The organism is Pseudoalteromonas sp. P1-25 (assembly GCF_001401805.1).
Lineage (GTDB): Bacteria > Pseudomonadota > Gammaproteobacteria > Enterobacterales > Alteromonadaceae > Pseudoalteromonas.
Genome location: NZ_LKDW01000010.1, coordinates 1 through 57,671, shown reverse-complemented (window position 1 = coordinate 57,671; position 57,671 = coordinate 1). Strand labels below are relative to the sequence as shown.

Below are 57,671 nucleotides of genomic sequence, written 5' to 3'. Positions count from 1 at the left end.
CACATCCAGGTCAGTGCCTAAATGATGCCGACTAGCACCTGGCAAAGCAGAATAGAGCATAATAGCCGTGCACTTTTCCAGCTCATTTAGTTGGCTTAAATCAATTTCCTGCTGCTGTTTATTAAAAACAGGGCGTAGTCCTAAATACTTGTTATTCCAAATCATAGCTTGGCGATTGAAATCGCGAAAACTTGAGGCAATGGTGAGCTTAAAACCAGCGTTTGTAGCGGCATTTTGCAGGGCTAAAAAGTCATCAATAATATCAGTATGTAACCGATGCGATTGAATCTCAGTGAGGTGTGTATCACTTTGTCCAGTGATACACATTGCTAATGTATTTGTATCGAGTGCCATTAGGTTAACAGTTGCTCTAAAATTTGCTCGTAAATATCGGCTAAGGCGATTAAATCATCGGTGCTTACACATTCATCTACTTTATGAATAGTGGCATTGCGCGGGCCTAGTTCAATCACTTTGGCGCCTGTTTGCGCTATAAAGCGTCCATCTGATGTACCCCCAGTGGTTTCGAGGTTGGTGGTTAACCCCGTGACAGATTTAATCGCATTTACGGTGGCATCAACTAACGGACCATGCTCTGTTATAAACGGCAAGCCGTTTACTATCCAGCTTAATTCGTAGTTTAAGGCATGCGTTTGTAAAATAGCATTGACCCGTTCTTGTAATTGCTGATGAGTTACTTCGGTACTAAATCTAAAATTAAATTGCACCTCAAGCTCGCCCGGTATGACATTACCGGCACCTGTACCACCATTTATATTTGATACTTGGAAGCTGGTTGCAGGGAAAAATTCATTGCCGTTGTCCCACACTGTCTGGCTAAGTTCAGTAATGGCGGGAGCAGCCAAATGAATTGGGTTTTGTGCTAAGTGTGGGTAAGCTACATGGCCTTGAACACCTTTTACTTTTAAAAAGCCAGTAAGGGAGCCTCGACGGCCATTCTTTACTACATCACCGAGTATATCTCGCGATGAAGGCTCACCCACTAAGCACATATCAATTTTTTCGCCGCGTGCTTCAAGTGTATCTATTACTTTGGTTGTGCCGTTGATAAAGGGGCCTTCTTCATCAGAGGTAATTAAAAATGAAATAGAGCCTTTATGATCTGGGTTTTTAGTTACAAAACGCTCAGTCGCAACAAGCATTGCCGCCAAAGAGCCCTTCATATCAGCTGCGCCTCGGCCATGTAGTAAACCATCTTTAATTAAGCCTGAGAAAGGCGGGTGCTGCCAGTTTGATGCGGGGCCGGTGGGGACTACATCGGTATGGCCTGCAAAGCAAAAATGCGGTGATTCACTTCCTTTTCGGGCCCAAGTGTTGAGCGTATCAGTAAAAAATAACGACTCAATATTAAAGCCTAGAGCTTTTAAACGCTCGTTCATCATTGGCTGGCAACCCGCGTCCTCAGGGGTGACCGATTCGCGCTGAATAAGCGCTTGGGCAAGTGCAATTACATCATTTGTCATTATTTAAATATCTCATCGTATTGCGCAGCTTTAAAGCCTAAGTGGTAGCTATTGTCATTAACAAGCACAGGGCGCTTGATCATAGCGGGCTGCTCTGTAAGTAATGTAATAGCAGTGTCTTTAGTTAGGTTTTGTTTTTGCTCATCAGAGAGCGCGCGATAGGTTGTACCGCGTTTATTAACTAATTGCTCCCAATCAATATGCTCTGCGAATTCGCTTACTAACTGCTCGTTTATGCCGTCTTTTCGATAATCATGAAAGGTAAAGTCTATGTTGTTGTCGCTAAGGTATTTTTTGGCTTTTTTAATGGTATCGCAATTGCTAATGCCGTAAAGAGTGATCATAGGTTTAATTCTTCTTAATAATAGTTAAAAGGGGGTCTACACCCGCATTTACTTGCGTGTGCGAATAATGAAACGTGCCTAAGTTATGGCCATTTAAAAGCACTAAGCTGGCCAGTAAGGGCGATTTAAGCTCCCGTAAGTCAAAGTAAGCTAAGCGCTGTCCTTTGCTTATTTTGCTGCCATTGAGCTGTGCAATATGTGTATGGGTTATAGGTTGCTGCGTGGGTAGTGACAAATTAATAAGCACCTTTAAGCCATTTTTTGCTTGGAGAATAAATTCACCCCCTGCATTTTTGACCTGAATTAAAGTGCCATCAAAGGGGGCTAAAATTTTATGGCTACTTAACTCAACCAATACGGTTGGCCCAAGGATTGAGAACCTAAAAAAAGGCTCAGGGTGTTGGTTTAAATCAATGACTTTGCCGCTAAAGGGGCTCGTGATTTTTAAAGCGCTGGCAGGGAGCTTATTTTGCGCTAAAAACGCGATAGAGGCCGCTCTCATTTATTGATCTACTACTAAATTGTAGCCATCGTTTTTAAGTGCAGTGATGGCTTGCTGCGCGGTGTGTTTTTTTACCAAAATATAATCTGTATCGTAGGTTGAGATAGAAAAAATAGAAATATTAGCCTTTGCAAGTACGCCTGATATATTGGCCATAATGCCTGTTAAAGAAAACCCTAACGGGCCAACGACTTCAAGTGCTTGCCAATCGGGCTCTGTGTCTAAACAGTCAATAGCGAAGTGACTAGGGCAAACAATAGAAAGTTCATCGTGGGTTTTTGAAATAAAAAATAGGGGTAACTTTAATAGCGCTACAGGAATGTCAGCATCCACTTCTAAACTATGAATTGACAACAGCGTGCTGTGTAATTGTAATGTTTGTTTTGACATTAATAACCTGCATACAGCTTATAGTGTCAGTTAATAGTATAGATTATTGGCTTTAAATTAAAGGTGTAACAGTTACTAAAATTAAGACTGTGTAGCTGTGGATAATAAGGATTTAAAACTTACCCACAATTTCTGTGGATAAGTATGGGAATTGGCAGGTATAAATAGCCTAACTAACTAATTAATAAGTAAATACTAGCTAGGCTATAAAAAGCACTAGTGTGATTTACGCGTTGTCGAGCGCTTCAACTTGTGCTGCTTGAATAGCCGTAAGTGCGATGGTGTACACTATATCATCGACTAGGGCGCCACGACTTAAATCATTCACGGGCTTTCGCATACCTTGTAGCATTGGCCCTATGCTGATCAAATCGGCACTACGCTGTACGGCTTTATAGGTGGTGTTACCGGTATTTAAATCGGGGAATATAAATACCGTAGCTTTACCGGCTACTGGACTATTTGGTGCCTTTTTAAGCGCAACATTTTCCATAATTGCAGCATCGTATTGTAGTGGTCCATCAATAATTAAATCTGGACGTTTTTGTTGAGCAATTTGCGTGGCTTCACGCACTTTTTCTACATCGGCGCCAGAGCCTGATGTACCTGTACTGTAGCTTATCATGGCAACACGTGGCTCTATGCCAAACGCGGCTGCAGAGTCGGCTGACTGAATAGCGATATCTGCTAATTGTTCCGCATTAGGGTCGGGGTTAATTGCACAGTCGCCGTATACCAGTACTTGGTCAGGAAGCAGCATAAAAAACACAGACGATACAAGTGATGACCCTGGTGCGGTTTTAATCAGCTGTAACGGTGGACGAATTGTATTGGCTGTTGTGTTAACCGCGCCAGATACTAAGCCGTCAACTTTACCTTGCTCAAGCATCATAGTGCCAAGGACAACATTATCTTGTAATTGCTCTTGTGCTACAACTTCTGTTAAGCCTTTGCCTTTACGGATCTCGACCATAGGTGCAACGTAGTCGTTGATCACCGATTTTGGCTCAATAATACTTATATGCTCATTAAGCTCAATACCTTGTTGCTCGGCAATACGCATTATTTCATCGCGGTCGCCAAGTAATACGGTTTTTGCGATACCACGTTGTCCACAAATAGCGGCGGCTTTAATAGTACGTGGCTCATTTCCTTCAGGAAGTACCACCGTTTTAGCCGCTTTACGGGCTTTATCAGTCAGTAAATAACGAAACGCAGGCGGAGAGAGTTTACGTGTTTTGCCAACATTTTTTGCAAGCGTATCAAGCCAATCAGAATCGATATATTCTGCGTTGTGATCTTTTACTTTTTCAATACGTTGGTCATCATCGCTTGGTACTTCCATATTAAAATTATGTAGCAGTAATGAGGTACGCCAAGTATCGGCCTCTGTGGCTAATATAGGCAAGCCTGTTTGCATGGCTTGTTCACACAGCGCCATGATCCGCGGCTCTGGTTCAAAACCACCGGTAAGTAAAATTGCACCAATTTTAGTGCCGTTCATAGCCGATAAACACGCAGCGACAAGTATGTCGGAGCGATCGCCCGGGGTTACTAATAAAGCACCCGGTGTAAAGTGGTTTAAAATGTTTGATACGGTACGCGCACAAAACGTAATGCGACGCAGGCGACGGTGTAGCATGTCGCCTTCGTTAATAATGGTGGCTTTTAAATAGGCACTTAAGTCTTTAACGCGCGGCGCGACTAAATCAAAATCCCATGGGATGGCGCCTAACAGCATAAACGGGTTTTTTCTGAAAATAGGTAAAGATGCTAAACGGTTTAATTCGTTATCGAGCTCTTCTGCTTTGTATGAATCGACCAAGTCAGCGCGGGCGCGGCCTTCTTCATCAAGCGGGGCGTTCACTTTATTAAAAATACAGCCTAAAACGCGAGGGTGATCAATCCCACCATAATACCCAGCAGCAATTTCTAAACGGTCTTCAATTTGCGTAATGTTATAATTACCTGGTGTTAATACAAATACAATATCGGCACCGAGTGTTTGGGCTATTTCGCGGTTTACACGCCCTGCATAAGGTTGACGGCGAGTAGGCACCATACCTTCAATAATAGCGACTTCGTCATCATTAATTTTACTTTCAAAGCGCTCAACTATTTCTTCAAGTAAATCATCGCCTTTACCATCACCAATCATTTGCTCAGCATAGCTTAATGCAAAAGGGGTGGGCGGGGTAATTGATGAGCCTTGCATTATAATTTGAGTCGACTTTTCAGGGCCTGTTTCACCTGTGCGAGGCTGGGCTATTGGCTTGAAAAAGTTCACTTTTACGGTTTTTTGCTCAAGCGCACGCACTAACCCGACAGAAACAGATGTTAACCCAACACCAGTAGAAACCGGAATTAACATAATACGACGTGCCATAATTAAAGCTCCTTCACAATGTTAGCGGCATCAAGGGCAATCACCCATTCTTCATTAGTTGGCATTACAACGGCTTTCGTTGCTGCCTTTTCAGAGCTGATAATGCCTTCATTACCAAAGCGTGCATCTAAATTGGCTTGTTTATCGCAATCTAAGCCTAAAAACGCCAATTGTGCGATCACTTTTTCACGAATAATATCTGAGTTTTCCCCTATACCGCCGGTAAAAATAAGCGCATCTAATTGCTGTAATGGCACCATGTAGGCGGCAATCTGTTTCGCAAGGCGGTAGCAAAAAATATCAAGTGCAAGGGCGGCTTGTTCATGGCCTGCTAAAGCGGCTTCTTCAATGGTTCTGCAGTCGTTAGACAGTTCACTAATACCTAACAAACCACTTTCTTTATTAAGTAAGTTGTCGATTTGTTTTGCATCGTAATTAAGCTGTGTCGTTAAAAAGTTAAACAAACCTGGGTCGATATCACCACTGCGGGTGCCCATAACTAACCCAGCAAGCGGCGTTAAGCCCATGCTCGTATCTAGACTCTTACCGCCTTTAATTGCACACACAGAACAACCATTACCTAAATGCGCACTAATAAAGTTACTTTTCTCAACAGGTTTATTGATTAATTTTGCGGTTTGTCCAGCTACATAATAGTGGCTTGTACCGTGCATACCGTAACGGCGAACACCGTGTTCTGTATAAAGTTTATAAGGAAGTGCATATAAGTAGGCCACTTTATCCATTGTTTGATGAAACGCAGTGTCAAAAACAGCAACCTGTGGCAAGCCAGCAAACGACGCTTGCGCTGATGAAATTCCCAGTAAGTTTGCATGACCATGTAAAGGGGCAAGGCTTGAAGCATCTGAAATACCTGCAATGACTTTTTCATCCACTAATGCAGATTGAGTAAAGTGCTCACCACCGTGAACAACACGATGGCCTACGGCAATTAAATGCTCATCTAAATGGTGATCTTTTATTAAGCTTACCAACGTATTAATTGCTTCGCCATGCGCTTGATTAGCAGCTAAGGTAATAACGGTTTTATTACCTTGGTATTTATATTTTATAGATGGATTTTCTGAACCTAGGCGTTCAGCTAAGCCCGAAATAATTTCATTTCCGTTATCAGCATCAATAATGGCAAATTTTAAACTCGAGCTACCACAGTTTAATACTAAAACGTGTTGTGACTTTGAGGGCGTAGTTGGCATAGAGGCAGTTTCCATAAACAATAAATTTGGTAAGTGTATATTAAGCTATAAACAATACACTTAAGATGAAAATTAAAGGTAAACTTAGCCACTATAAAGGTAATAAAAAAGCGACTAAAGTCTAATTTTTAAGGTGACTATTTTAACCCAGTTAGTAAATTTAGTTTAGTGTTTAGTTGCTTATATATACAAAAACAATAACTTTTAATGCTAAAGTGTGAAGCTGTTTATTTGTGTTACACTTATAATCAGTGGCAAGCTGGCGCTACGGGTTAAAAGTTTAGATGTGAGGAGTCATGATGCAAAAAAGTGTGATGTCACAGTTACAAGCGGGTAGAGAATATGCAAAAAAATGGCCTATGCGTAAAGAGTTAGCACCGTTGTTTAACGAATTTAAAGTGATTAAAGCTACTGAGCTTGCAATTACTGTTATGCCGATATTAGCTATGCTTACACTCTTTTTTCAGCTAAATTATTTAGGTCCTGATTTTTTACCGCAAGCGATTGCCAGTGCTTTGTTTTTCTTATCACTTCCTTTACAAGGTCTTTTTTGGCTAGGAAAGCGCTCTCAAACAGAGTTAGAACCAAGTATGCAAAAATGGTACAACGAGTTGTATTCTAAAATGGTTGCAAACGGATATCAGGCTCAATTAAGCGAAAACAAGCCCCGTTATATGGAGCTTGCTCACTTGCTAAAAGACATGTTTGATAAAATGGATAAAGCGTTTACTAAAGATCAGTTTTAGTAAATTGAGTTATGTAAAATGATAAGGTGACAGTATGCTCACCTTTTTCCTCTAGTGCGCTCCAGTGCTCTGGCCTAAACTTCCACGCAAACGGTGTCATCATTATTAAATTTTTAATATCTGAAAAATTAAGCGTAACCTGCTCTGTAATGAGCTTTTGATCAGCTTTTGTAAAGCCGCTCGGCGTGTCAATTTCTGTGTGTTGTGCTACATCTGCATATATATATTCTTTAAGCTCTTTCAAATGCCATGGCCCAGGGCTTGCAACTACTAATATGCCATTAGGCGCTGCTAAACGGGCCAGCTCTTGATCAAATAAAGGCGCAAAAACACTCAGCAATACGTCAGCAGTGCCTGATTTAAAGGGGGCTTGGCTAATGGATGCAACACTAAAATGACACTGCGAGTAGCGCTTTGCTGCATATTTTACGGCTGATTTAGAAATATCGACACCGTAAACCTGCGCCTCTACTTTATCGGCAATGGCATGAGTATAAAATCCTTCGCCACACCCAAGATCTATAAGTACTTTTGGTTTGCGCTCACTAATTATATTACTTAATGCGTTCTGTAAGAATGCATAAAAGCCGCGTTCTAAAAAAGCACGTCTAGCTTGTACCATTTCGAGTGAATCACCCGGTTGTTTAGAGTTTTTGTGCTGCACGGGTAGCAAATTTACATACCCTTCTTTTGCAAAGTCGAAGGTGTGATTATTGTCACATCGAAGTGATGAATTATGTTTTAAAAGTGCGTGGTTACATAAAGGGCAATAGTATTGCAGACTCATGAGTCTAAGTAATCCTTATCATAAAAAGTTTTAACCCAGTGTGGTCGATAAGTGATCAAAAGCGTAATGGCCATACCGTTAAGCATTGCCTCAGGAAACCAAATGATAGCACTTAGGTATACGTAATTATCCGCCAATTCTTGCCAATTATATTGCCCTATAAGTAAATAAAATAAAGCCCCTAAGCTTATTTTTAGGCATGCAATAAAGCCTGCTAACATAAAAGAGCACACAAAAATATAAACAAAAAAATGACGTGGTAAATACTGATAACTTATTATAAAGCCAAGGTAGCTTAATAATGTAGGAATAAATGCGCCAAACAGTATTTGCATGGGCAAAAGATTAAGATCAACGTTTGTAAAAGCCGCTAATAAAGCACTGGCAAGCAGGCTACTTAAAATAGTAAGGCGCCACCCTAATATAAGCGTTACTGCAGTCACACCTAAAATGTGTAAATCAAGACCACTTAAAATCCCCGCTTTAATTTGCCATAACATTGCAAATACTAATGCGCAAGCCAATACCCCTATCTGCCGCGCTGGGGTAATATAAAGTGCTTTATAGGTAGTTTTTTCTACACTTATAAAGGTAACAATGATTACAAGGGCCCAAAGTAGCCCTTGTATTTCAAGCGATAACATATCAATTAGTTAAAGGTTGACCAAATAGGCGCATGGTCAGAAGGCTTTTCTATACCGCGTAATTCGTAATCTATACCGGTATCAATACAGCGCTCGGCAAGAGCGTGGGTAGCAAGCACAACATCAATGCGAAGACCCCGATTGTCTAAAAATCCTTTAGAGCGATAATCAAACCATGAGTATTTGTCGTTTGTTTCAGGGTTTTGCTCTCTGAAGGTATCTTTAAAACCCCAATCTAATAATTTTGCAAGCCATTCGCGCTCTTCTGGTTGAAATGAGCACTTACCTGTTTTAAGCCAGCGTTTAGCATTCACTTCACCAATACCAATATCTAAGTCAGTGGGGGAAATATTGATATCGCCCATAACAATAACGTCTTCACCTGGCGTGTGGTTTGTATCTAGATGGGTCATTAAGTCTTTGTAAAACTGACGCTTATAAGGGAATTTTGTTTCATGATTTATATTATCGCCTTGCGGGAAATAACCATTCATTACCGTTAGGTCGCGGCCATTTTCTTGTTCAACTGTTACACTTATCATACGCTTTTGTGCTTCTTCGGTGTCGGTAGCAAACCCTTTTAAGACCGATTTAGGCTCATTTTTGCATAACATTGCCACACCATAGTGTGCCTTTTGACCATGAAAATAAACGTGGTAACCCATTTTTTGTACGTCCTCAAGAGGGAACGCCTCATCATGAACTTTTATTTCTTGCAAACCAATAATGTCTGGCTGGTGTTTATCTATAATTGCTTGTAACTGGTGTAAGCGTGCTCGCAGACCATTGATATTGAAAGAAATAACCTTCATAAAATTTACCTTTAGTTAGACTCTGTTTTTATAACTAAATTGTATCAGTAAATAAGCCTACATAACATGATCGAAATGAGAAAATAGCTGCGCAAATGTTGATCAATTGGTGTGTAAAGTTTAAACATTGTAAATGCTTTATTAATTATTTAAATAAATAAAAAATTCAATTGATCTCGAGATTATTGAATATATAATGCGCAAAAATTACTTGTTTAGTCGTTCAAATAGGATCTCTCTCATGAAAACACAATTACTTTTAGCTACTGCTTTATTAGCCTCTGCGTCTGTATCAGCAAAAAGCAACACTTACTTTAGCCAAGATAATAAACTTGAATCTAAATTATGTGTATTAAGTGCAAATGAAGGCTTTAGCGCAGCGCGTAAAGAAGCAGCACAACACGGTGTATACTTATCGCGTTTTTCTAAAAGTGTTTTATGTAATGGCCAAGATATCCGCGACATTGCAAAAAAAGTAACGTCTAACCAAGCTGCTAAATCAAAAGTAGAAGTGTTTGCAAAAGATGCACAACAAGAAACACAGCTATGTATCACTGCGTTAAAGAAAGGTCTTACGCCTGTTCGCCAAAAAATTGGTAACTTAAACTCGTTAAAGTGTAACGGTCAAAAAGTTACTGAATTTGTAAAGCGTTATCAAAACGCAGCAATCTAATTGCGCAGCAACATGTAGATTAAAATAATGCCCAGTTTTTACTGGGTATTTTTTTGCAAAAATTACAAGGTAGGCAGCAATCATTGCAAAGCTAAGTAATTGATTAATGTATATAAAATGCACTAACCTTACGTAACTTATTGATTTTTTGTGACTTGTGCACTTTGGCACTGGACTTGTATTAGTTAAAGTGACATTTACTAACTACAAGGATACGTCTTATGAAAAAGTTAACACTCGCAACAACAATTTTAGCTTCATTAAGTTTAGCCGCATGTGCCTCTAACCAAGGCCTTGAAAAAATCGACAGCGATTTTGCAAGTCTAGATAACGACAGTGATGGCTATATTTCAAAAGTAGAAGCAGATGACGATAACATTTGGGGTCACTTTTCAAATATTGATACCAATATGGATAACGAAATCAGCCGTAAAGAATTTAACACTTACATGCAGTTAAACACCGGTAAGGTAGCAACAGACAGCGAAGTAAGTGAATCGGCTTTTAAAGCTAAAATTGCTAAATTTGATAAAATCGAAAATGATTTTAGAAGTCTAGATAACGATAGAAATGGTTATATCTCAGTAGAAGAAGCTGACGATGATGATATTTCAAACCATTTTGGTTACATGGATAACAATAACGATAAACGCATCAGCAAAGGTGAGTTTAAAGGTTATATTAGCAAATACGGTAAAGCAGTGGCTGAAGATGATGCACTTAAGCATTATAAAAACAGCTAATATTAGCTAAACATACTATATACAAGAGCCAGCATAAATTGCTGGCTTTTTTTTATGCATTTAATTAGGTTTAAAAGCAGATATATTTTCCCCCTTTTGCGATGTTCTGTCATAATAGATAGCTACGTATTTTAAAGGGCAAAGCAGGTCAGTATGGCAGGTCGTCGAGTTAGTGATGAACAATTAATTGAGATCATTGAAGCGGCAATATTTGTCGCAGACAAACCTGTTAGCAAACGCCTCTTAAAAGATACAGTACTTGCTGATTTAGCTATTTCTATGTCACGAATTAACACTGCAATTGAGGCTATACATACTCACTACCAAACGCGTGGTATTAAGCTCGTTGAAGTAGGCAGTGGTTATCGCTTTCAAGCCTGTAGTAGTTTAAGCCCTTGGCTTAGTAATTTATGGCAAGAACGGGCACCTAAATATTCTCGTGCACTATTAGAGACTTTGTCGTTAATTGCTTACAGGCAGCCAATAACGCGGGGTGAAATAGAGCAAGTAAGAGGTGTAACAACCGGATCAGCAATTATTAAAACCCTCCTTGAGCGAGAGTGGGTTAAAGTAGTAGGGCATAAAGAAGTTCCTGGTAAGCCAGCGCTTTATGCTACAACAAAATTATTTTTAGATTATTTTTCTTTAACCGGTTTGGATGAGCTCCCTGCATTGCCTGCGCAACAGGAAAGTAAAATAAACCAGTTATTAAGTGATCCTTCTGTGAGAGAACCATCTGAATGAGTATTCAAGGTGAAAAGTTACAAAAAGTCCTAGCCCGTGCAGGGGTAGGCTCACGACGTGAAATGGAAAAATACATTGATGCAAACCGCGTCAGTGTTAATGGTAAAGTGGCTAAATTAGGTGACCGTGTTGAGGAAACAGACTTAATACGTGTTGATGGCCACACAGTTAAAATTGAAGAGAAAGCTGACCGCATTTGTCGTGTAATTATGTACAACAAGCCAGAAGGGGAGTTAAGTACACGTAAAGACCCGGAAGGACGTCGTACTGTTTTTGACCGTTTACCACGCATAGACGGTGAGCGTTGGATTGCTGTTGGGCGACTAGATATTAACACGGCTGGTTTAATGTTATTTACCAACGATGGTGAGTTAGCGAACCGCTTAATGCACCCAAGTTATGAAGTTGAACGTGAATATTCAGCCCGTGTATTTGGTGAAGTAACCAATGAAACCATTAAAAACCTAACACGTGGCGTAGAGCTTGAAGATGGTCCGGCTAAATTTTTAACGGTTAACTCACTGGGCGGTGAAGGCATTAACCGTTGGTACAATGTAACGCTAAACGAAGGGCGTAACCGCGAGGTTCGTCGTTTATGGCAATCGCAGGATGTAGAAGTGTCTCGCCTTATTCGTATTCGTTACGGAAAGTTAGAGCTTGATAAGCGCCTACCTCAAGGTGGCTGGGCTGAACTTGATTTAGAAACCGTAAATTATTTGCGTAAAACCGTTAAATTAGGCCGTGAAACACAAACTAAACTGTCAGTAATGCCTGAAAAACGCAAAGATAAGCGTGCTAAAATTAACCAAATTCGCAAAGCTGTTAAAAAACATAACCAGCGCGTTAAGCAAACTAAACGTAAGTAATATCGCTTTTAAAATAGATTACTAACAAAAAAGCCGCAGTTTTTGCGGCTTTTTTTATAATTAAAAATGCATTTTACCTTTTTGGTTGTGCATCGAGAGATTCACCGTTTACATCACTTGAGTCATCACTCATTAAATATAGATACGTTGGCATTAAATCTTCTGGGGTTGCAAGTTTATCGCGATCTTCCCCTGGATAGGCGGCAGCACGCATAGAAGTACGTGTAGCGCCAGGGTTGATACAATTAACGCGGATATTCGTTTTGCCTACTTCACAGGCCCACGTTTGCATCATACCTTCCACTGCAAACTTAGAAATTGCATAAGGGCCCCAAAATTCACGGCCTTTACGGCCTACGCTTGATGAGGTGAAAACGATAGAAGCATTATCTGATTTACGCAGTACAGGGAATAGTGCTTTAGTGATCATAGCTTGCGCTGTCACATTCACTTTCATGATGTTTTCAAACGTAGAAGAGCAAAAGTGCTCAAGTGGTCCAAGCGATCCTAAAATACCCGCATTATTGAGTAAGCCATCTAATTTACCAAATTGGCTTTCAATTGTGGCTGCTAAATCGCGGTAGTTTTGTTTTGTCGCGCCTTTTAAGTCCATTGGCACAATAGCAGGCTGAGGGTAACCAGCATTAACAATCTCATCGTAAACGCATTCGAGTTTATTTGTTGTTTTACCAAGTAAAATAACTGTGGCGCCATACTTTGCGTAGGTAATTGCTGCTACACGGCCAATACCATCGCCGGCACCTGTAATTAAAATTACTTTATTTTGAAGTGCATTTGGAGTTGCTTGATAAGTTTGCATATAAATACCAATTTATAAAATTTTTTTGATTTTAACATAGCAAATCGTCAAGTAATCGAATTTATTGAAAATTTAGGTGGCGGAATTATAAACTTTACGTTAAGTTTAACTGGTCTAATGTCTCATTAATAAACTGATTACATTGTTTTAACTTTACTACACTGATTAAACACACTTACTTTGAACGAACACACTATAAAAATAAAGATATGTGCGGAGCTAAAAATATGAAAAAAATGCTACTCTCACTCTCGGTTACAGCTGCCTTGGCAGGTTGTGGCGGCGGAGAAACATTAGAAGATGTTAAAAACGACACTGCAACCGTAATTCCAAATGCCACGGTGACTTTTGACCCTGCTAATGGGGTTCTATCTGTTCCTAACGATTTATTAATGAGCGGCACACAAGATGGCACAATTAATATTCCTGGGGAGTTAGATGACGATAATGTTTCAGTACCTCGTACTGCTTATGCAGACCCACAGCTAGCCCTAGGCGCGCTGGATGGCTGGTCATCACAGGTACCTTACAAAATTGATTTAACTTTCCCTACTGGCGTATCGCTAGATGAAACCTCTGCAGCATCGCCTGGTACAGTAAGAATTTTTGAAGTGGTAATGGGCGCAAGCTTAACCGATCCAGACTGTGCAACGGTTGCAGCTGGTACAGCGTGTAAACTGGTTGGCGAATTAACCTATGGCGTAGACTTTATTACCCAAGCCTCTGGCGACGCTGTGGCTGTTGTACCCTTAAAGCCATTCACACCGGGTAGTTCATACATAAATGTATTAACCACAGGTTTGAAAGATTCTCAAGGGCGCTCTATTCAACCATCTTCTACTTATGCTTTAGTCAGTGAAGAAGCCCCATTAATTACAGATGCACAGCTAGGTCTTCAAACCGCAGTAAATAGCTATGAAAATGTAGTAGTGAGCTCGGGTGACATCACTAAAGATGACATTATATTTTCTGCAGCAATGACCATTCAGTCAGCAGGCCCAGTGTTAGGTACAATTAAAAACCTACTTGCGGCTAGCTTACAAAATGACGCATTACCAACTCCAATGGTAAGTGTACCTGAACAAGCTATGGTTAATGTACAGCAAGTTTTTGCCAGTGCGGGTGTGAGCGTATCTGATGCGTTTTCTGGTGTTCAATATTTAAAAGGTAGCGTAATGTTACCTATGTACTTAGGCACACCCACCGGCACTGAAATAAGCGATTTAAACGATACATATTGGCAAGGTATGTGTGACAACGCGGTGGCTATTTTAGGTTACAAAGCGGCAGCGGGCGAAGCATTCCCTGCAGATCCAATTAGCGAAAACGACGCACTTTGTGCGGCTTTGAGTAACGGGCAATTACGTGATTTAGGTTTAGACTCTACGCGCCATTTAACTAAGTATAACTCAATACCAAAAGTACAAAGTATGGCGAATGTACCAGTGCAAATAACTAAACCAATTTTGCCAGTTATTAATTTTATTCGTGATTCACAGGGCCTTGACCCTATTGAAATGCCTGAAACGGGTTGGCCTGTTGTGATCATGCAACACGGTATAACAACAGATAAAGAAAGCATGTTGGCATTGACAGCGCAACTTTCAATTCAAGGTTTTGCTACCGCTGCGATTGACCATCCTCGCCATGGTGAGCGCGGTGTAGACGTGGATGCTGATGGCACAGATGACTTTAATGCTACAACGGGTTCAGTACTTAGTTACATGAACTTAAATTCATTGTTAGTCGCTCGTGATAGCTTACGTCAATCATCTGCCGATTTATTAGGCTTACGCTTAGGTTTAAACTTTATTAATGATGAAACAATTAATGCGCAAGATGTAACCTATGTAGGACATTCTTTAGGCTCTATTGTTGCACCTGCATTTATAGCGCAAGCTAATAGCCCGCTTGCAGATACAGTTGACCCGTTATTTAAGGTAAACACTGTAGCACTTGCAAGTGGCGGCGGCGGTATAGCAAGCTTTTTACTTGAGTCGGCTGCGTTTGGGCCATTTATTCAAGGCTCTGTGTTATCGCAAGCAGGTACAGCAGAATCTCAAGAGTTTAACGAATTTTTACAAGCGGATGCTATTTCAAACTGTGGTACATTATTACCTGATATGGAAGCGTTTTTAACGTGTGGCTACCAAGCGTATGTAACCTCACTTACTACGGCTGGGGAAACTACGAAACTTGCTAACATCCAAGCGGTAATGACTGAATTTGCTTTTGCTGCGCAAACCGCACTTGATAGTGGTGACCCAACAAATTACGCAGCAGCGGTAAATGCATTAGGTACACCTGTGTACACTAATGTTGTTGTAGGCGATGGCGCAGATAACAAACCTGATCAGGTTATTCCGCCAGCGGCAACAAATAACCCAATTTCAGGAACGATTCCTTTAGCAAACTTTATGGGGCTAGAAACAGTAAGTACTTCACAAGCACTCAGTGAAACGCCGGGTAGCTACTTGGTGAAATTTACAAAAGGTCACCATGGTTCAATTTTAACACCAGCGCAAGATGAAGCCCAAGCGGCAACTGTTGAAGGCAGTGCAGCCGCAAATGCTGAAATGCAGCTGCAAGTAGCGACTTATTTAGCCGCACGCGGGCGTATGTTATTAGTCAGTAACCCTGAGGTGGTGACCGATTAATCAGCAAATACCTTATTAACCTTGAAAAGCCACTGTTTAGTGGCTTTTTTTTGTTATAAAGCATGATAAATTAGCTTAAATTTATAAATGGAGAGACCAGTTGGAATTTTTATACGAATACGGTTTGTTTTTTGCAAAAACGGTTACCTTTGTTATTGCCATTGCAATTATTTTAACGCTCATTGTTGGCTCAGCAGTGAAACCTAAAGCTAAAAAAGGGGCAATAGAAATAGACGATTTATCTGAGCAGTTAGATGACTTAAAACACAGTTTTTTAGAAAGTACGTTAACTAAAAAAGAGCTAAAAGCGCATCATAAAGCGCAAAAAGCCGAATCTAAAAAAGCGGCAAGTGATGAGCCGAAACCACACCTATATGTTATTGATTTTATAGGTAGTATGGACGCTCATGAAGTTGAAAGCCTACGCGAAGAGGTGACCGCAATTATTGCTATTGCTGACCCAAAAAAAGATAAAGTATTAGTTCGCTTAGTGAGCGGGGGCGGTGTGGTGCACGGCTATGGTTTAGCTGCATCGCAATTACAGCGCTTTAAAACAGCAGGTATTAACCTTACGGTCTCTATCGATAAAGTTGCAGCGAGTGGCGGTTACATGATGGCCTGTGTAGCCGATGAAATATTAGCCGCTCCTTTTGCGATTGTTGGCTCTATTGGTGTAATTGCACAGATACCTAACTTTAATAAAATTTTAAAGAAAAACGATGTAGAGTTTGAGCAAATTACAGCAGGCGAATTTAAACGCACGTTAACTTTGTTCGGCGAAAACACAGATAAAGCCCGCGAAAAGTTTCGTGATGAGATAGAGCAAACACACGGTCTATTTAAAGAGTTTGTAAGCAGCCAACGCCCATCACTTAATATTGATAACGTGGCAACAGGTGAGCATTGGTTTGCAACTCAAGCAATTGAAAAAGGCTTAGTGGATGTAATTAAAACCAGTGATGATGCATTATTAGAGCAACAATCTGAGCGTCAAATATACAAAGTAAAATACAAAATTAAGAAAGGATTAAGTGATAAATTAGCGATAGGGCTGAGTAGTTCTATAAATAGAGCAGGGGTTAATTTAATGTCTCGCTTTAAAGCAATGAACCCATAAACCGTTATTAAAGATAATAAAAAACCCTTGCTATGCAAGGGTTTTTTTAAGCTAAAATACTACTCCGTAGATTTGTGATAATCTTCTAGGTCTTTAGCTGCGTTCGGGTCGTTAAATATTGTTTCATCTAGTTGAGCTTCTGATTTTGCAACCACACATGTTACCATACAGTCACCTGTTATATTAACGGCTGTACGCGTCATATCGAGGAGTCTGTCAACACCAATAATAATTGCAATCCCCTCTACAGGTAAACCCACTTGATTAAGTACCATTGCAAGCATAATTAAACCCACACCAGGTACACCTGCGGTGCCCACCGAGGCAAGCGTTGCGGTTAGAATAACCATTAAATAGTCAGAAATCGTTAAATCAACAGCAAACACTTGTGCAATAAATACCGTTGCTACACCTTGCATAATGGCTGTGCCATCCATATTAATTGTAGCGCCGAGCGGGATTGTAAAAGATGCTACTGAGTTATTAGCACCGAGTTTTTTGGTTGCAGTTTCAAGTGTTATAGGCATCGTCGCGCTTGAACTTGAAGTACTAAAGCCAAATAAACACGCATGCTTCATTTTAGCTAAGAAAGTAAGTGGGTTGAGGCCCGTTAGTACTTTTAGAATAACGCTGTAATTAATGAATGCGTGAATTAATAACGCAGCCACTACCACAAGGAAGTATTTAGCTAAGCTGAGTATTAATCCCATTTCGATAGTCGTGAAAAGTTTAGCCATTAAAAAGAATACGCCGTAAGGCGCAATGTTCATCAGTAACGTGACAAGTTTTAAAATAACCGTGTTTAAATCTTCAAATACTGCGGCTACACGTTTACCAGCTTTACCGCTTAGGGCCATTGAAACACCAAATAAAAGTGCAAACACAATAACTTGTAGCATGTTGCCTTTTGCCATAGCTTCAAATGGGTTAGTCGGGAACATATCGATAATAACGCGCGCCAGTGTAGGGGCTTCTTTGGCATTAAAGCTTGCATCTGATGGCAGTGCAATGCCTTGGCCAGGGTTAAATAACAACGCCAGCGAAATAGCGACAGTAATAGCCACCGCGGTTGTTACTAAATATAAGCCAATAGATTTACCACCTAAACGCCCTAATTTTTTAGGATCGCTCAAGCTACACGTACCGCACACGAGTGATACGAATACGAGCGGCACAACCAGCATTTTTAAACTGGCAATAAAAATTTGTCCGCCAACATGGAAAAGACCATCTACAAAAAAAGCTTTAATTGGCAAAGAGAATAACCCAAGAGGAATTAGATAATCGTCTTCACCAGCTAATATAGCCTGAAATAAAAAGCCTACTGCAATACCCAGTGCCATACCTATCATGATACGGGTAGTTAAACTCATTGAACGTATTTTAGACATATTCCCTAATCTATTTTTTCAAATTTGCCATAGACTACCAGCAAGGAAATATTTACTACAGAAAAAAATAACCTTTGCAGAATTTTTTACACAAAAAAGTGATAAAAAACTGTGATATTAGACTAAGTTATAGGTTAATATTAGGTAAACGACTATTAGTAAATAATAACAACGCTAGGGAGAGGTCAATGCCTTTAACGCGACTACTCAGCATTACACTATTTAGCATTTTGCTTTGCGCTTGTGGTGGTGGTGGAACAATCGAAAAAGACGGCACCATCGGAGATGATGACGATTCTACAACAGAAACATCCACTTATACGGTAACTTTAAAGGGTTACACCCAATCTAGTGACACTGAGTCAAACACTGTCACAGCCACTGCTCCTTTAGAACTTAGAGCAACTTTAGAGGATGAAGATGGCGATGCAGTTTCAGGTGAGCGTATTACTTTTACCCTTGCAGACTCTATAGGTGAACTAAACCCTATCACAGGCACAGCCTTGACCCAGTCAAACGGTATAGCGTCAATAGAACTTACCGCTGGTGAAAATGCAGGAGCTGGTGAAGTCACCGCAACCTATACGCTAGATGGTGTAAGTTATACTGACACGTTTGCATTTGAATCGGATGGTGCTCAATCAACAGATCCACAATTGAGCGTCTCACTTGTTGATTCATCTGGAGATGTAACGCGAAGTGTTGATTATTTAAACCCTGCTACTGCACAAGTTGAGCTATTAATTGATAATGAACCAGCTCCTTACGAATTAATTGAGTTTGTGCTTACTGGTTTAGGTAGTATAAACCCTACTAATGGCACTGCTTTAACGAACGAACAGGGCATTGCAACAATTAGCTTACTTGCGGGGACTGAAGCGGGGGCTGGCTCAATTGTCGCAACTTACACCGATAATGAAAATACAGTTTTTAGCTCGGACGGTTACACGTTTACGACCGAAGGTGATGCACCCATTCAAGGTGAGTCGCTAGACTTTTCTATCGGTTTGAGCCTTACCTCTTCAACGACTTTATCAGAAATTAGTACAATCAGCGCCGCTGACAGTGCGGTAGTTAAAGCAACTATATTAGACGGTGATGGCGTTGAAGTTGAAGGGGCGGTTGTAAACTTCTCATCAACATTAGGAAACTTAATTCCAAGTATTGGTACTGCACTCACAAATGGCAGCGGCGTTGCATCAATTAATTTAACGTCGGGAACTGTTGAAGGGGCAGGTGTTATAACAGCCCAGTACGAAGGCGTTGAACAAACTCTGGGTTTTTATACAAAAGGGGATGCTGTAAATCCAGACCAAAGTACTGCCGATATTAGCTTTTCTATTTTACAAAATTGTCCTGCAGACTTTAAATCACAAAGAGATGCAAGCCAATGTGACACTGTGACGAGTATTTCTGGTGATTCAACCGCGATTCTTTACGTACAAGTCACAAATGAAAATTCGACAACACCACTTTCACAAACTTTGGTAACAGCAAGCACAACAATTGGCTCAATTACACCTTCAACGGGCACAGCCATTACTGATGCAAACGGTATTGCACTTTTAGATATAGTGCCAGGACAAGATGTAGGTGCTGGTGAAATTACCGTATCTGTTCTTGATAGCGCTTTAACTAAAGCATTTCAAATTGCTGCTGTAGATGTTGAAATTGCCATTAGCAGTTCACTTGCAGAGGACGAGCTATTAGCTGCTGGTGCAACAGCACTTATTTCAATTGAAATTTCAAAAGATGGTGAGCTATACACAACACCACTTACTGTTGAGTTTTCATCTGGTTGTGTTGGCTCTGGCCAAGCCCTTATAGACGAGACAGTAACCAGCATTGGCGGCTTTGCGCGCTCTACATACCGTCCGCTTACTTGTGTAGGTGGCGATATAATTACAGCGACTGTAATTACAGGCGGTGATACGGTGTCTGCTAGTACGACTATTAATGTATCGCCTGCTAATATTGGCTTTTTACAATTTGTAGAAGTTACTGAACCAGTTATCGCATTAAAAGGAACCGGTGGCGCTGACAGAACTGAAATTTCTGAAGTAACATTTAAACTTGTTGATTCAAATGGCAACGATTTAGCGTCTAGAACTGTGAACTTTGAGTTGTCTACAGCAGTAGGTGGTATAACATTAGGTACTGCTAGTGCAATTACTAATGCCAGCGGTGAAGTAACGACTTCTGTTCAATCTGGTTCAATTGCTACACCTGTACGCGTTATTGCATCTAGCGAAGAAGAGGTTGATGGCGATACGGTTATCGTAACAGCACCTTCAGACATACTTGTAGTAAGTACAGGTATTGCCGATCAAAATAGCTTTTCGCTTTCTCGTTCTATTTTTAACCCTCACGCATTAAATGTTGATGGTAATACGGTGTCGGTTAACGCGCGTCTTGCTGATCATTTTAACAACCCTGTACCAGATGGAACAGCTGTTACCTTTATAACAGAAGGGGGCGTTATAGAACCAAGCTGTACCACCACGAATGGTGTGTGTAGCGTCACGTGGACCAGTAGCAACCCACGCCCGTTTACTGATTCGATGTATGAAAATACCATTGCTCAAAAGTGTGATGGCGGCTTACCTTGCCCATTAGGTATTTTAAATAATGACTTAACAGTTGATTTACCGCTGGGTGGACGTGCTACTGTGCATGCTTATGCTATTGGTGAAGAAACGTTCTCTGATTTAAATGGAAACGGCTACTTTGACAGTGAAGATTTCTTTGATGATTTATTCGATATTCCAGAAGCCTTTATCGATAATAATGAAGATGGCACTTATGGTGGCAAAGACTGTAACGATGGTACAGACCCATGTTCACGTGATAATTCAACGGGCGATGAGTTTGAAGAGTTTGTTGATTTTGATGGAAATGGGACCTGGACTACAGAAAATGGTTTGTATAACGGTTTGCTGTGTCGCGAAGAAGACGAACTTGCCGGTATTTGTAGCCGTCAAATGGTTAACGTTTTTCAAAACCAAGAAATCGTAATGTCAGGAGATACTGCATTCTTTAGACTAGTTACATACGCTGATGATTGTTCTGCTATTGCAGGGGCAACCGCTTCAGAGGTGCGTGTAAACAGCGACCCTGCAAGCCCACTTGTACGCCGTGTACAAAACGACCCTACTAGCGCGTTAATGTGTCAGGTTGATGCAATTGATTTAACTCAAACTGCATCTGGCACAGCGAGTTTAGGACTTACGGTATTTATAGCAGACATATACAATAACCCAATGCCAGCTGAAACTACTATTTCTATTGATACAGACAATGGTATTTTAACAGGCACCGATAACTATACTTACCCAAATACCACGAGTATTGTTCCTGTTGGTTTATCTTTTGGTATTACGCGAGAAGATTTAGATGGGGGTAACGAGCAGTTTAGCGGTATTTTAACTGTTACTGCTGAAGCGCCTTCTGGTTTAGAAAGTACACTTTCTGTAACCGTAACCGACGATTTATAAACGCGGTAATGTAAAAAATGCCAACCTTAAGGTTGGCTTTTTTATTTGTGTTCTATATATTCCACAGCAATTATTTGAAAAACACTGGTTTGTATAATTTAACTACAAAAATTGTTTGTTTATTCAGTAAATACTGAAAAGTTTGTATTAAAAGCTTGTAACAATAGGTGTTTGTAGATATACCTATAAATATTCGCGCCGTTTATGTCGGCAAAACACATTTAAATATTTGGTTAGAAATAGGCAACTATGGGCAAATCGCTAGTAATTGTAGAGTCACCTGCTAAGGCTAAAACAATTAATAAATACTTAGGTAAAGACTTCATCGTAAAGTCCAGTATTGGACATGTGCGTGATTTACCTACATCAGGTTCGAGTAAAGCTAAAGTACCGGCGACTAAAACGCCAGCTGAAGTTCGTAAAATGGAGCCTGAAGAAAAAGCAGCGTATAAACAGCAACGAGATTACAGAAACTTAGTTGCACGTATGGGGATTGATCCTGAAAAAGGATGGGAGCCACATTACGAAATTTTGCCAGGTAAAGAAAAAGTAGTTCAAGAGTTAAAAAAGCTGGCCGAAAATGCAGACCAAGTCTATCTCGCAACGGATTTGGATAGAGAAGGGGAAGCAATTGCTTGGCACCTTCAAGAAATTATTGGTGGTGAGCCTGAAAAATACAAACGTGTTGTATTTAACGAAATTACAAAAAATGCGATTCAGCAAGCGTTTGAAACTCCTGGTGAGCTAAATACCGATATGGTATATGCCCAACAAACACGTCGTTTTTTAGACCGTGTAGTGGGCTTTATGGTATCGCCGTTATTATGGGCAAAAGTAGCACGTGGTCTTTCAGCAGGGCGTGTACAGTCGGTTGCGGTTCGTTTATTAGTAGAGCGCGAACGTGAAATTAAAGCGTTTATTCCAGAAGAGTTTTGGGATATACACGCCGATGTTAAAAATAGCGAGTCACAATTACGCTTAGAAGTCACTAAACAAGCAGGCAAGCCATTTAAGCCAGTTAATGAGGCTCAGGCTACTGCTGCAGTCAAAACGCTTGAGAGCGCGGAATATAAAGTAATAAATGTTGAAGAAAAACCAAGTAAAAGCCGCCCAAGCGCACCTTTTATCACTTCAACCATGCAACAAGCTGCTAGCACCCGTTTAGGGTATGGCGTTAAAAAGACCATGATGCTTGCACAGCGTTTATACGAAGGTGGTTACATCACGTATATGCGTACTGACTCAACTAATCTGTCTAAAGATGCGGTTGAAATGTGTCGTGATTATGTAACCCAAGAGTTTGGTGCCAAGTATTTACCAAAAGATCCAATCAGCTATAGCTCTAAAGGTAACGCGCAAGAAGCGCACGAAGCGATTCGTCCTTCAAGTGTGACTGTGCTTTCGGGCCATGTTGAAGGTGTCGATGCCGACGCTAAAAAGCTTTACGAGCTAATATGGCGTCAATTTGTAGCGTGCCAAATGGTACCTGCAGAATATGACCTTACAACGCTTACTGTGGCCGCTAGCGACTTCCAACTTAAAGCAAAAGGTCGAGTATTACGCTTTGATGGTTGGACTAAAGTACAGCCAGCAGTGCGTAAAAAGAATGAAGAAGATCAGTCTCTTCCTGCTGTTAAAGAAGGCGAAGTACTGAGCTTAATTGAGCTTGATCCTAAACAGCATTTTACTAAACCACCAGCGCGCTTTAGTGAAGCAAGTTTAGTAAAAGAGCTAGAAAAACGTGGTATTGGACGTCCATCTACGTACGCTTCAATTATTTCGACTATTCAAGACCGTGGTTATGTAAGAGTAGAAAACCGTCGCTTTTTTGCCGAAAAAATGGGTGAAATAGTTACCGACCGTTTAGTCGAAAACTTTACTGATTTAATGAACTTTGACTTTACTGCAAAAATGGAAGGGCGTTTAGATGACATCGCCGAAGGCGAGCGTGTATGGACCCAGGTGCTTGATAAGTTTTATGCTGATTTTTCTACGCAATTAAATATAGCCAAAGATGAGCCAGAGCAGGGCGGTATGCGCTTGAATCAAATGGTCGAAACCGACATTGATTGTCCTACATGTGCTAGAAAAATGGGTATTCGCACGGCATCTACAGGTGTATTTTTAGGGTGTACAGGTTATAACTTACCGCCTAAAGAGCGCTGTACAACCACAATGAACTTAGTTTCAGGGGATGAAGCGGTTGCTGCTGATGTTGAGGACATTGAAACAGAAACATTAATGCAAATGAAACGCTGCCCAATCTGTGAAACGGCTATGGACTCTTATCTAATAGACGAAACTCGTAAATTACATGTTTGTGGTAATAACCCTGCTTGTGAAGGGTATATAGTTGAGCAAGGTACCTTTAAAATTAAAGGGTACGATGGGCCTATTATCGAATGTGATAAATGTGGCTCAGACATGGAGCTTAAATCGGGCCGTTTTGGTAAGTATTTTGGTTGTAACAACGAAGAGTGTAAAAATACGCGTAAGTTACTTAAAAACGGCGAAGCTGCGCCACCAAAAGAGGACCCTGTTCACATACCTGAACTTGAATGTGAAAAGTCTGAAGCTTATTTTGTTTTACGTGACGGGGCTGCGGGTATTTTCTTAGCGGCTAATACTTTTCCTAAATCACGCGAGACGCGCGCGCCTAAAGTGGCCGAGCTAAAGCGTTTTAGAGACCGTATTTCACCTAAGTTTTATTATTTAGCTGATGCACCAGAAAAAGATCCTGATGGTAATTTAGCGGTAGTACGTTATAGCCGTAAAAATAAAGCGCAATACGTGATGACTGAAGTCGACGGAAAAGCCACAGGCTGGACCGCACACTACGAAGCGGGTAAATGGGTAGAAGAAGCGAAGAAAAAAGCAGCACCTAAAAAGAAGGCTGCTACTAAAAAAGCGCCTGCAAAAAAGACAAAAGCTAAAAAAGAAGAAGAGTAACTAACCCGTTACTTGTTTTTTAGCCAGTAAAAAACCGGAACGCACAGCCTGTGTCGTTCCGGTTTTTTTATAAGTTCATATGCTTCGCAATGGCTTTGTTAGCCACATATATGCGCATAATTTAAATTTTTACAGATGATACTTTTTTATAACCTTCAGACTCCAGTTCATCATTTACACATTGAAGTACGTAACCTAAAAGGTCTTCATTCGCTACATCGTCATCTTTAGCCCAGTTTACACACATATCTGTGTATTCTTTAATTGTTTGTGTAGAAGCAGCAGGTGCATCGTCTGCGATGGCAGCTGTTGCAGAAACAGAAAAAAGTGGCGCAACTATTAACGCTAGCAATGCTTTATTCATTTGTTGATTCCTAAATAAATAGTTTGACGATTTAAATACATTTTAAAGTGGTATTTAAACAGTGCCCAATGCAGAACAATTCTGTTGGTATAGTGATTTTTAAACGAAATTAAAATAAAAGATAACGAAAAATTTTTATCGTCAAGATGAGTAGATTACGCTTAAATAATTGTATAAGTAATTGTGCTTAAATAAATTATAAGCTAAGGTCGCTTTTTTATAAAAAGATACGTTAATGTCAGAACATCAAGTAAAAACAACTAATACGCCTCGCAAAATACACAAAGTAGAGCAGGGCTTAGAGTCGCTTATATTTAAAGGTCGCTGGTTATTAGCACCGTTTTTTGTAGGCTTACTATTTGCTGTTATATTGCTATTAATAAAGTTTTTTAAGCAACTTTATTTAATGGGTATTGCCACTTTTAGTGCAACAAACCAAGAGTTATTAGTGGGTATACTTACCCTCGTTGATACCGCTTTACTGGCTGGTTTATTACTTATTATAATTTTTAGTGGTTATGAGAACTTTGTTTCAAAGCTTAATATTGATGACCATGAAGATAGGCCATCGTGGATGGGGAAAGTTGGTTTTTCTGGCTTAAAAATGAAGTTAATTAGTGCAATTGTTGCCATATCTGCGGTTGAGCTTTTAAAGGTATTTATTAATTCAAATATTCACTCAAGTGATGAGTTATTTTGGAAGGTGATTATCCATGTTACCTTTGTGAGCTCTGGTGTATTATTTGCACTCACTGATTATTTAAATAGCAAAACACAATCACATTAAAAAAGTTAGTTTAATAATGCGCTAGCAGCTATTTAGTTTCATACCTACTAAAGCGTCCACAAGTGTTAGGCGCACAAAAAAGCCCGATAAATCGGGCTTTCAACTATCTGTTAGAGCTTTATTAATTTACAAAAGCGAAATAGCACGCAAAGCCGCTCATGTTTAACGTATTACCATCTAGTGTGGCATTACAATGAGATAATGAGTCATGCGCTTCAGTCACTGTTTTAGTCAGCTCAAATGTTTGATTGGTTTGTGCTAAATTAAACACACACAGCATAGTTTGCTCATTTAATGTTCTGTAAAAAGCGAGTACAGGCTCAGCAGTATCAATAAACTCAATGTCGCCCTCTAATAACACAGCATGCTGTTTACGCCATGCCATAAACTCACGGTAGGCATTAAGTATAGAGTCTGAATCTTTATCTTGAACAGATACAGCACGTTGAGTGTGCGCGTTATCTACCGGTAACCAAGGTTTGGTATTACTAAAACCTGCATGTTCTGAGTCATTGTCATCCCACGGCATGGGTGTTCTGCAGCCATCACGGCCTTTAAAGTTTGGCCAAAACGTAATGCCGTAAGGGTCTTGTAGGTCTTCAAATGCAACAGAAGCTTCACCTAAGCCAAGCTCTTCACCTTGGTACATGCATACGCTACCACGCAACGACGCTAATAAAGCAGTCAACATTTTGCATTGTGCTGGGTTAATTTCACCATTTTGGCTCCAGCGGCTCGCTACGCGCTCTACATCGTGATTGCTAAACGCCCAACACGGCCAACCCTCAAGCATACGTTGCTCAAGTGTTTGTACGGTTTCTCTAATGTATTCGCTTGAGTAGTCATCAGTTAATAGCTCAAAACTGTAGCCCATGTGCAGCTTATCACCGCCTTGAGTATACTCTGCCATTGTTGCTAATGAATCTTCTGATGAGATTTCACCCAGTGACACAGTGCCTGGGTACTTATTAAGTAATGCACGTATGTCTTGCATAAACTCAATGTTTTCAGGCTGGGTGTTATTATAATAGTGGTACTGAAACGCATACGGGTTATCTTCACTAAAGCCACGGCCTTGGCGTTTATCTTTAGGCTTTGCTGGATTGTCACGTAATTGTGCATCGTGGTAGCAAAAGTTAATAGCGTCTAACCTAAAACCGTCCACACCTTTTTTAAGCCAAAACTCTACGTTTTCTAACACAGCTTTTCTTACATTAGGGTTGTGAAAGTTTAAATCTGGCTGTTCGGTTAAAAAGTTATGTAAATAGTATTGACCACGACGAGGCTCCCATTGCCACGCACCGCCACCAAAAATAGAAAGCCAGTTATTAGGTGCTGTACCATCGTCTTTAGCATCCGCCCATACATACCAGTCTGCTTTATCATTGTTTTGGTTTTCGCGGCTGTCTAAAAACCACTGATGTTGGTCTGAAGTATGGCTTAACACTTGGTCAATAATAATTTTGATGTCGCGTTTGTGTGCTTGATCTATTAATTCGTCAAAGTCGTTTAAGTCACCAAAAATCGGGTCTATGTCGCGATAATCGCTAATATCATAGCCAAAATCTTTCATTGGGGATTTAAAAAAAGGAGAAATCCAAATAGCGTCAACGCCTAAGCTTTTAATGTAATCAATGCGATTAATTATCCCTTTAAGATCACCAATACCATCGTTATTGCTGTCTTGAAAGCTTCGCGGGTAAACCTGATAAATAACCGCACCTTTATACCACTGCTGTTGGGCCATGCTTTTCTCCGTCGTTCCACACAGTATTTATATTGTTATTAGTTCGATTGAAACAATCGCTAAACTTTCAAAAAGCATACGTGAAGGGGGCTACACTGTAAAAAGCCTGCATACGTATGCAGTTAATTTACTTAGTTAAAAGTACTTTTAAGAAGGTGTATTAAAGGTGCTGTGTTTTTATTACTAACTTTACCAATCATTCTTTTTACTTATAAATAAAACAGTGCGGGTCTATTTTGGTGCTTATTTTAAAAGGCTTGCACGGTATTGGTGAAAGAGGTGAATGGTCTTACCAATTTCACAAAACGGAAATTATGAAAATAACTTATTTAAATATTAAAAAATGCTTTATTTAACGCTATTTACACCCTGTATTGTGAGTAATTTATAGTGCGAACAAATGTATTTTTATAAAATTCATTAACAATCATATTGCACAAAAATAATAATATTAAAATCAGTGGGTTAGAGGTTTTATTGTGAATTAAGTGTTAATTTTTAACGCGTTGCATAGTTTTGAATACGTATGCATAAAGTTGTTAATAAAATAATTCGAGCGTTAATATTGATGCTGACAACAAAATTAGCTCGCCTGTTTGACTATCACTCAAATAAAGAAGCGGGTATCACAATATGGGTAACGGGAAAAACATCATGTCTATGTTCAAACCAAGTATATTAACGTTGGCAATGGCAACTGCCGGATTAGCAAGCTTTGTCTCTGTAGCAGCGCAAGAAGATACAGTTAAAAATGATGACGTTGAGGTTATCGAAGTAAAAGGATTCCGTGGCAGTGTTGTTGAATCTATCAACACCAAACGCTTTTCTACACAGGTTGTAGAATCTATTTCTGCAGAAGATATAGGTAAACTACCTGACTCTTCAATTGCTGAGTCTATTGCACGCTTACCTGGTTTAACGGCGCAGCGCCTAGATGGTCGTGCAAGTAGAGTATCAATTCGTGGTTTTGGTGAAAACGAAAGTGGTACTACGTTTAACGGCCGCGAGCAAGTATCTATTGGCGATAACCGCGGCGTAGAGTTTGACCTTTACCCTTCAGAAATCATGAGCGGCGTTACTGTATATAAAACACCTAACGCAAGTATCGAAGCCGAAGGTATTGCCGGTGTTATTAACATGCAAACCGTGCGTCCTTTAAGTAAAGGCGAGCGTGTATTCCAAGTTAATGGCCAATACGAGCAAACCAGCTTTGATAAACTAAACCCAGACGGTAACGACGATGGTTACCGCGGTACTATTTCATACATTGATCAGTTTGCTGATGACACTATAGGTGTTGCATTTGCACTAAACACCATGAGCTCACCAAACCAAGAAAAACGTTGGAACTCGTGGGGTTACCCAGAGTTTACTGCTGATGATGGTAATACGTACTCAATTTTAGGTGGCGCAAAACCATTTGTGCGTTCATCAACACTTGAGCGTGATTCAGCCATGCTTGTATTAGAAGCGGCTCCAACAGACAAACTAAACATGACGTTTGATGCATTGTATGTTGATTTTACTGATGAAAAAATCTTACGTGGTATCGAAATTCCATTTGCATGGGGCCAAGGTTCGATTGACCCTGCAAGTGTATCTGTAGATGCAGAAAGCGGCTTTATTACCAGTGCGGTAACTAATGGACAGCGCGTGGTTGTTCGCAACGACTACGAAGAGCGTGAAGCAGAGCTAACCGCGTTTGGTTTTAATACTAAATACGATATTGACGATTCATGGTCAGTAGAATTTGATGCCAGTTATTCGCAAGTTGATCGCAAAATATGGAGCCTTGAAAGTTACTCAGGTACAGGACGCGGCGATTCTCGTGGTGTTGCAGATAACTTAGGTTACACCTTTAATGGTGGGAATACTGGCGCTACGTTTACTCATGACTTAGATTACAGTGATTACAGCCTAATACAATTAGGTGGCCCTTTATCATGGGGGGCAAGCTCTGCCTTAAACGATAAATATGGTTTAACGGGCACTGAGTATGAAAACCAAGCGCAAGACGGTTTCATTAATGCACCAACGATTGAAGATGAACTATCTACGTTAAAGCTAGCGGCATCAAAAGTATTAGAAAACGAATACTTCAGCTCTATTGAGTTTGGTATGTCTTATAAAGAACGCGAAAAAACAAAAGATTCGCAAGGTTTCTTTATGACGTTATCTGACTTTTCGCTTGATAATCCTGGCATGCTAACTGTGCCAGAGCAATATCGTATGGGGAGTGTTGACTTAGGCTTTATTGGCATGGGCGATATGATTGCCTACGATGTAAATGGTCTTGTTAATGACGGCTACTACGACTTACTGGATGAAAGCTTAACGAATACTAGTCATTTAACTAAATCGTGGACAGTTAAAGAAGAAATCACCTCTGCATTTGCACAAGCTAATATTAATGCCGAAGTAAACGGCTTAGCGTTAACGGGTAACATAGGTGTACGTTACGTTCATACCGACCAATCATCGCAAGGTAATGCATTTAGCACTGTAGATGGTATTGTTGTGGCATCACCTACCAATATTAGCCACGATTACTCTCACGTATTACCGAGTTTGAACTTATCACTTGCAATTGATGAGCAGCAAACAGTACGTTTTGGTGCCGCTAAAACAATTTCTCGTGCCCGTTTGGATGAAATGAATGCCTCTATCGACGCATCATACAATACAACACCTGATGAAAACGGTAACTTTTGGTCAGTATCCGGTGGTAATCCTAACTTAGAGCCTAAAGAGGCAACTGGTTACGATTTAACGTACGAAAACTACTTTAGTGATGAAGGTTACTTCTCTGCTGCATTTTTCTATAAAGACTTAACGCAGTGGATTTTTGACGGCACTTACGAAATTGATATGTCTGGCGTTGCTGACCCATCAACAGGCGAAATTCCTGCAACATCTGAGGGCACAGGTAGCGGTAAAGTCAATGGCGGTGGGGGTGATTTATACGGTTACGAGCTATCTCTCGCGCTTCCATTTAAAATATTCCACCCGTCACTTGAAGGTTTTGGTTTAATTGCAAGCCATACCGGTATTGAGTCTGATATTGAAGATCAAAACGGTAATGAGTACGAACTGCCTGGTCTGTCTGACAAAATTCAAAGCTTGACGGTTTACTATGAAATGAACGGTATTCAACTGCGTACCAGCATGCGTAAACGTAGTGCCTTTAAAGGTGATGTATACGGGTTAGGTTTTGACACTCAACAAGTTGACATTCTGGGTGAGACTATTTGGGATGTGCAAGCAGGTTATGACTTCTCTGAAGCTGGTGTTGAAAGCCTTGAAGGGTTATCAATTCAGTTCCAAGTTCAAAACTTAACAGAAGAGCCGTTTACATCGCTTTCTGGCGATAACGCGCTGCAAGTTCGTGACTACCAAGATTACGGGCGTACTTACTTGTTAGGCTTTAGCTACAAGCTATAATAAAGGTTGTGTGTAGGAGCCCTTGTAATTTGTTTTACAAGGGCTTTTTTATAGCTACTTTATCTAATATTAATCCGCAATATTACCTAATCATTTTGTGGGGCTAAACGTGGACACTACTATGAAACCAATAAAACACGTCGTAATCGCTGGTGGGGGTACGGCAGGGTGGATAACAGCTGCTTTGCTTAATAAAGTGTTAGGTAAAGTGATTAAAATAACGCTTATAGAATCAAGCACTATTGGCACGATAGGCGTGGGTGAAGCGACCATTCCGCCTATTATTCAACTTAACAACGCACTGGGTATAAACGAGCAAGATTTTATAAACACTACACATGCATCTATAAAATTAGGAATTGAGTTCGAAAATTGGAAAAACACCTCTCATAGCTACATGCATGCTTTTGGCTCATTTGGAAAAGACTTCCCCTTTTGCGATTTTTACAATTTTTGGATAAAAGGAAAAATTACAGGCTCTGAAAACAGCCTATGGGATTTTTCATTAAATTACCAAGCAGCAAAAAAACATAAGTTTGCACCCTTAAATACCATTCCTAATACGCAATTACCCGGCTTGAGTTATGCCTATCACTTTGATGCCACTTTATATGCTGAGTTTTTAAAAAATCTCGCAGTGGCACGTGGTGTTGAGCATGTTGATGCCAAAATTGAGCAGGTTGAACAATGTCCGCTATCAGGGAATATAAAATCTTTAACCCTTGATAACTCACAGCAAATAAACGGTGACCTTTTTATAGATGCTACTGGCCAGCGCGCCTTATTAATAGAGCAAACCCTTAACACAGGTTTTGTAGATTGGGCTCATTATTTACCGTGTGATAGCGCGGTGGCGGTGCAGTCAAAAGGTACAGACGAGCTAAAACCTTACACGCGTTCAATTGCACACAGCGCGGGCTGGCAGTGGCAAATACCTCTGCAAAGCAGAATCGGTAACGGCTTGGTGTACTGTAGCCGTTATTTATCTGACGATGCGGCAACGCAGTTATTATTAAATAATTTGTCAGCTGAACTGATTACAGCACCACGTGTTATAAAATTTAAAACAGGTCGGCGGTTAAAACAGTGGCACAGAAATGTGGTGTCGGTTGGTCTTGCCAGTGGTTTTTTAGAGCCGTTAGAGTCAACCAGTATTCATTTAATACAAAGCGCCGTGACCCGATTAATAAAGTTGTTTCCGCATAATGGGATTAGCGATGCGTTAGTTACTGAATTTAATAGGCAAAGCGTAACTGAAATAGAACACATTCGTGATTTTATAATTTTGCATTATAAGCTAACTGAGCGAGAAGACTCTCCATTTTGGCGACAATGCAAGCAAATGGACATACCTGACTCATTGGCCCACAAGCTCGAGTTATTTAAGGAAACTGGCAAAGTCGTGCGCGAGAACGACGAATTATTTGCCGAAGTTGCTTGGCAACAAGTATTTATAGGCCAAGGACTTATCCCTGAAGATTACAACAGTATTGTTGACTCACTCAGTAGTGAACAACTTAACGATTTATTTTCCACATTAAATACTTTGATCACTTCAACGGTAGAACAGCTACCTACTCATAAAGAATTTTTAGCAAAAATTAAAAAGGCCTGATGATGCAACTTTTAAATAAACTTTTACTTGTAAGTGCCTGTACTTTACCAACCATTAGCTACGCACTTGACGTTGAGCCCGCTAATTGGTGGGTTGGCATGAACAAAAATACCATAACCATCATGGTGCATGAGCAAAACATTGCAAACGAGCAAATTAAATTAGCTAAATACAACGGCGTTAAGTTAAATAAAATAACCCGTACAGATAATCCAAATTATGTATTTTTAAATATTACCATTACCGACGAAGCTAAAGCCGGAACACTTGAATTTAATAGCAGCGAAACAAGCAATAACTTTGAGTTTCCACTTCTTGAACGAGATAAAAACAGCGCACGGCGTCAAGGGTTTACATCAGCTGATACGCTTTATTTAATTAACCCTGATCGTTTTGCTAATGGTGACAAACAAAACGATACCGTCCCTAGCATGTTAGAAGCAGCAAACCCGAGCATAAAAGGGGGGCGCCACGGTGGTGATATTCAGGGCGTTATAAACGCACTACCGTATTTAAACGATTTAGGTGTTACACAGCTTTGGTTAACCCCAGTGCTTGAAAACAACATGCCTAACTATTCTTATCATGGTTATGCAATTACAGACTTTTATAAAGTTGACCCGCGTATGGGCTCAAACCAGTTATACAAAACGCTATCAGTAAAAGCAAAAGAGCAGGGGATAGGTCTGGTTATGGATATGGTCCTTAACCATTTTGGCTCTGAGCATACATGGGTTAAAGATAAACCCACTAAAGATTGGATTAACTTTAATGGTGAGTTTAATAAAGGCAAAAATGCCACCAGCCATGCACGCCAAACCATACAAGACCCACACGCCAGTGAATACGACAAACGCCAGTTTAACGATGGTTGGTTTGTAGAAACCATGCCTGATTTAAATCAGCGCCAACCACTGGTAAGTGAATACTTAATTCAAAATGCGATTTGGTGGATAGAATACGCCGATTTAAGCGGCATACGTGTCGATACCTATTCATATTCAGATAAAGCATTTTTGAGTGATTGGACAAAAGCCATAATGCAAGAGTACCCAGACTTTAATATTGTTGGCGAAGAGTGGACGTCTAACCCTGCTATTGCCTCTTACTGGCAACGTGGTAAGCATAATCAAGATGGCTATACATCAAGCTTACCAAGCGTGATGGACTTTTCGTTGCAAGAGTCGGTAATTCAAGCCCTAAATGAAGATGAGAGCTGGAACACGGGCTGGGTTAAAGTATATGAATCGTTAGCGAATGACTTTTTATACCCTGATACCAATAACATTATGGTATTTGCCGATAACCACGATATGAGCCGTGTTTACACTGAACTTGGCCAAGATGTAGCTAAAACTAAAATGGCAATGACCTTGTTTTTAACCACCCGTGGTATACCGCAAATGTATTACGGTACGGAAGTGCTATTAGATAACACCCCCAGTAAAGACCATGGTGATATTAGAATCGATTTCCCAGGTGGATTTGAAGGGCAAACACGTAATGCCTTTACCAAAGAGGGTTTAACAAAACAGCAAAAAGAGATGCATAACACCATTAGTACGCTGCTTAACTTCAGAAAAAATAGCTCAGCATTAGATAAAGGTAAACTCGTACATTTTACGCCTCAACAAGGGGTCTATAGTTATGCGCGTATTAGCGACGAGCAAACAGTGTTGGTATTTATGAATAAAAACACGCAAACGCTACAAAAAAATATTGGGTATATGCAAGAGGTGATGCCTAACAGCACAACAGCATTTAATTTATTTACTCAAAAAACACAAAAGCTTGGCAAAACCATTGAATTACCAGCGATGAGCGCAACGGTACTCGTTATAAATACGCCACAATAGTGACCTGAATACGTATGCAGCAACTGTATGGTTGCTGCAGTAATCTTTAGTATAAAGTTAATAACAATACTGACAAAAGACACGCAATGAAAAAATCCGTTTATGTATCCGCAGTACTGTGCAGCTTACTTGTTACAACTGGGTGTTCAGAAAATAACAAACCTGAACAACAGCAAACACCTGTACACACGCAAAATGAGCTTACCAAGCCGGTTGTATATCAAGTATTTACTCGGTTGTTTGGTAATACCGAAACAGCCAATGTGCCTTGGGGCACTAAAGAGCAAAACGGTGTAGGTAAATTTGTCGACTTTAACGACGCAGCGCTTAAAGGCATTAAAGAACTTGGTACCACGCATGTTTGGTATACTGGTGTGTTACACCACGCCCTAGTTGGCGATTATACCGAATACGGTATTTCACAAGATGACCCCGATGTAGTAAAAGGCCGCGCGGGTTCACCGTACGCGATTAAAGATTACTACGACGTTAACCCCGATTTAGCCGTTAACGTATCAAACCGCATGGATGAATTTACTGCACTTATAGAGCGTACACATAGTCACGGTATGAAAGTCATTATTGATATAGTGCCTAACCATGTTGCCCGAAATTATCAATCACTTGGAAAGCCTAAAGGCGTAGAGGATTTCGGCGCGCAAGACGACACCAGCAAAACGTACGATAAAAATAACAACTTTTATTATGTGCCGGGTCAGTCATTTCAAGTACCTACCTCTACAACCTACACCGCGCTAGGTGGAAAGGCTCACCCTCTTGCAGATGGCTTTTTTGATGAAACGCCTGCTAAATGGACAGGTAACGGTGCCCGTGCACCAAAACCCGATATTAACGACTGGTACGAAACAGTAAAAGTAAATTATGGTGTTAAGCCAGATGGTAGTTTCGATTTTGCTCAGCTGCCCAACGACTATAAAGACAAGGATTACCATGCCCATTATGCGTTTTGGCAAGATAAAGAGCTACCAGATAGCTGGTACAAATTTAGAGATATTGCGCTTTTTTGGCTAGACAAAGGGGTAGATGGCTTTAGGTTCGACATGGCCGAAATGGTACCGGTTGAATTTTGGAGCTTTTTAAATTCATCAATAAAAATGCAAAAAAGCGACGCCTTTTTATTGGCCGAAGTATATAACCCGTTAATGTACCGAGCGTATATTCAACAAGGTAAAATGGATTACCTTTACGATAAGGTCGGCTTTTACGATACCTTAAAAGCAATAATGCAACTAAAACAACCCGCCAATAGTATTTTTGAGGCGCATCAAAGTGTGCTCGACATAGAGCAGCACATGCTGCATTTTTTAGAAAATCACGACGAACAACGTATCGCCAGCCCAGACTTTGCCGGTAATGCCCAGTGGGGTAAACCTGCTTTAGTTGTCTCTAGTTTGATCAGCCGTTCGCCAACCCTCTTATATTTTGGTCAGGACGTGGGAGAGGATGGCTCTGAAAACGCAGGGTTTGGAACGCCGACACGTACCAGTATCTTTGATTACATTGGCGTACCTGCGCACCAAGCATGGATGAATAACGGAAAATTTGATGGGGCTAATTTAAGCGCCGATCAAGTCGCACTTCGTGATTACTACAAAGCGGTTATGTCACTTAATAAATTACCCGCTGTAGTGGGAGGAGAGATGTCACCTCTTAAACTTGAAGGCAGTGAGCGCGTTGTTGGTTTTACCCGCTCTTTAGGTCAGCAAAGTGTGTATGTGTTAAGTAACTTCAGCGAGCAGCCACAAACAATTACAGTTAATGTATCAAAGGCACAATTAGCTGCAATGAGTGAAAATACGCTATTAAATGATTTACTTGAGAATCACACCACCGAGCTTAAAGCTCATACGCAAGGCGCTACATTTAACCTCACACTTGATGCATTTAGCAGCGCAGTATTAATAAATAAGGCTAATAATGAATAATCAAAATAATAATACCGATAAGCCAAATTTAAGTTTTTGGCAGATATGGAACATGTGCTTTGGCTTTTTAGGCATACAGTTTGGTTTTGCCCTACAAAACGGCAATGTGAGCCGTATATTTCAAACATTAGGCGCACAAGTAGATGATATTCCCATTTTATGGGTTGCAGCACCGCTAACTGGGTTGATTGTACAGCCTATTATTGGTTACTGGAGCGATAAAACGTGGGGGCGCTTTGGTCGTCGCCGTCCATTCTTTTTTGTTGGGGCTGTGCTCACAACGCTTTCGTTGTTTATTATGCCGCACTCGCCAACACTTTGGATTGCCGCCGGTATGTTATGGATCATGGATGCGTCAATCAACGTAACCATGGAACCATTTAGAGCGCTTGTTGGTGATAATCTACCAGAAAAACAACGTGCGACAGGTTACGGTTTACAAAGCTTTTTTATTGGTATTGGTGCGGTGTTAGCCTCGGCGTTACCGTGGATGATGACCAACTGGTTTGAGGTAAGTAATACCGCGGCACCGGGGCAAATTCCTGAATCAGTTAAATACTCATTTTATTGGGGCGGGGTGGTGTTACTTGTCGCCGTGCTATGGACCGTGGCACGAACTAAAGAATACAGCCCGGAGCAATTAGCGGCTTTTGAAAAACAATGCGCTCAACCTACAACAAGCAACGTGGTTGATATTAACTTTAATAAGGGGGCCATTATTTTTTTGGTGCTGGGTTTAGCAACCCTTGCATTAGTAATGGGGCTATCCCTTGAAAAAGAGCTTTACCTACTTGCTGGTGGCTTACTTGCGTTCGGTATTGTGCAGTGGATTGCAGCAGCACTTAAAAGTGCCAATAAAACACAAGGTGGTTTTTACCAAGTAGTACAAGATGTATTTACCATGCCAGAGGCCATGAAACAGCTTGCTTGGGTGCAGTTTTTTAGCTGGTTTACTTTATTTGCCATGTGGATTTATACCACGGCGGCAGTTACAAGCTTTCATTATGGTAGTAGCGATGCAACCTCTCAAGCATTTAACGATGGTGCAGACTGGGTAGGCATTTTATTTGCCGCGTACAATGGTTTTGCCGCTATTGCCGCTATGTGTATTCCGTTTTTAGTTAAAAAAATGGGGTTAAAAGGCGCGCATTGTTTTAATTTATTACTGGGCGCATTAGGGCTTGCAAGCTTTATGCTTATTCAAGACCCTAAAATGTTACTTATTCCTATGATTGGTGTGGGCTTTGCTTGGGCGTCTATTTTATCGCTGCCTTACGCCATGTTAAGTAATGCTCTACCGAGTAACAAAATGGGCGTTTACATGGGTATTTTTAACTTTTTTATAGTTATACCTCAGTTACTTGCCGCCAGTATTTTAGGGCTTATTTTACGCCATGCATTTTCAAATCAGCCTATTTACGCATTATTAATTGGTGCAGCCTCGTTTGTTGTTGCCGGCATTGCTGTAATGCGCGTTAAAAATTCAAATTAAGGACACACAATGAGAAAATACAACCTTATCACCGCCTCACTTTTAACGTTAGGTTTAACGGCTTGTGGCGCTCAAAACACAAGCACGACTGATGAAACTACCGCTGCACAAGTTACATCGGCACCTGGTGCCCCAGGTGCAGAGCCGTTTTGGTCTTATGCAGGTAAAACAGGTATTGGTACATCTTTTGAACAATACCAAAACGGTCAATATACGGATGCAGCTGCAACGGGTGATGTATCTAAAGTATGGTTTTCAATTGCTAAAGGTATGATCACCGAAACCATGTTTGGGCTTATTCACCAAGCACAAATTAAAGACATGCAATTTGTTGTTACAGGTAAAGACTTTACCGTTAGTGAAGCTGATGAATTAGATGTCACCATAGATTATTTATATAAAGATGCACAAGGTCGCCCACTTTCGCTTGCTTATAAAGTAACAAGCACTGATAAACAAGGCCGCTTTAGCCTAGAAAAACACATATTTACCGACCCTGACGGGCAAACCCTGTTTGTACGTAGCATATTTAATACTGAGCTTGAAGGGCTAAAAGCGTATGTGTCTGTTAATCCGTACATTAACAACAACGGCTTAGGTGACTTTGCTAAAACAACAGATCACGGCCTCGTTGCATGGGAAGACGATAACTATTTATCACTTCAATCAGCAACCCCATTTAAAGCTAAAACAGTGGGCTTTACAGGTGAAAGCGATGGTATTAACGCGCTTAAAACAACGCAATCTATAAAAAACCAATACACAAATACTGGCGAATCTGCTGGTAACGTAAGTATGTTGGCAGAGCTTGGTGAAATAAGCGCAAATACCACCTTTGATTTGGCTCTAAGCTTTGGCAAAACGCAGCAGCAAAGTTTCAATGAAGGTAAAAAAAGCTTAGCAAAAGGGTATCAAACAGTACTTGAACACTATAACGGAAAAGGGGAAGCGCTGGGCTGGCAAGATTACTTACAAAGCTTAAAGCCGCTCAATAGCATGGTCGAGCAAACCGCCGATAACGGCAAGCTTTTATACACCAGTGCCATGGTATTAAAAGCTCAAGAAGATAAAACACACGCAGGGGCATTAATTGCTTCTCTATCTAATCCATGGGGCGAAACGGTATCTGCTAAAGAGGGTTCTACAGGTTATAAAGCGGTGTGGGTGCGCGATTTTTATCAAGTAGCCATGGCATTTATGGCGCTTGGCGATACTGCCACAGCAAAAACAGCATTCGAATACCTTGAAAAAGTACAAGTAAACAGCAAAACGCCGGGCAATAAAGGCGATACAGGCTGGTTTTTACAAAAAACACATGTAGATGGTGAACTAGAATGGGTAGGCGTACAGCTTGACCAAACAGCTATGCCTATAATGCTTGCCTGGAAGTTACACAAGGCCAATGTACTTAGCGATGAAGAGCTAAAAAGTTGGTACGGCAAAATGTTAAAACCCGCGGCTGATTTTTTAGTAGATGGCGGGCTTACTAAAATTTTGTGGAACGACACACAAATTACACCACCGGCAACACAGCAAGAGCGCTGGGAAGAGCAAGAAGGTTACTCCCCTTCAACAACTGCAGCAATAGTCGCTGGCCTTATTACCGCAAGCGATATTGCAACGCTTAGTGGCGATGATAAAAACGCAAAGCGCTACCTTGCTACGGCTAAAAAATACAGCAACGATATTGAATCGCACATGTTTACTACCGAAGGTAACTTAAAAGGCGAGAATAGCGATGGCGAATACTTTATTCGTATAGGCCAAGATACCGATGCAAACTCAAACACTAAAATTAACGCTAATAATGGCCGCGAAGGGTTTAATAAAAAGCAAATTTTAGATGGCGGTTTTTTAGAGCTAGTACGCTATGGCGTTCGCGATGCTAACGACGAAAGCATTGTTAAAACACTGCCAGAGTACGATGACGAAACGCTTGAAGATAACTTACAAGTTAGATACAGCTTTAGCTTTGACGATGGCAGCGGCACATTTGCAGGCTACCGCCGCTATGGTAACGACGGCTACGGTGAAGATGAAATAACAGGCACCAACTATGCAGAAGGTGGTAGCAACACACCAGGTCAACGCGGTCGTGTTTGGCCATTTTTCACCGGTGAGCGCGGGCATTACGAAATCGCAGCTGCGAATGCAAACAACGCTCTGAATGATGCTAAACAAGCACAGATTAAAAACAGCTATGTAAAAGGCTTAGAGCAATTTGCTAATAACGGCCTTATGTTACCCGAGCAAGTATGGGATGGCGTAGGCGTAAATAAAGCAGGTTACAAGCTAGGTGAGGGCACTAATTCAGCAACCCCACTGGCATGGACTCACGCTGAGTATATTAAATTAGTTCGTTCACTGAGCGACAAACAAGTTTGGGATCATTACCCTGTTGTTGAGAAAGCTTTACAATAAGGCTAGTCCAAAATTTAAAATTAAAGCCACGGTTAATAGCCGTGGCTTTTTTGTATTTAAGTGGGGTTAGTGTTTAGTAAGCACATGAAGTTGAGTTATAAACCCTTAACTAGACCCTCTGGCAATTAACACTGGCGGTAAAAGGGTGCTTTGCACTTCTTCTTCACGTATTAATTTAAGCAGGTTCTCTACTAGCATTTGCCCTGCAACAGTGGTGTCTTGCGCTATGGTGGTAAGCGGTGGGTTTATATAGCTTGCTATAGCTATGTTATCAAAACCGACCACGGCCACTTCGTTAGGAACATTAATATTGGCTTCTTTTAAAGCGCGAATTGCACCAATGGCTATTAAATCACTGGCGGCAAATAAGGCGTTAAATTTAATGTTATTTGCTATGAGTGAGCGCGTAGCGTGGTAACCTGACTCCTCAGTAGAAATAGCATTGGCCATTTTTCGCTCATTAATGGTTATACCACTAGTAAGTAGCTCATCTTTAAACCCCTGAAAGCGGGCAAAAAATTCTGGGCTGTGATCAGAAGCATCACCAATAAACGCACAATCAGTACGGTTATGGGCAATTAAATGGCCTGCAGCTAGTTTACCTCCGCCGTAGTTATCGCAACATACGGTTAAATCCGGGCGGTTATCGACGGTGGCCCCCCAGCATACAAATTTTGTGTTTTGCTCTAGTAAGGTTTTAAATTTGGGCTGAAAGTCTATGTAATCACCATAGCCGAGTAAAATTATGCCATCGGCTCTGTGGCTGTCTTCGTAATCAGCTTGCCAATCAGCGCTGGCTGATTGAAACGAGACTAATAAGTCATAACCTTCTTTTGCACACGCACGGGTGATACTGCCCAACATAGACAAAAAGAAAGGGTTTATTTGTGATTCATCTGATGTTGGGTCTTCAAACAATAATAGCGCAAGGGTACTACTTTGCTGAGTACGCAAGTTGCTGGCATTTTTATCCACTTTATAGTTAAGTTGCTTAGCTATGTCGTGAACGCGCTTGCGTGTTTCTGCATTAACAAGGGGACTATTTCGTAAAGCGCGAGATACCGTTGATTGTGAAACGCCAGCATAATGGGCTATGTCAAATGAGGTGGCTTTACCTTTCATTGTTACAACTTAAATAAATGCTAAATAATTGTGTCATTTTCGACTATTAGTGAATTATTTCAAGCTTTTTACGATTTATTATTGATCTAGTCATGACACCGGTGTCATAATGTCAATGTTTTATCATTTTGTTGTCAAAACGTATTAGCTGCTATTTTATATAGCAGCCTTTTTTACTGTGATAGCTACTTTGAGGTGATAGCTCAAAGTGTATAAATAACAACGCATGGTCGTTGTAAAATAACAAGCATAAGCCGCTTACACAAAAGAGATAATACCATGAGCCAAAATTCTTCTGCCCATTTTAGCCCCATCCTTGTTGCCGATATTGGGGGCACCAATGCGCGCTTTGCATTAATTACCGATTTTAACGAGCAATCAAACCAATTTGTTATTGAACATATTAACATATTTCCTAGTGCAAATTTTGGTTCTTTAGAAAGCGCGCTTGAGCAGTATTTAACAACTATTCCTCACGTAACACCTACTCGCGCCTGTTTGGCAGTTGCAGGACCTATAAAAGCAGGTCAAGTGCATCTAACAAATTTAGGTTGGCACTTTAGTGTTAACGAGTTTAAAGCGCATTTTAATTTAACCCAATTAGAAGTAATTAACGACTTTGCTGCATTTGCTTATGCAGCGCCTTATTTAGATGCAACTCAAAACATTACTATTAAGCCTGGTCAAGCCGATGCAAATGCAAATATTGGTGTTATGGGCCCAGGTACAGGTTTTGGCGCAGCGTGTTTGGTGCGTACGGCGCAATCTTGCGCTGTATTAAGCTCTGAGGGCGGGCACATGTCGCTTGCGCCTGTTAATGAGCTAGATGCTTTATTAATTAATGAATTGCGCAAAGAACACCCACATGTTTCAATCGAAACGGTTTTTTCAGGCCCAGGTATTGCCCATTTATACAAAGCAATGGCTGCCGTGAAGGGGGTGACAGCTAAAAACTTAGATGCAGCACAAATTAGCAGCCTTGCAAACAGTGGCGAATGTGAAGTGTGTGATGCAACGCTTAATCAGTTTTGTGATTGGATAGGCAGTGTGGCAGGCGACTTAGCTGTGGTATATGGCGCATTAGGTGGCCTATTTATAGGTGGTGGTATTTTACCACGTATGCAGAGCAGATTATTAGAGAGCCGTTTTGTAGAGCGTTTTTCGCAAAAAGGCGTTATGTCGCAATATGCAGGGCAAATACCGGTAACCTTAGTAACCCAAGATAACATACCGCTTATTGGCGCGGGTGCGTGTTTATATAACAGCAAATAGTTTTTTGCTTAATGGTTGTATTTGGATAATGAACAAATGAAAAAAGTAACCATAAATAGTGTAGCAAGCCATGCGGGCGTTTCTAAAAAAACGGTATCGCGGGTGTTAAATAATGAGCCTAATGTGAGTGCGGCTACGCGCGAAAAAGTGCTTAAAGTATTTAAAGAGCTTGATTATACACCAAACCCCATAGCACGCGGACTGGCGCAAAATCGTAGTTTTATTATTGGTTGTTTGTACGATAACCCAAGTAAAAGTTATATAACACGCGTACAAACAGGCGCACTTGCTGCCTGTAAAGAGAATAACTATAACTTACTAATACACCCTTGCGAACTACGTGGCGACGATTTAATTAACGACATAGAGCAATTACTACAAACCTCGCGTTTAGATGGCGTAGTACTTACTCCGCCATTTGGTGATTTTGAAAAACTCGCTAATTTTTTAAAAGCTAAAAACATACCGTATGCACGAGTTGCATCGGCACTGCTTGAAGATGATTCAATTTCGGTGCGTAGCAACGATGAGCAGGGCGCCTATGAAATAACCGAGCACTTAATTTCACTTGGTCATAAATCAATTGCCTTTATTAAAGGCCACCCTGATCACAGTGCTACGCAGCAACGCTTTAATGGCTACAGACGTGCTTTGGCAAGCCACGGTATAGAATTTGATGAGCGCTTAGTTGAAGAGGGTAACTTTAGTTATCATTCAGGTGTAGACAGCGCACGTAGTATTTTAGATTTGTCACCAAGGCCTACGGCCGTATTTGCATCAAATGATTACATGGCGGCGGCGGTACTAAAACTTGCCACACAGCGCCAATTAAGAGTGCCAGATGATATCTCTATAGCTGGGTTTGATAACGCTCCTATAGCACGCCATATTTGGCCTGGCTTAACCACTATTGCACAACCTGTAGAAGAGATGACAAAACAAGCTGTAACGCAGCTTATATCGCATATCGCGCAGCCACAAGAGCAGCCTTATCAAGTTACCCTAGAATCCCGGTTAATAACGCGCGAGTCTACTGCCGCAATTAAATAAAATTTCACTTTGCTTTTCACAGTAACCCGAATTTGAGTGACGCTTATTCGGGTTTTTTTTGGGCGGATTTTAGCAAATAAACTAAAATTAGCCTGTTCATTAATTGGTCACGTTAAAATTTTACACTAATTTTGTTACTCAGGGTTGACACCGGTGTCAATGCTATGCGTTAATACAGTGACACCGGTGTCAGGGTTGTTGTGAGAGGCTCCCTGGTAGCGTACCTTTGAACGGGTAAATCAAAGATGCTCAGTGCAGTTATTTACGTGGAGTCTGTAATTGCTACTGAGCCTTTTTCCTCTAACTAATAGAGATGAGCTAAATTATGTTGCACCCTCGCATTGAAGAAGTCACCCAACGCGTTATTGAACGCAGTAAACAAACCCGTCAAGATTATTTAGATCGTATTTCGCATGCAAAAAAACAAACAAGAGTTCGTGCTGGACTGGGTTGCGGAAACATCGCTCACGTAATGGCTGCGTGTAGCAGCGACGACAAAGCGCGCTTAAAGGCTGATGAGCAGCCAAATCTTGCTATTATCAACTCATATAACGATATGCTTTCGGCCCATGTGCCATACAAAGACTTTCCTGATTTAATTAAAGATATTGCCACTAAGTACGATGCCACTGCCCAAGTTGCAGGCGGCGTACCAGCAATGTGTGATGGTGTTACGCAAGGGCGTGACGGCATGGAATTGTCACTTTTTTCTCGTGATGTAATTGCTATGTCCACGGCGGTTTCATTATCGCATGACGTATTTGATGGCGTATTTTGTTTAGGCGTATGTGACAAAATTGTCCCTGGTTTATTAATTGGTGCCTTATCGTTTGGTCATTTACCAGTGTTCTTTTTACCTGCTGGCCCAATGCAATCTGGTATTCCTAATAAAGAAAAGGCCCGTATTCGCCAAAAATTTGCACAAGGCTTAGTTAGCCGTGATGTATTACTTGAGGCTGAAAGCGCGTCATACCATAGCGCTGGTACATGTACGTTTTACGGTACTGCTAACTCAAACCAAATGTTAATGGAAATAATGGGCTTACACCTTCCAGGTAGCTCGTTTATTAACCCTTACACTGAACTTCGTGATGGTTTAACAGGTAACGCTGTAGAAACTATGCTTAAACAGCTTACAGGCGATAAAGAAAGCCCATGTTTAGCAGAGGTAATTAGCGAAAAAACCATCATTAATGGTTTAGTTGGCTTGTTATCTACAGGTGGCTCTACTAACCACGCTATCCACATTGTTGCTATCGCAAAAGCAGCAGGTGTACAAATAACGTGGAAAGACATGTCTGATTTATCAGAAGTTGTACCACTACTTACGCGTATTTACCCTAATGGCTCGGCTGATGTTAATCATTTTCAAGCTGCCGGCGGTATGGGTTTCTTAATGCGTGAACTAGCCGGTGCTGGTTATTTGCATACTGACGTTAAAACTATGCTTGGTGAAGGCTTAGCCCCTTACATGATGGAGCCGCGTTTAGATAAAGACGACAGCTTAATTATGAGCGATTCAACAGGGCCTTCAAAAGTTAAATGGGTAGATTGCCCAGAAAACTCACTTGATGAAGAAGTACTTCGTCCTGTTAGCAATCCGTTTAGTAAGCAAGGTGGCCTGCAACTTCTAACGGGTAACTTAGGCAAAGCCGTAATAAAAGTGTCTGCTGTCGCAACAGAGCATCAAGTAGTAACAGCTCCTGCTAAAGTGTTTAGCTCACAAGGCGAACTGCAAGAAGCTTACACCCGAGGCGAGTTAAACCAAGACTTTATAGCCGTGCTTAAAGAGCAGGGACCTAAAGCGAAAGGTATGCCAGAGCTTCATAAATTAACGCCAGTAATGGCAACCCTTCAAGACGAAGGCTTTAAAGTAGCTATAGTAACTGATGGCCGCATGTCAGGTGCATCAGGTAAAGTGCCAGCTGCTATTCACTTAGCGCCAGAAGCCGTTGAAGGGGGCATTATTGCAAAAATTCTAGAAGGCGATTTAGTAACCTTAGATGCGCCAAATGGAATCTTAAAAGTACACGTTAGCGACGAAGAGCTTGCTAAGCGTGAACTACAACTTAGTCAACCAAGTTTAACATTTGGTACCGGCCGAGAGTTATTTACTGGATTTAGAAATATTGTAAGCAGCGCCGATTTAGGTGCGAGTGCTTTTGGACTTGAATAATAATTGCCACACACTGGGTAATGAGGAACAAGTAATGAGTATTGAAAAAATCTTAGCGTCGGCACCTGTGGTGCCAGTGGTTGTAATCGAAAAATTAGAAGATGCAGCACCACTCGCTAGAGCGTTATACAACGGTGGCCTAAAAGCACTTGAAATTACGCTACGTACGCCTGTTGCAGTTGAAGCTGTGAAACTAATGAAAGCAGAAGTTCCAGAAGCTTACGTTGGTACAGGTACAGTGGTTGATAAAGCAAGCTTTGATGCGTCAGTAGAAGCAGGCGCTGATTTTATGGTAAGCCCAGGGGTAAGTGATGAATTATTAGCATTAGCTAAAAATTCAGATACGCCATTTTTACCAGGTGCAGCAACTGCAAGCGAAGTAATGCAGTTAGCAAGCCATGGCTTTAAGTATTTAAAGTTCTTCCCAGCTGAAGCTGCTGGCGGAACAGCCATGCTTAAGTCGATTGGTGGCCCATTACCACATATTACTTTTTGCCCAACCGGTGGCATTAGCCTAGCAACAGCCCCTAATTACTTAGCGCTTAACAACGTAATTTGTGTTGGTGGTACGTGGATGCTAGATAAGCAACTAATTGAAAACAAAGACTGGCAAGCCATTGAAGCGCTTGCTCGACAAGCAAGTGAAGTTAAATAGGAGTCTAAAAATGATTAATGTAGCAATTAATGGCTATGGCCGTATCGGTCGCAACGTATTACGTGCACTTTACGAGTCAGCACAAAACAGTGAGATTAAAATTGTAGCAATTAACGATTTAGCGCCGGCTAACGTAAATGCGCATCTAACACAATTTGACTCAGTGCATGGTCAATTTTCTCAAAAAGTAACACTTGAAGATAACACCATGTTAATTGGTGACGACGTAATTACTTTGACGCAAGAGCGTGACCCTGCAAACTTACCGTGGAAAGAGCTAAACGTAGATATCGTTTTAGAATGTACGGGTTTTTTCACTAAGCGTGAAGATGCCGCTAAACACATTACAGCAGGTGCTAAAAAAGTAATTGTATCAGCGCCTGGTAAAGACCTAGATGCAACAGTAGTGCACGGTGTTAACAGCGATGTAATTAACGCTGATAGTAACATTATTTCTAATGCATCTTGTACTACAAACTGTTTAGCGCCAATTGCAAAAGCAATTAACGACACAGTTGGTATTGAGCAAGGTAGCATGACTACAATCCATGCTTACACAAACGATCAAAACTTATCTGACGTTTATCACCCAGATCTTTACCGTGCACGTAGTGCAACTCAGTCTATGATCCCAACTAAAACAGGTGCTGCAGCAGCTGTTGGCTTAGTACTTCCTGAGCTTGCGGGTAAATTAGACGGTATGTCGGTACGTGTACCTACTATCAATGTTTCTTTAGTTGATTTTACGTTTATCACTAAGCGCGACACAACAGCTGAAGAAATCAACGAAGTAATGAAAGCCGCAGCGACAGGTTCAATGAAAGAAATTTTAGAGTACAACGAGCTTCCGCTTGTTTCTATTGATTTTAATCACAACCCTGCGTCGTCAATTTTTGATGCAACGCAAACTAAAGCTGATGGCAAACTAGTTAAAGTAATGGCTTGGTACGACAACGAGTGGGGTTTCTCAAACCGCATGTTAGACCAAGTTAAAGCATTAGGTCAGTACTTATAATTGACCGTGTAAAAGTTTAGCTTTATCCAACCAAGCCTGCATTATGCAGGCTTTTTTAGTTTTATTGATTTATAGCCGTTCGTTTAATAAAGCGCTTAGTGCTTTAAAACTAGGGCGCGAGGCAATAGCAGTGTTTATAGCACGCGCTGCTATATCGGACATTTTAACGAACAGTTCGGTTTGCTTATCTGCTTCGCTAACCGTACTTAGTAAGTCGTCAATTAAGCAACCAAAAGCACGTACTTCTATAAGCTCTATGCATTTTTGTTCTTGATGGGTAAGCATGGCTAAATTAGTAGCCGCACCAAAATCGCCAAATAAAACATCATATTGCTCATTTATCATGGTGTTGTGTGCGTAAATATCGCCATGGCTTACGTGATTATCATGCAGGTGAGCAAGCGTATTAGCCATCTGTTTTGCTATTTTAAAAACGGCTTTAATAGGGTAATTACAATCATCATTGAATGTATCGCGGGTGCAGGTTTGTAAGCTCGGCGGTAAACCTAAATTTGTATAACTGGTACCTATTAGCTCCATCACTAAGCCAAGCTGCGTGCTTTGCTCTATGTAACTTAATACGTTAATTAAATTTTTATGATTCCCCGCCTGTAAGCAGCAGTTTACTTCATCAAGTGGGTAACCATCGCTTGTAATTGCTCCTTTAAAAAGTTTTACCGCCACATTGTTATTTTCTGCTTTTGCTAGGTGTATAACGCCCGATGCACCTTGGCCTATTACTTTTTTAAGCTGAAAACTTTCAAGCGGGGTATTTTTTAAAGTACTTTTTGTTAAGCACTGCGCTTTATTAAATTCGTTACCTGCAAATGCAAGCCAAGCAAGTTTTGGTAATTCTAGTAGCCAATTATCAATTTTTGCTAAGTTATTAGCAGAGAGCCTTACAAGCTCTAAATTAGTACAATTAGCCATACTTGTTGGTAAATGTGTTAACTCATTGCCAGCTAGCGCAAGCTTTTTAAGCTGTGTGTAATTGCCAAAGTCACCTGGCAAGGCGCTCAATTTGTTATCGGTCAATATTAACCATTCAATAGTTTTAGGTAAGCTGTTAAGAGCAAACTCTGTTATTTGATTGCCTTTAAATGCAACCATAATTAAAGCAGGGCACTTAGCGAGTACTTCAGGTATATGTTTAAACTGGTTAAACGATAAAAACACCCGCTTTAAACGGTGCAAGCAGGCAAATTCCGCAGGTAAATCTGATAACTTGTTATTTGATAAATCGAGTACTTCGAGGGTGTCTGCAAGCGTAAAAATTTCTGAGGGGAGCTCTGTTAATTCTTCAACGAGTTGTACGCGTGTAACGCCATTTAACTTACCCGCTTTAAGCTCTGCAAGGGTATTCATAAAATTTAATAAGCCTTTTAAAATAAAAAAGCCAACATTGCTGTTGGCTTAAAATAAATGCGTTCAGTAAAGTTTAAAATTGCGCGTTATGGTAAACGTTCTGTACATCGTCACAATCTTCAAGCATGGCTAAAAAGCGCTCCATTACTTCTACGTCTTCACCTTCAATAGGGGCCTCTACTTGAGGTACAAACGAAATTAAGTCTACGTCAAAATCTGTAATACCCATTTCTTCAAGTGCTGTACGTGTGTTGTTGTATTCGGTATGGGGGGCAAAAACCGTCACTTTACCGTTTTCTACTTCTACATCGGTTACATCAACATCGGCCATCATAAGGGCTTCTAGTACAGCTTCATCATCGTCGCCGTCAAAAACAAAAATAGCGAGGTGATCAAATAAATGTGATACCGAATTTTGTGCGCCTATTTTAGCGTTTGCTTTGGTAAAACAAATGCGCACATCAGCAAATGTACGCTTATTGTTGTCTGTTAAACAGTCAACAATAATCATGCAGTTACCAGGGCCGTACCCTTCGTAACGAGTTGCTGCGTAGTCTTCACCGCCACCGCCTTTGGCTTTTTCTATTGCGCGTTCAATAACGTGTGCAGGTACTTGGTCTTTTTTAGCGCGTTCAATTAAACGACGCAGTGCAAGGTTGCCGTCTGTATCTACGCCACCGTTTTTAGCACAAATGTATATTTCTTTACCGTACTTAGAATAAACTTTAGTTTTAGCACCCGCAGTTTTAGCCATTGAATCTTTTTTGTTTTGGTAAGCTCTTCCCATCTGCGTTTCGCCTTAATATATGTAAATTATTGAATAAAATTTCAAGGCCGTATTCTAAAGGTAAAGCGGCAGTATCGCCAGTAAATGGCTGTAATTAACCAAAGTTCAAGTTAATTAACCTTCCTGCTGTTGTAATTGCCACATTTGAGCGTATTGACCTTTTTTTGCTAAAAGTGCTGCATGTGTGCCTTGCTCAACTAGTTCACCGTTGTTAAATACCAGTATGTTATCGGCATCAACAATAGTAGAAAGCCTATGAGCGATCACCATGCTAGTATGGTTTTGAGTAACAGCACGCATTGCGTTCAATATAGCTTGCTCAGCATGCGAGTCGAGCGCTGAGGTTGCTTCATCAAATATTAAAATAGGGGAGCGTTTTAAAATAGCGCGTGCAATGGCAATACGTTGCTTTTCGCCGCCAGATACTTTTAAACCGCGCTCGCCAACCAGTGTTTTATCGCCTTCGGCTAATGTTGAAATAAAGTCTTTTAAATGGGCCATTTCTATTGCTTTATCTATTTCAACATCGCTCGCTGAGGGTCTGCCATAAGCGATGTTTTCTCGTATGCTGGTATTAAATAGCACAGTGTCTTGTGGCACTATAGCAATAGCACTGCGCAGGCTATCGAGGGTGACGGAGTCTATGGCTTGGTTATCTATAGTAATAGTGCCTAAGCTCACATCGTAAAAGCGATAAAGTAATCGTGCTAATGAGCTTTTACCTGCACCACTTGCACCTACAACGGCGACTTTACTCCCTGCTTTTATTTTAAAGCTAATGTTTTTTAAAATTGGACGATTGGCACTGTAACTAAAGCTTACATTATTAAACGCTATGTGGCCGCGAGTAACGATGTGGTTTTGGGCATGGGGTCGCTCAGTGACTTGTGGCTTTTTATTGAGTAAGCCCAGCATATTTTCTAAATCGGTAAGCGCGCGCCTTATTTCACGATATACAAACCCTAAAAAATTAAGCGGTAAAAATAATTGGATCATGTAGGCATTTATCATCACAAGTTCACCAATTGTTAAAGCGCCAGTTACTACATCTTTGGCGCCTAACCACATTAGCGCTGTAATAGCGCTGGCAATAATCAACGCTTGGCCAGAATTAAGCGCAAGCAATGACATTCTATTTTTTAAACGAGCGGTTTCCCACTTTGCTAAAAAGGAGTCGTATGTTTTTGCCTCAAATTCTTCGTTATTAAAATATTTTACGGTTTCAAAATTAAGAAGGCTGTCTATGGCGCGGGTATTACTTAAATTATCGGCGGCGTTTGCCTCGCGTATAAATCGGTTTCGCCACTGCGTAACTGTTACGGTAAAAGTGATATAAATAGCAACCGCTAATAAAGTAATTAACGCAAACCACACAGAAAATAGCGACCCGAAAATAATAGCAACGGTGAGTATTTCAAAAAGGGTGGGTACAATATTAAACATTAAAAAACGCATTAAAAAGCTTAGCCCACTAGTACCGCGCTCTATATCACGGCTTATTCCGCCTGTTTGTCTGTCTAGGTGAAAGGCAAGCTCTAACGAATGTAAATGTTTAAATACCTTTAAGCCAATGTCACGCATAGCGTGCTCTGTTACACGAGAGAACACTGCATCGCGTACTTCACCTAAAAAAACGCTGGCAAACCTAAGCCCACCATACATTAGCAGTAGTAGCGCCGGGATAACTAAAACGGGATTAATTGATTTATCTACCGAATCGATAATCTCTTTTAATGCCCAAGGCATTAAAAGTGTCGCGCCTTTAGCACCTATAAGCGCTAAAAGTGCAATAAATACTCGCCCTTTAAATTTAGTAATGTAAGGCCACAGTGTTTTAATGCTTTGCTTTAAGGTCATGGCATCGGCGCGTTTTTCTGTACTGTGCTTGGAGCGCATTAAGGGTCTCAGTTATATTAAATACTTAATTAATTAGCATTGTATTTTAAATACTTGCCCATATATACTACGCATCCCTTATTTAGTTTGAAGTAACCATGTTTAACATCCGTGTGTTTATAACTGCTTTTTTGCTGTTTTGTGCGCTTTTTAGTGTGCAAAGTAGTGCGCAGTGCGCCACACATCAATTAAACACGGCAACCAGCTCATTGAGTATGCTTGCTGACAGTGTTGATTTAGCTAAAACGCTGCCTATATCAAAATCGGTAAAGGGAAATGAGCACAAAAGAACACACCAAACAGGGTTTGACGCGCATCAACCAAGGTTGACGGCTAGTAATTCTTCGCTATTTTTACATGCCGCTCAAAGTGAACCAGAATACGATGTTGTTTTTGAGTTTTTTGCGCAGCGCCTTGTTAGACAAATATTCATACGCCCTCAAGCTGTAAATGCTATTCAGCCTTGGTATACGCTTGTGTACCATAGTAAAAAGTCTCGGTTAAGTGGCTGGAAAGATGCCAACTTACTCTATAGAGCCGTCACTACTTACCACGCTTAATTTTTCTTATTTAATTTTTATTAGGTTTTAACGTTTTACGTTTAAGCCTTGCGATTAATTGTGCTTTAAAAAGCACATTGCCAGTAATTTACTGGCAATAAGGAAAATTATGTTTAGTGTAAAAAAAGATCAAAAGCCATTTATGGCTAAATTTAAATTGAGCTATATAGCCATGCTTATTGTGCTGATTTTATTAGCTATTAGCGCATTACCCAACTTATACCCTAACAAATCGTGGTTGCATGTAAGCAATACACCACATAGTGATACTCAAGCTGTGCCAAGTACTAACGCGTTAGTTACTTTTTTAAATAACCAAGGCTTTGACGTTGAGCAAGGGCTTGATAAGCAATCAACTATCAATATTTTATTAAACGAGCCAACTAAAAGCGCCCAAGCGCAAGCGGCTATAAAGGCGCAGTTCCCAAATACGCAAGTTAAAATTGTAGAACATGCAACAAGCCCACTTTGGCTGCAAGAATTTGGTTTATCACCAATAAAGCTTGGCCTTGATTTAAATGGCGGTGTGCTATTTGTACTCGACGTAGATTTAGACAAAGCCGTTGATGAGCAATTAGTGAGTGCATATCAACAAGCTAAATCAATCATTATAAAGCAAAAAGCGCACGGCCTTAAAGTTCTGAAAACGGATCATGGCTTTGAAATTAGCGCGTTGCCAAATGCGGTGCAAAAACTTAACCCCGTGATTGAAGAGCTACAAAGTCGCTTTGCTAATTTAGCGGTTACAACCGCTAATAACGGCAATGTTAAAAACGCAATATTTAGCTATTCAGAGCAAGGGCGCAGCAGCTTTGATAAAGAAGTAATGAGCCAAACACTCACCACACTTCGCTCACGCATAGAAGAGTTAGGCATTACCGAAGCCGTCACTCAGCGCCAAGGTAAACAACGTATACGTATTGAGCTGCCTGGCGTGCAAGACCCAACAGAGGCTAAGCGCATCATAGGTGCAACTGCATCACTTGGGTTTTACCAGTTAAAAGAAGCGGGTGGTAAAACATTTAACATGCAGTCGGGTGGCACCATAAACCTTGACCCTGTGCCAATTTTTACCGGTGATCACATTAATAATGCAAACATAGGGCGCGACGATTGGGGTAAGCCACTGGTACAACTTAGCCTAGATGGGCAAGGTGGCGATGCTATGTCGGCGTTTTCAAAAGCCAATATTGGTAAGCCTATGGCCACGGTTTACTCTGAGTACTCTCAAAACGCGAAAGGCGAAACCGTTAAAAAAAGTGAAGTAATAAATGTAGCCAATATTGCCCAGCATTTAAGTTCACGTTTTAGCATTACTAATATGAAAAGCCAGCAAGCCGCGGCTGATTTAGCCCTATTATTGCGTGCAGGTTCACTTACCGCGCCTGTAACAATAGTGCATGAGCAAACAATTGGGCCAAGCCTTGGCAGCGAAAACATTAGTAATGGTTTAGCCGCATTAATGCTGGGCATGGGTATTACACTTGCCTTTATGGCAATGTGGTATCGCCGCTTAGGGCTTATTGCAAACGTAGCGCTGTTATTAAATTTAACATCGCTAGTTGGCCTAATGTCGTTATTACCAGGGGTTGTGTTAACCCTGCCGGGTATTGCTGGGCTTGTGCTTACTATTGGCATGGCGGTAGATACCAACGTTATTATATTTGAGCGAATTAAAGAAGAGCGCAGAAAAGGCCGCTCTGCTTATCAAGCTATTCAAGAAGGTTACAAGCAAGCCGCTAACACTATATTTGATGCCAATATAACCACTATGATCACCGCGCTTATTTTATACGGAATAGGTTACGGCCCAGTTAAAGGCTTTGCCATAACATTGGCACTTGGTTTAATAACCTCTGTATTTACTGGCGTGTACGTATCAAAAGTACTCAGCCAAACGGTATATTTAAAATTGGCTAAAAAAGCAGGAGTAAATGCACATGCTTAACACTTTTTTAAAGGGCGAGGCAGGGTCGCGCCTGCGTTTTTTTGGCATGCTTTTAAGCGCCATACTTGTACTGCTATCGGTATTTACGCTTAGTCAAAAAGGGCTTAATTTTGGACTCGACTTTACCGGTGGCTACCTAACGGAATTTACCACCAGCCAAGGTGTTGAGCTAAAAGAGCTTCAATCGTTTATTACTAAAAATCACAACGGCGAGTTTGAGCTAACCGCGCAAGGCAATAGCCATTTTCAACTACGCGAAGCGCCTAGCGATTCAACAGCAAATAGTAATGATTGGCAAACTGCCATTACTCAAAACGCAGATATAAACGCTGAGGTATTATCGTCAGCGTATATCGGCTCACAAGTGGGTGATGAGCTGTTTGAGCAAGGTTGTTTAGCCCTGTTTTCAGCCATGATTGCAGTCATGCTTTATTTAGCTGTACGGTTTGAATGGCGTTTAGCTGTTGGCTCAGTAGTTGCGTTAGTACATGATTTACTACTCGTACTGGGGCTATTTTCGCTATTAAGTATTGAATTTAATTTAACCGTACTTGCCAGCTTACTCGCCATTATAGGTTACTCACTAAACGACTCTATAATAGTAGGTGATAGAGTACGCGAGCTTTTACGTGTTAAATCTAATAATGCACTTAGCCCTGCAAGTATTATAAATAGCGCGATTAAAAGCACGTTAACGCGAACACTTATTACATCGGGCACCACACTTGCAACGGTTGCCAGCGTTTGGTTACTCGCAGGCGCACCATTACAAGGCTTTGCTATTGCGCTATTTACTGGCATTGTCGTAGGTACGTTCTCATCTATTTGCATTGCCGCTACCTTGCCTGAGCTTTTAGGGCTAAGCGCTGAAAACTACGAAGAAAAACTCGATGTAAAAACCCAAGCATTAATGGATATGCCATAAATGCGGGTTTACATAACTGAGTAAATTTATTGGCGCTTAAAATAATGGTTTTAAGCGCCTTATAACGTTAAAATTAACCATATAGTTTACAGCATCAGTTATTAGCGCTCCCTCATGAACAAAACCCACGTAATTGAACACCTTAAATTTGCACTTGAAGCACAATTAAACAGCGCTAAACAAGCTGCCAAAGCCGCGCACGACGCCGCAACTCACGAAGAAAGCGTGGCAGAAACGCAATATGATACCCTCGGGCTCGAAGCCGCTTATCTAGCACAAGGCCAAGCTGAGCGCGTAAACGAGTGCTACAAAAGCATTAAACAATTTGAAGCCATTTTTAAAGAGCCCACTTACAATAAAGTGATTATAAGCTCACTCGTTTGTTTAGAAGATGAAAACTCAGTACAAAAATGGTTTTATTTAGGCCCCGCCGCAGGTGGCTTAACGGTTGAAGTAAAAGGGCAAACTATTCAAGTTGTTACACCCGAAGCACCGTTAGGTAAACAACTTATAGGCAAGCAGCTTGATGATGAAATAAGCCTAAGTATTGCAGGCAAAAACCATGAATATGAAGTGGTAGAGATTTTATAAATATTGGTTTTATAGGTAGGTCGGATAAGCGAAGCGCCATCCGATAAAGTTAATTTGTTCATCACATTATTAAAAGTCGTTTTGGTGTAAATCATTAGAACCATTTAAATGCATGGGTAATTACTTGTTTACATTAGAGTTGTTTGGTGGAATTATTGAGCGATACTATAATAAGCATAAGCCGTTTTCGGGTGTTGTAAACCGCGAAAATGGTGTTCAATAAGATGTTATGAGCCATTAGGGATAGCCTCGTGAATTTCTTCAAAAGATGGATTATAAGAACACTTCTTAAGAAGCCTGCTCCAGCTAGTATTCCTAGATCTGGAAATAAAGCAGACAGTGTTGATTGCAATGTTGTTTATCTTCGAGCTAAAGATGAGTCTTGGACTATTTTCTGTAATGAAATTCATTCGAATGGAGTTACAGGCAAATATTGGCTTAATAAAAAAGATTATGGCGAACTTTCGATTCCTTGGACTTGGTTAAGTGATTATGAGTTAGATATAACTCACTTTTATGGTAGATACGACCTACGTTACTCTTCAATTTCAAAGTATTTTTTTGAAGGTATATTACCTTGGGATAAATTAAAAATTGTTCTTGGTAAAATTCAACAGTTTTTATTTAATCGTAAAGAGTTAGTGCGGTCTGAAAGGATAGAGACACTTAAATTAATTCTCGAAGAAACAATTGAAAATCGTACTTTTATTGTAAGTTCAGTTTCTCTATCTGGTCTTTTATATACACAAAAGTGGGTGTTTCATCCTGACAAATCTAGACAACTTGCGTATAACGATTTACTTCTAAAATCACTTGTAGAGAGCGGGGAATTAACTTCTGTTCAATATGGATTCAAATTGTCACCTAAAGCTTTAGTGACAATATCTGAATATGAAGAAGATCAAAAAAGGCACAGAGATAATTTAGCGCAGTCAAGCGCTACAAAGTGGCTAACTTTTGCATTAATTATTGTCGGACTTGTACAAGCGGGTGTTACTTATTATGGTGTGTATAAAAATGGCTCATAACAAGAGCCTCAATTCGCTCTCAAGTTCGCTCGGACAATTAACAATGGGCTATTGTCTCTAAGCTTCGAATGCCTGCAGAGCTTGGCAATAGTAAACAAGGAAGTACTTTGATTCATAGATTTTTATCAATATCCGCGATGCTCTTTTTATTATCAGCTTGCACAACAGGTGAGCTTTATTACACGAAGGTTTCTGGCGAACGTGTTTTAGGGTGTGATGTGGAGTTTGTTGGCTTACCAAGCGTGGATAAATTTGCGGTTGAATATGCACTAAGCCTTTGCGCAAAAAGCTCTGTGAAAAAAGGGTATTCCATAGATAAAGAAAAGGAATATCTACTTACCCTAGATCTTCAAATTCCAGAGCCAAAATGTGGTGAATCATGGAACCATAAGTCGGCAAAAGAGCTGTATAAAACCGGCAAACTGTCAAAGAAGGAATATGGCTATATTGTTGCTCATATAGACCTGGGTTTAGCGGCTGTTAACAAATGCTCGCCAATAACTAAATAAACTCAATCACTTCGATCTTTTGGGTGAGACATGCAGGATGGCTTCGCCATTTATCCGACCTACGAGTTAGCCTTTTTCACAAACTTAGCTGTTACCATCATTTCGCCAATACCATCTACTTTACAATCTAGCTCGTGATCTTTTTTATTAAGCACACGTCTAACGACCGCTTTGGTGCCAATTTTAATAACTTGTGAGCTGCCTTTTATTTTTAAATCTTTGGCTACGGTAACTTTATCGCCATCATTAAAAGTAAAGGGGTCAAATCTTGACTTCAGACATCAAGCGCTTTTTAAAGAAATAGTAAACGACTCGAGTAAATAGAGCCTGCTTTTTT

The 57,671-nt window shown here is 40.6% G+C and carries 45 protein-coding genes and 1 pseudogene (1 of these 46 running past the window's edge); 27 read left to right on the top strand and 19 right to left on the bottom strand.

The window, feature by feature from the left end:
* The 7 genes from AN393_RS08445 to AN393_RS08415 form a co-directional block, all read right to left on the bottom strand.
* On the bottom strand, positions 1-354 hold the 5' portion of the coding sequence (locus AN393_RS08445; protein ID WP_055017823.1) for a M15 family metallopeptidase. It extends 333 nt beyond the left edge of the window; 354 of the gene's 687 nt are visible here — the first part of the coding sequence; its start codon is at positions 352-354; its stop codon lies beyond the left edge, outside the window.
* The gene (dapE, locus tag AN393_RS08440) at positions 354-1,484 is read right to left on the bottom strand and encodes a succinyl-diaminopimelate desuccinylase (protein ID WP_055015015.1); all 1,131 of its coding nucleotides are present in this window, start codon (positions 1,482-1,484) and stop codon (positions 354-356) included. The genes AN393_RS08445 and dapE overlap by 1 nt, the downstream gene beginning before the upstream one ends.
* Positions 1,484-1,828 carry an ArsC family reductase gene (locus tag AN393_RS08435; protein ID WP_055015014.1) on the bottom strand — a complete coding sequence of 115 codons (345 nt, stop codon included), beginning with the start codon at positions 1,826-1,828 and terminating at the stop codon, positions 1,484-1,486. The genes dapE and AN393_RS08435 overlap by 1 nt, the downstream gene beginning before the upstream one ends.
* A 4-nt stretch (positions 1,829-1,832) precedes the next feature.
* Positions 1,833-2,330, bottom strand: a complete 498-nt coding sequence (locus AN393_RS08430) for a PTS glucose transporter subunit IIA (RefSeq protein WP_055015013.1) — start codon at positions 2,328-2,330, stop codon at positions 1,833-1,835.
* Entirely contained in the window at positions 2,331-2,720 is a 390-nt protein-coding gene (locus AN393_RS08425; protein ID WP_055015012.1) for an ACT domain-containing protein, read from the bottom strand.
* Between the two features lie 226 nt (positions 2,721-2,946).
* Positions 2,947-5,106, bottom strand: coding sequence for a phosphate acetyltransferase (pta, locus tag AN393_RS08420; RefSeq protein ID WP_055017822.1), 2,160 nt, complete (start codon positions 5,104-5,106; stop codon positions 2,947-2,949).
* 2 nt (positions 5,107-5,108) lie between these two features.
* Positions 5,109-6,323: an acetate kinase gene (locus tag AN393_RS08415; RefSeq protein WP_055017821.1), complete on the bottom strand. Its 1,215-nt coding sequence runs from the start codon at positions 6,321-6,323 to the stop codon at positions 5,109-5,111.
* 299 nt (positions 6,324-6,622) lie between these two features.
* On the opposite strand from AN393_RS08415, the gene yfbV reads away from it, so the two are divergent.
* On the top strand, positions 6,623-7,069 hold the full coding sequence (yfbV, locus tag AN393_RS08410) for a terminus macrodomain insulation protein YfbV (RefSeq protein WP_055015010.1): 447 nt from the start codon (positions 6,623-6,625) through the stop codon (positions 7,067-7,069).
* Here the strand turns inward: yfbV and AN393_RS08405 are convergent.
* The 3 genes from AN393_RS08405 to xthA are packed head-to-tail and all read right to left on the bottom strand — an operon-like array spanning position 7,053 to position 9,312.
* On the bottom strand, positions 7,053-7,856 hold the full coding sequence (locus tag AN393_RS08405) for a putative RNA methyltransferase (RefSeq protein WP_055017820.1): 804 nt from the start codon (positions 7,854-7,856) through the stop codon (positions 7,053-7,055). The genes yfbV and AN393_RS08405 overlap by 17 nt on opposite strands.
* A complete protein-coding gene (locus AN393_RS08400; RefSeq protein WP_055017819.1) occupies positions 7,853-8,500 on the bottom strand; it encodes an energy-coupling factor ABC transporter permease in 648 nt (215 codons plus the stop codon). Before AN393_RS08400 ends, AN393_RS08405 begins: the two co-directional genes overlap by 4 nt.
* A gap of 5 nt (positions 8,501-8,505) precedes the next feature.
* Positions 8,506-9,312, bottom strand: coding sequence for an exodeoxyribonuclease III (gene xthA, locus AN393_RS08395; protein WP_055015007.1), 807 nt, complete (start codon positions 9,310-9,312; stop codon positions 8,506-8,508).
* A 241-nt stretch (positions 9,313-9,553) separates the two neighbouring features.
* On the opposite strand from xthA, the gene AN393_RS08390 reads away from it, so the two are divergent.
* The 4 genes from AN393_RS08390 to rluB all read left to right on the top strand — a co-directional run bounded on the left by AN393_RS08390 (position 9,554) and on the right by rluB (position 12,338).
* Positions 9,554-9,985 carry a hypothetical protein gene (locus AN393_RS08390; RefSeq protein ID WP_055015006.1) on the top strand — a complete coding sequence of 144 codons (432 nt, stop codon included), beginning with the start codon at positions 9,554-9,556 and terminating at the stop codon, positions 9,983-9,985.
* A 221-nt stretch (positions 9,986-10,206) separates the two neighbouring features.
* The gene (locus AN393_RS08385; RefSeq protein ID WP_055015005.1) at positions 10,207-10,728 is read left to right on the top strand and encodes an EF-hand domain-containing protein; all 522 of its coding nucleotides are present in this window, start codon (positions 10,207-10,209) and stop codon (positions 10,726-10,728) included.
* 153 nt (positions 10,729-10,881) lie between these two features.
* Positions 10,882-11,472 (top strand): SMC-Scp complex subunit ScpB, encoded by a 591-nt coding sequence (gene scpB / locus AN393_RS08380; protein WP_055015004.1) that lies wholly within the window; start codon positions 10,882-10,884, stop codon positions 11,470-11,472.
* The gene (gene rluB / locus AN393_RS08375; protein ID WP_055017818.1) at positions 11,469-12,338 is read left to right on the top strand and encodes a 23S rRNA pseudouridine(2605) synthase RluB; all 870 of its coding nucleotides are present in this window, start codon (positions 11,469-11,471) and stop codon (positions 12,336-12,338) included. The genes scpB and rluB overlap by 4 nt, the downstream gene beginning before the upstream one ends.
* Positions 12,339-12,411: 73 nt before the next feature.
* Here rluB and AN393_RS08370 read toward each other — a convergent pair whose 3' ends face one another.
* Positions 12,412-13,158: a YciK family oxidoreductase gene (locus AN393_RS08370; RefSeq protein WP_055015002.1), complete on the bottom strand. Its 747-nt coding sequence runs from the start codon at positions 13,156-13,158 to the stop codon at positions 12,412-12,414.
* Between the two features lie 227 nt (positions 13,159-13,385).
* Between AN393_RS08370 and AN393_RS08365 the strand changes: the two genes are divergently transcribed.
* Together AN393_RS08365 and sohB are read left to right on the top strand one after the other, a co-directional pair.
* On the top strand, positions 13,386-15,815 hold the full coding sequence (locus AN393_RS08365) for a VolA/Pla-1 family phospholipase (RefSeq protein WP_055017817.1): 2,430 nt from the start codon (positions 13,386-13,388) through the stop codon (positions 15,813-15,815).
* A 100-nt stretch (positions 15,816-15,915) separates the two neighbouring features.
* Positions 15,916-16,932 (top strand): protease SohB, encoded by a 1,017-nt coding sequence (gene sohB / locus AN393_RS08360; RefSeq protein WP_055017816.1) that lies wholly within the window; start codon positions 15,916-15,918, stop codon positions 16,930-16,932.
* A gap of 59 nt (positions 16,933-16,991) precedes the next feature.
* Here the strand turns inward: sohB and AN393_RS08355 are convergent, their stop codons facing one another.
* The gene (locus tag AN393_RS08355; RefSeq protein WP_055017815.1) at positions 16,992-18,323 is read right to left on the bottom strand and encodes a dicarboxylate/amino acid:cation symporter; all 1,332 of its coding nucleotides are present in this window, start codon (positions 18,321-18,323) and stop codon (positions 16,992-16,994) included.
* Between the two features lie 188 nt (positions 18,324-18,511).
* Between AN393_RS08355 and AN393_RS08350 the strand changes: the two genes are divergently transcribed.
* Together AN393_RS08350 and topA are read left to right on the top strand one after the other, a co-directional pair.
* Positions 18,512-21,817 carry an Ig-like domain-containing protein gene (locus AN393_RS08350; protein ID WP_055017814.1) on the top strand — a complete coding sequence of 1,102 codons (3,306 nt, stop codon included), beginning with the start codon at positions 18,512-18,514 and terminating at the stop codon, positions 21,815-21,817.
* Between the two features lie 249 nt (positions 21,818-22,066).
* The gene (topA, locus tag AN393_RS08345; protein ID WP_055014997.1) at positions 22,067-24,766 is read left to right on the top strand and encodes a type I DNA topoisomerase; all 2,700 of its coding nucleotides are present in this window, start codon (positions 22,067-22,069) and stop codon (positions 24,764-24,766) included.
* Positions 24,767-24,887: 121 nt separating this feature from the next.
* On the opposite strand, the gene AN393_RS08340 is transcribed toward topA, so the two are convergent.
* Positions 24,888-25,130 (bottom strand): hypothetical protein, encoded by a 243-nt coding sequence (locus tag AN393_RS08340; protein WP_055017813.1) that lies wholly within the window; start codon positions 25,128-25,130, stop codon positions 24,888-24,890.
* Between the two features lie 235 nt (positions 25,131-25,365).
* Here AN393_RS08340 and AN393_RS08335 point away from each other — a divergent pair, with 235 nt between their 5' ends.
* Entirely contained in the window at positions 25,366-25,917 is a 552-nt protein-coding gene (locus AN393_RS08335) for a TIGR00645 family protein (RefSeq protein WP_055014995.1), read from the top strand.
* A 121-nt stretch (positions 25,918-26,038) separates the two neighbouring features.
* Here AN393_RS08335 and AN393_RS08330 read toward each other — a convergent pair whose 3' ends face one another.
* Complete coding sequence (locus tag AN393_RS08330) at positions 26,039-27,664, bottom strand: alpha-glucosidase family protein (RefSeq protein WP_055017812.1); 1,626 nt, start codon at positions 27,662-27,664, stop codon at positions 26,039-26,041.
* A gap of 654 nt (positions 27,665-28,318) precedes the next feature.
* Between AN393_RS08330 and AN393_RS08325 the strand changes: the two genes are divergently transcribed.
* The 6 genes from AN393_RS08325 to AN393_RS08300 all read left to right on the top strand — a co-directional run bounded on the left by AN393_RS08325 (position 28,319) and on the right by AN393_RS08300 (position 40,435).
* Positions 28,319-31,105: a TonB-dependent receptor gene (locus tag AN393_RS08325; protein WP_055017869.1), complete on the top strand. Its 2,787-nt coding sequence runs from the start codon at positions 28,319-28,321 to the stop codon at positions 31,103-31,105.
* A gap of 121 nt (positions 31,106-31,226) precedes the next feature.
* Positions 31,227-32,720, top strand: a complete 1,494-nt coding sequence (locus AN393_RS08320) for a tryptophan halogenase family protein (protein ID WP_055017811.1) — start codon at positions 31,227-31,229, stop codon at positions 32,718-32,720.
* Entirely contained in the window at positions 32,720-34,576 is a 1,857-nt protein-coding gene (locus AN393_RS08315) for a glycoside hydrolase family 13 protein (protein ID WP_055017810.1), read from the top strand. Before AN393_RS08320 ends, AN393_RS08315 begins: the two co-directional genes overlap by 1 nt.
* An 86-nt stretch (positions 34,577-34,662) precedes the next feature.
* On the top strand, positions 34,663-36,522 hold the full coding sequence (locus AN393_RS08310; RefSeq protein WP_055014991.1) for an alpha-amylase family glycosyl hydrolase: 1,860 nt from the start codon (positions 34,663-34,665) through the stop codon (positions 36,520-36,522).
* On the top strand, positions 36,515-38,014 hold the full coding sequence (locus tag AN393_RS08305) for an MFS transporter (RefSeq protein WP_055014990.1): 1,500 nt from the start codon (positions 36,515-36,517) through the stop codon (positions 38,012-38,014). The genes AN393_RS08310 and AN393_RS08305 overlap by 8 nt, the downstream gene beginning before the upstream one ends.
* A 9-nt stretch (positions 38,015-38,023) precedes the next feature.
* The gene (locus AN393_RS08300; RefSeq protein WP_055017809.1) at positions 38,024-40,435 is read left to right on the top strand and encodes a glycoside hydrolase family 15 protein; all 2,412 of its coding nucleotides are present in this window, start codon (positions 38,024-38,026) and stop codon (positions 40,433-40,435) included.
* A gap of 105 nt (positions 40,436-40,540) precedes the next feature.
* Here the strand turns inward: AN393_RS08300 and AN393_RS08295 are convergent, their stop codons facing one another.
* Positions 40,541-41,557, bottom strand: a complete 1,017-nt coding sequence (locus tag AN393_RS08295; RefSeq protein ID WP_055014988.1) for a LacI family DNA-binding transcriptional regulator — start codon at positions 41,555-41,557, stop codon at positions 40,541-40,543.
* Positions 41,558-41,836: 279 nt separating this feature from the next.
* Here AN393_RS08295 and glk point away from each other — a divergent pair, with 279 nt between their 5' ends.
* From glk to gap, 5 genes are all read left to right on the top strand, one after another.
* Positions 41,837-42,829 carry a glucokinase gene (glk, locus tag AN393_RS08290; RefSeq protein ID WP_055017808.1) on the top strand — a complete coding sequence of 331 codons (993 nt, stop codon included), beginning with the start codon at positions 41,837-41,839 and terminating at the stop codon, positions 42,827-42,829.
* A gap of 36 nt (positions 42,830-42,865) precedes the next feature.
* Complete coding sequence (locus tag AN393_RS08285; RefSeq protein WP_055017807.1) at positions 42,866-43,879, top strand: LacI family DNA-binding transcriptional regulator; 1,014 nt, start codon at positions 42,866-42,868, stop codon at positions 43,877-43,879.
* Between the two features lie 325 nt (positions 43,880-44,204).
* Positions 44,205-46,055 (top strand): phosphogluconate dehydratase, encoded by a 1,851-nt coding sequence (gene edd, locus AN393_RS08280; protein ID WP_055014985.1) that lies wholly within the window; start codon positions 44,205-44,207, stop codon positions 46,053-46,055.
* A gap of 34 nt (positions 46,056-46,089) precedes the next feature.
* Positions 46,090-46,710: a bifunctional 4-hydroxy-2-oxoglutarate aldolase/2-dehydro-3-deoxy-phosphogluconate aldolase gene (gene eda, locus AN393_RS08275; protein WP_055014984.1), complete on the top strand. Its 621-nt coding sequence runs from the start codon at positions 46,090-46,092 to the stop codon at positions 46,708-46,710.
* Between the two features lie 10 nt (positions 46,711-46,720).
* A complete protein-coding gene (gap, locus tag AN393_RS08270) occupies positions 46,721-47,725 on the top strand; it encodes a type I glyceraldehyde-3-phosphate dehydrogenase (protein ID WP_055014983.1) in 1,005 nt (334 codons plus the stop codon).
* Positions 47,726-47,794: 69 nt separating this feature from the next.
* Here the strand turns inward: gap and AN393_RS08265 are convergent, their stop codons facing one another.
* The 3 genes from AN393_RS08265 to AN393_RS08255 form a co-directional block, all read right to left on the bottom strand.
* On the bottom strand, positions 47,795-49,090 hold the full coding sequence (locus AN393_RS08265) for a leucine-rich repeat domain-containing protein (RefSeq protein WP_055014982.1): 1,296 nt from the start codon (positions 49,088-49,090) through the stop codon (positions 47,795-47,797).
* Positions 49,091-49,163: 73 nt separating this feature from the next.
* Complete coding sequence (locus AN393_RS08260) at positions 49,164-49,877, bottom strand: YebC/PmpR family DNA-binding transcriptional regulator (RefSeq protein WP_055017806.1); 714 nt, start codon at positions 49,875-49,877, stop codon at positions 49,164-49,166.
* A 114-nt stretch (positions 49,878-49,991) separates the two neighbouring features.
* The gene (locus AN393_RS08255) at positions 49,992-51,773 is read right to left on the bottom strand and encodes an ABC transporter ATP-binding protein/permease (RefSeq protein ID WP_055017805.1); all 1,782 of its coding nucleotides are present in this window, start codon (positions 51,771-51,773) and stop codon (positions 49,992-49,994) included.
* 98 nt (positions 51,774-51,871) lie between these two features.
* Here AN393_RS08255 and AN393_RS08250 point away from each other — a divergent pair, with 98 nt between their 5' ends.
* The 6 genes from AN393_RS08250 to AN393_RS08225 all read left to right on the top strand — a co-directional run bounded on the left by AN393_RS08250 (position 51,872) and on the right by AN393_RS08225 (position 57,334).
* The gene (locus AN393_RS08250; protein WP_055014979.1) at positions 51,872-52,333 is read left to right on the top strand and encodes a hypothetical protein; all 462 of its coding nucleotides are present in this window, start codon (positions 51,872-51,874) and stop codon (positions 52,331-52,333) included.
* Between the two features lie 109 nt (positions 52,334-52,442).
* On the top strand, positions 52,443-54,281 hold the full coding sequence (secD, locus tag AN393_RS08245) for a protein translocase subunit SecD (RefSeq protein WP_055017804.1): 1,839 nt from the start codon (positions 52,443-52,445) through the stop codon (positions 54,279-54,281).
* On the top strand, positions 54,274-55,206 hold the full coding sequence (gene secF / locus AN393_RS08240) for a protein translocase subunit SecF (RefSeq protein ID WP_055017868.1): 933 nt from the start codon (positions 54,274-54,276) through the stop codon (positions 55,204-55,206). Before secD ends, secF begins: the two co-directional genes overlap by 8 nt.
* A gap of 114 nt (positions 55,207-55,320) precedes the next feature.
* A complete protein-coding gene (locus tag AN393_RS08235) occupies positions 55,321-55,797 on the top strand; it encodes a GreA/GreB family elongation factor (RefSeq protein ID WP_055017803.1) in 477 nt (158 codons plus the stop codon).
* Positions 55,798-56,048: 251 nt separating this feature from the next.
* Positions 56,049-56,825, top strand: a complete 777-nt coding sequence (locus AN393_RS08230) for a hypothetical protein (RefSeq protein ID WP_055017802.1) — start codon at positions 56,049-56,051, stop codon at positions 56,823-56,825.
* Between the two features lie 68 nt (positions 56,826-56,893).
* Positions 56,894-57,334, top strand: coding sequence for a hypothetical protein (locus AN393_RS08225; RefSeq protein ID WP_408003135.1), 441 nt, complete (start codon positions 56,894-56,896; stop codon positions 57,332-57,334).
* Positions 57,335-57,393: 59 nt separating this feature from the next.
* On the opposite strand, the pseudogene AN393_RS08220 reads toward AN393_RS08225, so the two are convergent.
* Positions 57,394-57,579: pseudogene (locus tag AN393_RS08220) on the bottom strand (PhnA domain-containing protein); the annotation flags it as partial.
* Positions 57,580-57,671: the final 92 nt, after the last annotated feature.

Coding starts and splice junctions, on each gene's coding strand:
- AN393_RS08385 (WP_055015005.1), top strand. CDS start 10,207: ATGAAAAAGTTAACACTCGCAACAACAATTTTAGCTTCATTAAGTTTA.
- gap (WP_055014983.1), top strand. CDS start 46,721: ATGATTAATGTAGCAATTAATGGCTATGGCCGTATCGGTCGCAACGTA.
- secF (WP_055017868.1), top strand. CDS start 54,274: ATGCTTAACACTTTTTTAAAGGGCGAGGCAGGGTCGCGCCTGCGTTTT.
- AN393_RS08260 (WP_055017806.1), bottom strand. CDS start 49,877: ATGGGAAGAGCTTACCAAAACAAAAAAGATTCAATGGCTAAAACTGCG.
- AN393_RS08295 (WP_055014988.1), bottom strand. CDS start 41,557: ATGAAAGGTAAAGCCACCTCATTTGACATAGCCCATTATGCTGGCGTT.
- AN393_RS08430 (WP_055015013.1), bottom strand. CDS start 2,330: ATGAGAGCGGCCTCTATCGCGTTTTTAGCGCAAAATAAGCTCCCTGCC.
- AN393_RS08225 (WP_408003135.1), top strand. CDS start 56,894: ATGCCTGCAGAGCTTGGCAATAGTAAACAAGGAAGTACTTTGATTCAT.
- AN393_RS08320 (WP_055017811.1), top strand. CDS start 31,227: ATGAAACCAATAAAACACGTCGTAATCGCTGGTGGGGGTACGGCAGGG.
- AN393_RS08330 (WP_055017812.1), bottom strand. CDS start 27,664: ATGGCCCAACAGCAGTGGTATAAAGGTGCGGTTATTTATCAGGTTTAC.
- secD (WP_055017804.1), top strand. CDS start 52,443: ATGTTTAGTGTAAAAAAAGATCAAAAGCCATTTATGGCTAAATTTAAA.
- AN393_RS08340 (WP_055017813.1), bottom strand. CDS start 25,130: ATGAATAAAGCATTGCTAGCGTTAATAGTTGCGCCACTTTTTTCTGTT.
- rluB (WP_055017818.1), top strand. CDS start 11,469: ATGAGTATTCAAGGTGAAAAGTTACAAAAAGTCCTAGCCCGTGCAGGG.
- topA (WP_055014997.1), top strand. CDS start 22,067: ATGGGCAAATCGCTAGTAATTGTAGAGTCACCTGCTAAGGCTAAAACA.
- AN393_RS08265 (WP_055014982.1), bottom strand. CDS start 49,090: ATGAATACCCTTGCAGAGCTTAAAGCGGGTAAGTTAAATGGCGTTACA.
- AN393_RS08400 (WP_055017819.1), bottom strand. CDS start 8,500: ATGTTATCGCTTGAAATACAAGGGCTACTTTGGGCCCTTGTAATCATT.
- AN393_RS08310 (WP_055014991.1), top strand. CDS start 34,663: ATGAAAAAATCCGTTTATGTATCCGCAGTACTGTGCAGCTTACTTGTT.
- AN393_RS08255 (WP_055017805.1), bottom strand. CDS start 51,773: ATGCGCTCCAAGCACAGTACAGAAAAACGCGCCGATGCCATGACCTTA.
- AN393_RS08405 (WP_055017820.1), bottom strand. CDS start 7,856: ATGAGTCTGCAATACTATTGCCCTTTATGTAACCACGCACTTTTAAAA.
- AN393_RS08325 (WP_055017869.1), top strand. CDS start 28,319: ATGTCTATGTTCAAACCAAGTATATTAACGTTGGCAATGGCAACTGCC.
- xthA (WP_055015007.1), bottom strand. CDS start 9,312: ATGAAGGTTATTTCTTTCAATATCAATGGTCTGCGAGCACGCTTACAC.
- AN393_RS08355 (WP_055017815.1), bottom strand. CDS start 18,323: ATGTCTAAAATACGTTCAATGAGTTTAACTACCCGTATCATGATAGGT.
- edd (WP_055014985.1), top strand. CDS start 44,205: ATGTTGCACCCTCGCATTGAAGAAGTCACCCAACGCGTTATTGAACGC.
- AN393_RS08425 (WP_055015012.1), bottom strand. CDS start 2,720: ATGTCAAAACAAACATTACAATTACACAGCACGCTGTTGTCAATTCAT.
- AN393_RS08305 (WP_055014990.1), top strand. CDS start 36,515: ATGAATAATCAAAATAATAATACCGATAAGCCAAATTTAAGTTTTTGG.
- AN393_RS08335 (WP_055014995.1), top strand. CDS start 25,366: ATGTCAGAACATCAAGTAAAAACAACTAATACGCCTCGCAAAATACAC.
- AN393_RS08415 (WP_055017821.1), bottom strand. CDS start 6,323: ATGCCAACTACGCCCTCAAAGTCACAACACGTTTTAGTATTAAACTGT.
- eda (WP_055014984.1), top strand. CDS start 46,090: ATGAGTATTGAAAAAATCTTAGCGTCGGCACCTGTGGTGCCAGTGGTT.
- AN393_RS08300 (WP_055017809.1), top strand. CDS start 38,024: ATGAGAAAATACAACCTTATCACCGCCTCACTTTTAACGTTAGGTTTA.
- glk (WP_055017808.1), top strand. CDS start 41,837: ATGAGCCAAAATTCTTCTGCCCATTTTAGCCCCATCCTTGTTGCCGAT.
- AN393_RS08365 (WP_055017817.1), top strand. CDS start 13,386: ATGAAAAAAATGCTACTCTCACTCTCGGTTACAGCTGCCTTGGCAGGT.
- AN393_RS08370 (WP_055015002.1), bottom strand. CDS start 13,158: ATGCAAACTTATCAAGCAACTCCAAATGCACTTCAAAATAAAGTAATT.
- AN393_RS08435 (WP_055015014.1), bottom strand. CDS start 1,828: ATGATCACTCTTTACGGCATTAGCAATTGCGATACCATTAAAAAAGCC.
- yfbV (WP_055015010.1), top strand. CDS start 6,623: ATGCAAAAAAGTGTGATGTCACAGTTACAAGCGGGTAGAGAATATGCA.
- scpB (WP_055015004.1), top strand. CDS start 10,882: ATGGCAGGTCGTCGAGTTAGTGATGAACAATTAATTGAGATCATTGAA.
- AN393_RS08250 (WP_055014979.1), top strand. CDS start 51,872: ATGTTTAACATCCGTGTGTTTATAACTGCTTTTTTGCTGTTTTGTGCG.
- AN393_RS08285 (WP_055017807.1), top strand. CDS start 42,866: ATGAAAAAAGTAACCATAAATAGTGTAGCAAGCCATGCGGGCGTTTCT.
- dapE (WP_055015015.1), bottom strand. CDS start 1,484: ATGACAAATGATGTAATTGCACTTGCCCAAGCGCTTATTCAGCGCGAA.
- pta (WP_055017822.1), bottom strand. CDS start 5,106: ATGGCACGTCGTATTATGTTAATTCCGGTTTCTACTGGTGTTGGGTTA.
- AN393_RS08390 (WP_055015006.1), top strand. CDS start 9,554: ATGAAAACACAATTACTTTTAGCTACTGCTTTATTAGCCTCTGCGTCT.
- AN393_RS08235 (WP_055017803.1), top strand. CDS start 55,321: ATGAACAAAACCCACGTAATTGAACACCTTAAATTTGCACTTGAAGCA.
- AN393_RS08350 (WP_055017814.1), top strand. CDS start 18,512: ATGCCTTTAACGCGACTACTCAGCATTACACTATTTAGCATTTTGCTT.
- AN393_RS08315 (WP_055017810.1), top strand. CDS start 32,720: ATGATGCAACTTTTAAATAAACTTTTACTTGTAAGTGCCTGTACTTTA.